Raw genomic sequence first — 57,671 nt, 5'->3', positions numbered from 1 at the left:
TTGTGAATATTAGGAGGAAAGTACTTTTCAGGATCTTTATGATACTCAGTTATCATAAAATGAGACAAATTCGTTGCTTCTTTTGCTACATCCCATGAACGAACTGGTGATTCACCAATCACAACGGACTCAAATATCCGAACATAACCGACTTCTCCTTGATATTTGACCTGGTACCATAAGCCCTGCTTTGAGATGACTTCTAAAACATCGCCATCCTTTACAGATTTAGACTTTAATAGAAATTTTGTTTCTGGCTTTGGATAGATTCTTTTAACAGTGGTACGAAGGGTGATCCATCCCTTTTCCATATCTCCGTACTTATTAATTTCAAATGGTTTTCCTTGATAGGTAAATGGTCCTGTCACATACTTCCCATCTTTTAAATAGCTCCATGAAGTTGCAGAAAAACTCCAGCCGGTCTTTAATTTACCAGGCTCACTATAATATAAATTGTCTTTCCCAGTCTGCTTTCTCCCTTCGACTAGTCTTCCATCTTTAAAAAAGGAATACTCTATTCCATCTAAAGTAATGTTATCTCTGCGTTTACTTCCATCTTTTTCGTAATAGTACCAATTCTCTTTCTCCTTCACCCAACCAACGGATTCATTCTTTTTCATATCTGTTACTGTCATAATCGTCCTATATAAGAACATAGAAAATTGCTCTCTTGTGACAAATCCATTTGGATTAAAATTGCCGTCACCAGTACCGCTTGCTATCTGGTTTCCAGCTAGAATTTTCACATATTCATTGGCCCAATGACTTTTCATATCCGTAAATTCAACATTTCCTTGCGGTTTTAAATCAAATGCCTTTACAAGCACGACAGCAAGTTCTGCACGGGTCATGTTATTCTTCGGATTGAATTTTTTTTCTGCATTTACACTGAAAATACCACGTGCTGTTAGTGCCAAAATTTCCTTTTTGAAATTGCTCTCACTAATATCTACAAATGGGTTATTGGCACTGTCTTGCGGTTTTAGGTACCTCTATATAAAAAGGCTGCAAGATGTTCGCGTGTGATTTGATCTGTGGCACCAAAATATCCATTTCCATAACCAGTAATGATTTTATTTTCAGCCATGTACATCATTTCTTTATACGCCCAATGTGTTTTTGGCACATCGATAAAGGATAATGTAGTTTCTTGATTATTTTGTTCTGCATAAGCTGTTCCTACTGTACTGAATAGTAAAATACATACTATAGAACTTAGGAATAATTTCTTAATGTTGTTCACGTTAGACCTCCTATTCAATTGTTAAAGATATAATTGCAAAATCAGCACTTATTTAAAACTTCGGTTTCCTCTGTAAGCATTGGTACATAGGTAGAAAATAATGATAATATAAGTCCTATGATTTTCTTCATACTCGCATCTCCTTATCAATTCGTAAAAAACCTTTTAATTATATATTAGATTTAATTGCTATTAAAATAAAAAATACAAATATGCATAATTGCATATTCTAACTTCTCAAAAAAGAGGGATAAAAATGGTCTATGGATACGCTCGTGTAAGTGCACAAGATCAAAATCTAGATACACAGATTGAACAGCTCATGAAATATGGAGTAGATGAAATTGTTAAAGAGAAAATAAGTGGAGTAACAAAACAAAAGCCAGAGTTAGACACTATACTGTCAAAACTAACTACTGGGGATACTTTGGTCGTAACTAGAATGGATCGTTTAGGTCGAAATACCATTCAGCTACTACAGTTAGTAGAACAACTTCGGGAAAAGGATGTTCATTTTGCGATTTTAAATTTAGGAATAGATACTAGAACTCCAACAGGAAAATTCTTTTTAACTGTCATGGCTGCCTTTAGTGAAATTGATCGAGAAATGATTAAAGAAAAGCAACGTGCGGGAATAAAGTTAGCGAAACAAAAAGGAGTGTATAGAGGAAGATTGAAGAAATACACGGATAAACACCCAGGTATGAATCATGCGATTGAATTACGGGAGCACACCACTAAAACAGTGAAAGAAATATGCCAAATTACGGGTGTGAGTCAGGCCGCCCTGTATCGTAGATTAAAAGAACTTGAATAAAGTTCTTTTTTAATTTGTAATTAAATCCCAGAGTGGCCCCTCATACCCAGAATCGTTTCCGTACCCCGATATAAGCATGTTTTAATTCAAATGTTTCTCCAGGCTGTAGTTGGTTTAAAAGCCGTTTCACATCGATCTGTATGTATTCCGATTGCTTCTTAATAGCACCATTTTTAAAGTATTCTGGATCTGGATTTTTCATATATACATTCGTATTTAATTTTAAACGAGACACATAGTATGTACCTGGTTGTTCCATTTGGTCCAAGTCTTCCAATGAAAAATAACCTAGATCACGAATACATAAATCTCCTGGTCGTAAGGTATCTAAGCACTCCGTGCCAAATGTTTTGTCATTATTTTTTCCTGGTCCAACTTGAAAGTTCAGAAATTCCCCACTGTGCAGATCATATTCTAATTGAATTTTGATTCCGGCTGTTTGAGCACAGCCTCCAGAGCCTGGATATACATTATCTAAAGCATTTGGCACCTGAAATACGGTGGCATCTAGGATACGGATTCGTCCAAAACAAGTGAAGAGATGGTTAGAAATTTGTGTTTGTTCACATATTTTTTGTTGTAACAGTAAAGAAAAAATATGTTGTAAAAACAAAACTGCTTTAGCGTTTAAACGTTTATTTAAGCCCTCAGGGCTGAGTAAAGTACCAGTTGCTGCATGAAGCCTACTACATAATCGTACTAAGGGATCACTTGCTACTCGTTGACTAATCCAAATACAAATCGTAGCTAAGTCTGAGCCGGAAAACTTACGTTTTCGCTTTATAAATCCGATCTCTCTTGCGAGTTCGTCTAAAAATACAGGTGTAATATATCGTTGTAATTCTTCCACAAATGGTTGTAGTTCATCTTGTATCGGGAGATTCATAAGAACATGTCATCCTTTCTAATCTAGCTTCTTTAGAAAGAATAACGTTGTTTTGATACTTGGGGCTAGTAAAGTTTTTTAGTTGATGGGCATTTATGGTGAAGCCTATTAAGCATACTTCTGCGGACAAAAAACAACTTCAAAGCAATAAAGCAATCTTTAAGACTATTTTTACATTTTCATAGTTACCGATAATAGGTATTATGTAGATTTTATCAATACCTAAATACCTCTAAAAATTATATATTTAAGTAAATGATGCTTATTGAAAAAGGGGCTATGTAAATGAAGATAAATAGGAGACAATTGGTAACAACTATATATCCAGGTCAGTTATTTAGCACTGCAATTTTACCCGAAGGCACAAAGTTTTTGAAATGGGAACTAGCGGGTGGTGGCGATTTAGACGATATTCTTTTTGATGTAATGGAAGATAAATTTGGGGACATGGATGACCTTATTTTTAGTGATGTTTTACACGAAAATCGAACTGAAGTGGTACAAAAAGAAGAAATGTACATTGATAATGTTAGGCATGCTACATCATTAGTTGGAATAAAAATATATGCTGTAATTTATGAATAAATAATTTGAATTAATAAAGAAGTCTCAATATTTCTCAATACCCATTTTTTTCTACAAATTGTATATTTTAGTTAGGTTGCTGTAGTAACCTAACTAAAATATACATTTATTATGAAAAGGGGAATGGATATGGAAACCAAAGCGACAGTAGAGATTGCAAGAGTAAGATCAAGTAAAGGACCACAACCAGGACAGAAAAATCGTTCAAGTGGTAACTTTAGTACTGAAAATCTCCCTGCAGGAACAAAATATTTAAAATGGGAGATTGAAGGTGGCGGGGACCCGGATTTTATTAGTTTTAATGTAATGGAAGATAAGTCTGCTGCAACAGACCCTACTCATTTCTCTGGTGTATTAAGTGGCAATCGAACAAGTGTCGTATCTAAAAGATCTCTTTATATTGCCAATCCTAAGAATGCTACATCTGAATTTACTGTAATCGTATCTGCTATGGTTCAATAAGTAAGATTGAGAAAAAAGAGCCTAAGAAATATTTCTTAGGCTCTTTTTTGTAGATTACCTTGGTGATCCTTTCTGTTTAGCTTGTTTAGAAAGAATAACGTTTTTGGATACTTGGGGGTAATAAAGTTTCTTAAGTTGTTGGGCATGTATGGTGACCCCTAATACATTTTATAACCGTTATGTTTATCTTCCATCATACTTTTTGATACATCGCTAATTATATCCTTAATAGCTAGAAAATTGGATTTAATTAAAATAATATCTTGTGGTCTTTGTTCAATATTATATTTCTTATAGATCCTCTTCCTAGCAACCTGTTTTGCGTAAACTTCTGCAGAAAGTTCTCCTATTACTCTAACAGGTACCGGTAACGAGGAAATACAATAACCGAAAGTTTTTAGCCCCTATTTAATCCCTTCATTTAAAACACTTTTATATGTAGCTGACACTGTCATTTTCAGTACAAGAAACGGGAGTAAAAAAAGCTTAATTCTTATCTTTTTCATTGCAAATCTGTAGATATATAAAAATTACATATTAAGAGATTGTTTCTAATCTGTATTAGCTGTAGTTTTCTTATAGTAATTGTAATATCTTTTTAAGGATAAGTGAGATTTAAATCCAATCTGCCGCATGATTTGTTCAGGGGTGTTTTTCTGTTTGATTTCCCTTAAAACAAAGGAGTTCCGAAAGTGTTGGGCAGAAATTCCCTTTCGAAGATTAGCACGTTTCACTTCTAAACGAATCATTTTTTGTACCGAGATTTCAGTTAGTAAATTTGGTGCATTATCGTCATAGCTCCAATGGTATGTCCCACGAGTAAAGTCAAAAGCAATAAATAATGGATCGCTGCTGTGGTATTTAGGACGTACAGGTTCAGGAATAGTTTTATAGTAATTATATAAATGTAATTTGTCCTCTTCGTTCAAATGGATTGTACGATATATTTTTGAGTCTTCAGCAATAGATAACGTATTACTTTCGAAATGAACGTGTTGCATTCGCAAAGAAACAAGCTCTTTTAAAGATAATCCATAGTCCAGGAGCAACGTAACGATAGAAATGTTCCGTTCTAAGATCATTGGGCGTGTTGATGGTTGTTTTTCAGTCAGTCCTTCTAATGAAGAGATAACTTCTTTAAGACGATTCTCTTCTTGGAAAGAAACGAAATCTTGACTACGTAATGCCCGATCAGGTGGATTTATATGAATAATCCCTTCAATCGGATTTGGTAAATCTAAGTATTTGTACAATCTATTTAAGACAATATATATGCGGTGTATAGTTTTATCAGAGTATTGACGAACTTCTTTTAAATAATTAAAAAAAGCTTCGAAATCTTTTTTATGAAGTGATTCAAAAAGATTATTTTCAGTAAACCTTTTTGATTGGTGCAGCCATTGAATAAAACTTTCTACATCATATATATAGCGCTTGATTGTAGAGGGTTTTCTTCCTTTGTTAAATAAATAAGCAGAAAAGCCTTGTATTGTATTTTGGAGTTCTCTTGTAATGATATTGATTTTTATACCTCCCTATTTTCATATCTTTTGACCACTCTGTAAAATGTAGGACTAGTCATATTGCAGCTTTTCATGGCGTATAGCGCTGTGATCTGCCCTTCTTTCCATTGATTATAAGAATGAATGAATTCTTGAGTTATCTCGGTTTTAGGTCTCCCTAAATGCTTTCTTTTTTTCTTTGCAGCTTCAATGCCTTCACGTTGGCGAGTTTTTATTTTTGTCCGTTCTTCTTCAGCAAGCCACGATAAGATTTGAAGTACCAAATCAGTAATAAGAGTTCCTAAACTATCTTTATATTGAGTTGTATCTAAAAGTGGCATATCTAATACGACAATATGAGCTTGTATATTTTGGGTAATATCTTTCCATTCCTGAAGGATAGCTTCTTTATTTCTTCCGAAACGATCTAAGGAGTGAATATATAAAATATCATCTTTTCTTAACATGCGTTTTACAAGTTGGTATTGTTCACGGTTAAAGTCTCTTCCGCTCTGCTTATCGACAAAAATATCTCGTTCGTCAGTGATGAGTTGTTTCATTGCTTCAATCTGGCGATCTTCATTTTGATCTTTGCTACTGACTCTTATATATCCGAATTTTCTTGTATTCAAAAAATAGACATCCCTTCAAAATTGTTTCTATTGAAATTATAACAAAAAACACTTCAAAAGGTCTCATTAATTATTTAGTACTTCAAAAATATGTTTTTAAACCTTTTGAAGTACTGAATTTAATAGAGTTTACTGTACTTCAAAAGGTGTACCTTTTGATACACTTTTTTGATATAGGGAGTTTAATTAATTAACATTACACACAAGGAGATATATGAAGAAAAAAACAAACACCAGTACCCAAAAGCGATTAACCATTTTAAATACTCCTTTTTATCTCACTTTAACATTTCTTACAACCATGAGTAAGAACGGTCACACACCAGAACCTAAAAAAGAACTGAGCGGTGTTTGCCCAGTTCTTTTTTTGTTAATTTTGTAATGTATAAAATTTCACTTTAAATGTACCACCAGGTGAAGGCGCCCCACTAAGGCTTGGATTAGCAATATACAGGTTATTTTTATTTGCACCTATAGGAATCCCTACGATAGAACCATGTTTAACATCTGACCAAATTGTAGGGTCTGTATCACCTGTTTTATCACGCATCACTCTGAAGTTAAGCACTGTTTCACCACCACCTTCTATTGAAACTCGAACTCTTGTACCTTCAGCAAGATGTCCCAATGAGAAATTACCACTAGATCTATTTTTTTGACCAGGTTGTGGGTTGTACAAAGAATCAATTTGTCCCTCTAATTTTTCTTTTCGTTCAACCACCTTAAATTTTTGATTAAGGTTTGCAGTCCAACCCCAGATAATTATATTTGTGTTATTGGAAGGATCGCTATAACTAACATCTAACATTTGCTCATTTTTTAAATTTTCTAGATACACATATCCATTTAGAGCACGTTTTATCTTCCAATACTGTTCATTTCTTCCTACATCAAGTCCCATACCAAATACATTATGTGAAGCTCCATCCCAGCCTAAAGCTCTAGTTGGATCCCATCGATTTATTATACGATATGCTTTTTTATTCTCATCGTATTTAAGAACAAATTCAGCATTCAGTTGATTTTGGTAACTATATAACTGAACATTGCGATCTGTCTTGGTCATGTCAAGAGCGCTCGTATTATTTAAGGCGGTTTTAATAATATATGGGCCGTCAGCTACTCTAATTTCTTCTCCTTCCTGTTCATCTATGGCTAGCGTTTGACTTTTAAGTAGTGTTTGATTGCTGCCATTCTTTACATAAACGTCAATCTTATCTCCCGTAAATAGAGGTAAACCTTCAAATCTAAGATCGTGTCCCACATCCGTTTGATCCCAATAACTATAATAAGGATTTCCGTTAACGACTTCACCAATATAGTTCCCGTTTCGATACACTACATAATGATTACGTAAATATACATCCCCACCGAATCCAATTCGTAAGCCTGAAGACCCTTTTGGCGTTATATAGCGAATATCTCCACTAAGGTGTCTGTCATTCAACCGAATGACACGATCAATTAACCCTTTACCAGGGAAATCCGCGGCGATGATTCCCACATTCCTCAACCCGAGTTTAGAAATAAACTCAACCGCTAATAGATTTGTTCCCCCATAAAATACCTGACCATAGACTCCACGGGGATAATCAGTCCATTTATCTGTTCTATGTTCTGTAATCATTTGCATACTCGAATTCGTACCACTACCTCTATACCCACTTGCTACAAAATAAGGTGCAGCTCCCCTTGTGATAAAATACCATGCTCCGTTCCCACTTAAATAATTTAAATACATGGCTTGGCCATTATTTGCATTTGCAACTTGTAAATGTTGTTTTACTGCAGTCCATTTCGCATACATCGCATCAGGCGTATTATCTACATCAAATTGATCTTGCCTAGTTATACTACTATATGGAATACCAAATCTTTTTCCATCTGTCGGAAAATCTGACAATACTACAATTTTGCCTTTCACTTCATTTAGCGTCGGATTATTGGATGTACCTTTCCAAAAATAATTACTATAGCTAGCATTATTATAATAGCTATCTTCAAAAACTTGAGCCCACGTTTTTATTGTGCTAGCGTCTGTACATTTTCCTGTACCAGGTCCATTACATTCATTTTTCACTCGCATCAATACTGTTTCTCCTGGATTTGTTCTTAAAAATGCAGTGATTTTATCTAAAATATCAATGCCAAAAATTGCACGTTGATTAGCAGATCCATGATAAGCGCTAAGCTGAGTATTCGAGTCTTTTCGTAAACGAATATCCAAATAACGACTCCCTGAGTTCAATTGTGTGATTAAATTCATTGTTTGCGTGATGACATAATCATCTGGATATGGGGTACCATCACCAAAACGTGCCATTGAGTTATGCGTCCCAGGTATAGACAGTGCGCTTATTTTTGTATCCCCCGGCATTTTACCCATCCAATTGGGATTCGAATAACCAATCTCAGAATCATGAGCATATCCTTTTTCATTATTCGTGATGACAATGTCTTTATTTAATTTCATATCACACAACCTTCCTCTATCTAATTTTTTATTCATTTTCCTAATCCTGTTGGTACTTAATAATTATAGATTAATAATTTTATATTTAGAACATTCAAAATAAAAATAATCCTAATATCCATATTGAGAAAAACTTTTCAAATATGAAACTCGAATACAAAATTTAGATAGAAAATTAACAAGTAGATGTCTGTAAAAGTATACCTTTATAAACTGTTATTTACTTTTCCTATTGGTGAGAGAAATATTCCAATTGACATTTTCAAAAATATTGATTTTCCAGTGCCAAATAATCCTTATTTAACGGGAAAATTGTCTTAATGTACAATTTTCTTTTTTTGATATGGTGACCCCTCGATGGGCATGGGGTGTACCCCAACATTCGTTAGAATAGAAAAGAGGCATCTTTCCGAAGCAGGAGAGATGCCCTATTTTACAACAATTGAAATTCAAGATGAAATTTTTTTGCACCAGAATCTTATAATTTAATATAGTCTCTGTAATTTAAATTTTTGATTATTACTAGCTGTAAATGGATATACTATAACATTTGTTCCATTTTTAGTACCAGAACCAGTTACATCTAAAACCCTAGAGTTTTTCTTGTTTTTTAAATAAAAATATCCATTTCCTGCATCTTCAACTAACCAATAATGCTCTTCATAGTATTGGTTAGGTGTAGCAAAAACATTGTCAGAACCTTGATAGTCATTCCAAGCTAATATTAAATTTTCATTTGTTACACTTTTAATTTGATAGGCCTTTTTATTTGAATCATATACTAACTTCCATTTTTGATTATTACTGCCGTTATTGCTCCATAAGGTAACATTATTCGTTGATTGATTCAGATCTATAACGCTACTATTATTTAACGCAGAAAATAATTGATAGGTACCATTCAAATTAGCTCCAGGAATGTTTTCTCCTACTTCTTTATATACGACATACTCCATTCCATTGACCGTTGCTATTACCGCATATTGATCTTTTAAGTTTAATGGAAGACGGTCAACCCACATGCTTGTATTTGGTCCTCCGCTCCACATATTATGCGTAGTCCGTTTTGTTAAATTCACAACTTTATAAGACGCATTTGGTGCATTTGCTCCCGTTTTTATTTCAAATGTACAAGCATTGTCTATCGGTCTGTAGAAATATTGAACACTTGACGGACGAAGTCGCTCCATAAGATCCTGTTCTTCTTTCTCCGCAATTTTTACCGCTTCATATAATTTATCAGCATAATTCTTAAGATCTTGCCAGCTATCTTTTGCTGTATTAAGATCTGCTTTTATAAAAGCAAATTCTTCTGGGGTAATAAATGTGATATTTTTTACTAAATTATTATATTTTGCTGCTACAGTATCCCAACTATTAGACATTTTCTGTATAGAATTAATAGCTGTGTCAATTGTTTCCGCCATATTCGTAGTCTTATCTTTTGCATCAGTTATAATAGCTATTTCTGCTTGTGCCCCAGAAATTTGTGCTTTTAAAATTTCTATTTCTCGCTCAGCAGATGCAATATTACTTTTTGCTGTTGCAATCAGCGGTCCACCAATGATACACGTTATTAACGTCGCGCAAAGTACTGAACCTGCAATAATTTGATCATTGCTTTTTTTGATAGACTCATTATACCCATTAATTCGCTGTTCTAAATATGGAATACCTGCAGTTGTACTAGCTAAAATAGTCGTTAATTGATTTGTATCTTGTTTAAAGTTTTGTGTATCTGCTGTCATTTTATTTCGGAATGTTTTCAGCTGTTCCAATAGCTCGTTAACTTCACTTTTATTAGTCAATATACTTTGATACAATTTTTCGAGCTCAGTTTTCAATTTTTCAGTATCTTTTTGATCTATTGCAGCTAGTAAAACACTATAGTGTGTTTGAAATGTATCATTATAATTTACAATGTTTTGATTCGTATTCATAATACGTGGTTTAAGATTATCTAACCAATAGGTCGCGTTTTTTTTTGCATCGTCCTGGTGCTTCAACATGTTTGCTCGTAAATAACTATTAAGAGAACTTATACCACTAAGGTCTGTCTCTTGTTGATTACGTATTGTTTTGGCATATGAATCCATAACAAGTACATTAGACATTGCTGGTGCTAGTACATCTTGAAAGCCCTCAGGACCAAGTGAATAATTATGACTGGTTTCTTGCGATATAGTTGTATGGACTTTTTGTTCTGCCGCGAAAGTATGAAGTGGTACTATATTACTTGTTACCATTCCAGCAATCATCATTGATAATAAGAATTTCTTGTACAATTTCTTATTCATATTATCCCACCTACGCTTTTTAAGAATTCGTATCTTTTAGTGAGCATTGAGGAAGTTCCCTGCTCAAGTTTGAACAGGGAACCCTTATCACATAAAATCAATTGATTATTTTGTATCTACTAATTTAATATCAGTTTCATAAAGATTTGCAGCAGTATCTCTAACTTCTTTCCAACTATCTTTAGCCACATCGAGATCCTCTTTTATGAAAAATAGATCGTTAGGGTCCATAACTGCAATATTTTTAAGTAAAGATTTATATTTTGATCCAACTACATCCCATTTGGTTGAAAGATTTTGTAGTGCAGTAATTGCTATATCAATAGTCTCTGTTAAGGATTCAGTTTGCTCTTTTAGATTGGTTAAACCAGCTACTTCTAATTGAGCCTGGGTTATTTGTCCTGTTATATTCTTAATCTCTTCCTGAGCCTTATCCATCTCTTGCTTTGCTATAACAATTCCCGCTATACCTCCTGCTGTTGCTCCTAAACCACCTACAATGAACACCACTCCTAGTTTAGCTCCTAAACCAGTACCAATTAGAACTGCTCCGCCTATAATAGCAAGTGGGCCTAGAGCTGTTGCAACTGCTGAGGCAATAAGCAGTTTATTATATTCAGCAATTGTAGCATGATACGTTGTGAGTTGATTTTGCAACAGCGGAATTCCAGCATCTTGACTTGCTAAAATAGACGTTATTTGAGTAGCATCTTGTTTAAAGTTTTGCGTATCTGTTGCCATTTTCTTTCGGAATTCTCGCAGTTCTCCTAATAATTCGTCAACTTCCGCCTTATTTGCTACAACATCATTATTTAGCCTTGTAAGTCCATTTGATAATGTTTCCTTGTCCTTATTGTTTACAGCTGCTATTAACGTATCATAGTAATTTTGAAATTTAGTATTATAATTAATAATATTTTGATTCGTTGAAATCATTTGCGGTTTAAGTTTATCTAACCATTGCCCTGCATTTATTCTGGCAATATTTTGATCATTAATTATTTTCGTTCGTAAAGATGTATCAATTGAATTGAGCCCATTGAAATCAGCATTTGCTTGTTTAATGATTGTTAAAGCATAAAGGTCCATTACTAAAGCATTTGACCCTGTATTTGTTATTGCCTCTTTAAGACCCTCTGGTCCTAATGAATAATCCGGGTAATCGTCCGTTGTACCTGTTTTAGCGTGAATAGGAGTTGATTTTGCCATGCTTTCCGCTGCAGAAGCATATGTTGGCATGATACTACCTGCTGCCATTACCGTTATTAATGCGGATAAAGCCATTACTTTATAAGGCTTTTTTGCCATTTTTGTCTTCTCCTTTAACTTTCAGTATAGTCATATTCCACTCTTTGCTTAAACTTAATTTATTGTTACATTTGTAATGAAATTTTCATACTTTTTTGTTTGCAAATACAGTTCATCACTGAATTCTTTGAGCTGAATTAATTGATTTTGCAATCCAACACTATCCATGTGTGCCCCTGCACTCAGATTGAGTTGGATTTGGATCATTGTATCATTTAGCGCTTTCCAATCATTCATCAAATATTCAAAAGTTGTAATTTGCCTCTTAATCATCTCAGTAAACCCATTCATTTGATCCTCAATAAAAGTCATTTCAGTCACTTGAATTTGGGTTTCTGCTAACTGCTGAATTAGTGGTAGTAATTCTTTTTGTTTCTGCTCAATGATCCTAGCAGAAGCAGCTGTTTGGCTGTCGAAAAGATCTAAAATTCCACCACCAAGAGATGAAATAGAGATAAAATCTATAGTTTGAGTCTGAGCTGCTCCGCCCGCAATCGTAAAGACTTGCTTCCCAATATTTATAACGCCGTTACGAACTTCATTTGGTCTATTTAAAATTTTTGCGAGTTCTACCAGTATCTCTTCTTGAAGTCTTTTAATATCAGCTCTTAGCTGTGTAACAGTTCCATCTGACCCCTCTAAGGATTGAATTGCTATTTTTGCTTTTTCAGAAAACCCTTTGTTATCTTGAAGCAATAAATCATTAAAACGATTTAGCTGCAATAAGGTTTGGTTCATATTATCTTGGATAGTTTGTACGTCCTGTTGTAGTCTATTAAAAGCATTTACAAAACTCACTTTTGTTTCCGCATCTGTATTTACCGTTTCCGCTAAATCATATAATGTACCATAATAACCATTGAATCTTGTACTAAAACGCTGCATATCTTGATTTAAATCAACTAACTTAGGATTATATTCATCTAACCATTCGCGAACATGATTTTTTACAAATTCTTGGTGATTCGTTAAACTGCTCATACCAGTCCCTTTAATGGTTGGTTGCTGTAAAATAATTAATCCATATGCTTGCGCTAAAGGTGATTGTGAACCTAACGTTCTAATCGAATGTGATAATGTATTCGCATTTTTGACATTTTGTACATATGTTGACTCTGATTTAGACTGCACCCTCTCCGCGTAAGCACTTACATAGTTGGAAGGACTTGCTAATATTGCTGTAACCAATAATCCTGTAACTAAAGTTTTTTTCACTTGAACTCCTCCTTTTCTTATTTTTTAAAGAGAGATTCTAAAATAAGTCTGTTACAATTACTATTTTTATAAAGGAAATAGCAATAGATATTGACTAGATTCTTTCTTATTCTCCTTTTTGGAGGGATGGAAAAAGATACCCCCTATTAGAATATATAAACATCAGAAAATACGCAATATTACGATTAATCACCCACTATAAGATAATAGTGACTAGTTTTTTTTATGTTTTGTTATATATATACCAAAAATATATATATATTTTTTTGGTAATGTCATATTTAAAATAAAAAGATATATACGAATTAAGAAATCCATCGTTAATTGTCATAAATTCTACAATATTTTTGAATGTGGGTGTTTTAGTCCATTCCCTGAAAAAGGGAGATAATACAAAATATAACAAATGGATAAATGTGTCTAAACGAGATACCTGTAAAAATGAGTCATAATATTCATTTCATACCCATGTATTGTTTTTTATTAAATAACTAACTTACAATAAACAAAAAACAATTACCTATGCAGATAATTGGTTTTTGTTTCAGTTTATATTAACTCGAAAAAATATTTACAAATTTACCTATAATTGGATGAATTATGCCAATATCCTAATTAGATGTAAAAAAACATTTTATTAAAAAAATCTTTAAATTTACATAGACTCTAGATACACTACATATCAACTTCAGATACTTGTTCTATGATACAAGAAATTCTTTTTATTACTATATATTTGTTCTTTCCTGTTGCAGAATCCTTATTATAAGGATTCTTTTTTTGTATCAAAAATCTACAAAGAAAAAAGATAAGATCGGGAACACAATCTTATCTTTAGCACAAGGAGTAAACAAAAGGATAACTATCATATTGTTATTATAAATTATTTTTTGTTAATTTTTAATATTAAAACCATAATTGATAATTATATCTATATTGAGAAATTTATTACAAAATTAGCTATAAATGATTCAAAAATCGAAAGTAAACTTTTACCCAAAAGTTTACTTTCATTCCTAATTACAATAAGAAAGGCAAAAAGAACTTGTAGGAATCACTACAAGTTCTTTTTAGTTAAGGTGAATATACGGGACAAACAAACTATCTTACAGATTCATTATAAAACTACAGGGGTAATGCTTTGATAAGTATATTATATAACAAATATTAACATCCATAGATTTTAATTTTGAAAATTATGTGAATTAAGTAAACAGAATGGTATATCATTTTCTCTACCTAAAAAATCCATTTATTTGTTTTGTATAAATAACTTTAAATTAATATCTATATCATAATTAATTAGTGAAATTATAAGTATAGGTAAATAGAGAAGAATGTAGCATTCTTACAGATAAACCTTTATATATATTCGATACATATTAATTATAATAATATGTATCGATAGGTATAGATAGATATAATACGTCAATATGTTTGAATTGCATATATTTCCACGGCGGATTTCACAAGAAATGAAAATGTATATTTTTTACAAAGTGTGAGGTATAATTTTTGTTGAAGAGCAATCTGTAAGTCCCATTAAAATATGTGGTAAATTTACATGGGATATGCATTACATATTCGAAAAGAGATAGTGCATTTAATAAAAGTGTTCTTATCTCTTTTTTTGGTTCTGGTGCAAAAAATCATTTGATAGAGACATAGAACCTACACAGTGTTTTCGATTCTAGATTAGGGTGGTAACAAATCACATTTAGAATCTAATGGTATAAAGGTTATCATACCAAATGATCCTGAAAGAGATGTTGTAAACAAGATTATTTATGAGGAGGATCAATTTGAACAAAAAAATTATAAATTTTTCTGTATATTGTACTTTGAATGTCTTTATGTATCTAATGGCATATTTCTTTGCCATAAAACCTGCTATTATTACAGCAACAACTGTGGACTATAATAGGATGAAATTTTTAACTATACTATTTGTACTTACAGTAATTTCAATCCTATATGGCTTTATAATGAAAAAAATTATTCGTCATAATTCCAAGCTCTCGCATTCAATTACAAATGAAAGCATACTGTTTACGTTTAGCCATATTTTTACTGTTTTTATTTTCTTGGCTATAATGTTCATTTAACTCATATATAATGTGTGTTATAAGTGAATTTGGTACGTTACAAGACTATTTGCTTGCCCCTAATTGGTGTTATGTAACCTTATATAAATAGCTTATTTACAACACGAAAAAACAGAAAATTCATGATGTAATAGACCTAATAATATCCATAATTAGGAAAATCAATACTTTTGCACGCAATACTTTTCCTAAATCTGGCTCAGGATATACTTTTTTAACAAGGGATTCTAATGTAACCCACCCTGTAACCATTTCCCCGTCTTGATTAAAGGAGAATTTCTTATCTTTATACGTAAAGTCACCTGTTTTTGTTAACTTTATCCATGGTGGATTAATCGTTGTTTAATTTTTAAAATGGTATGATGTGCACGAGTGCGCAATCACAAAAGGGCCACCTATTTTCATAGGTGACCCTTTTGTGTTGGGTAATCTTCTTTCGTGGAGAGTGAATCAATAAGATGTTAGCTTTCCAATCTAAAAACGATAAGGGTAATAACCTTGATTTAATTATACATCAGTATATAATTTCTGTTCATTGAGAAAGTAATTTCCTAATAATCCTAAAAATTAACAAGAAAAGACACTCATTACCATGAAACTCTTCTATTGTCCAATGTGTTCTTTCTAAAATACTATTAATATCTTCCTGAGTAATTGTATTTTTCATTATTACTTCCTCCTCTATTTTCGTTCGTTGTGTTCGTTTGTTTTGTTAGGGAAAAATAAAAAAACAATTAAATAGATTAATTGTTTTTCCAATGCATAATCTTTATTTTTATTTTTCTGAAGTAACCTAATATATTTAAAAAAACAAATCCTCCAAATGCAAGTGGTATATAGATGAACCCTATCTTTAATATTGCCTTTGTTTCTCTGTGATCAGAATTCCCCATTCAAATCAACCATCCCTTTATTTGTATGTATTTTCTTTTTAATTCCAATAATAAGGGAATTATACCATCAGAAGAGATTAAAATCTTTATTTTCAAAAATTATTAACCTTATCTTTCCTTAACAACAAACAAGACACCGCCAAGATCACGGCAGCGCCTACGATAATTGCTATTGGTTTAACCATTATTCCACTGATAATCCTAACTCACGTTGAACTCCTGAAAACGAATAGCCATATGCATATCCTACAATACGGATTCCTGGAGCGTATCTATGCTCTAAATCTTCATTGTAAGTTTTCTTGTAATACTCTAATTTAGAAACAATATTATGTTTATCGTTAATAATTACCTCGTCGCTAGGGAATCCATCCATTTCAATCTGTACAGCTACATAGTTAGCCCCTTCACTTGCTGCTCTTTTATATTAATCAGCTTGTCACCATTTGAAAGGGCAAGCATATATTACGGATATGGCAGCTATTCACTCATAGGGCCTCCTTTTTAAGAGCACTTGTATACAGCGCTCTTTTTTGTGCGAAAATTTTTCTGCAAAATGAAATTTTTATAAAGTTTTTTCGAAAATCATATATATCCATAATTCCTAACATTACATATAAATAATGTGTTATTATTAATTATGAAGATATTTACCAACTAACTTTTATGCCCTAGTCATGCACCGCACTAGGGCATATTCTCATTTTTTTAAATACATACAAATAATTTTTTACATCAATATATTGCATTATTAATTAAAATGATATATTATATTCAGAGAAGAGTAAGGTAAGAGTTACTCTTTGCCGTTTTAGGAAAGGTTCTGTTGGAAACAGCAGAGCCTTTTTTCGTGGTTTAAAAATATTAAGACAAAGTGAAATTTTTATACTAATCCTCATCTAACGCCGTAACAGTTAAATAATTACGAGCCTTCTTTTTGCTGGCCACTCTCTTTATATAAGATGGTGTCTTATAAAAGAGTATTGTCTTAGGAAGTACGCCCAAATATTGAGCGCACTCCTGTACAGTTCCAATACATATTAGCGATTCACCCTTGTAAATAGCATACTCCTTTAACCCCATTACCCAACTCCCCTTACTCTAAAATGAAGTTTTTATCATGAAACAAACCTTGAATGTTTATGTCGCTTCTTGACATCCTAAAAATAGGAGGTGATATATATGAATAACTCTAAAAAAGAAAAAGATGATGTGACAAATAATAATGTGCTTGGTCTTGATTTAGATGAGCAGACTATGAACGGATTATACGGAATGCCTGAAACTGATATTGAAGACAAAGATCACCGTAAAAAAAGCAATTCACCAAAAACCTAGTACATATTTACACATAACATCTTTCTAATTAAGAGCACATTGCAAAAGTGCTCTTATTTTTCGAAGATTAGACCAAATAGCGTTTTTGTTAAGAAATTTGTTTATCCTCAACAAGGGGTAGCACCAACAATATCTTTTATTGCTTTATGAACTGCAGCAATATCTCCCAATGTAGATAAATACACTAGTGTATCAAAATATGTTTCAGTCAAATTAATAATTTCTTTTCCGTTTCGAGTTAAATGTTCAACTTGTTTATCGCTAATACGTTCCCATTCTTTAATGGTTTTATTTGCATCCTCCTGCAGTAGTTCCAACGCCTTATGATGTTCCTGTTCAGTTTTCACTAAAGTTCTTGTGAGCTTGTAGTGACTTTGTTTCAATTTCTTCTTCCGCTCTTTGCAAAACAGTTAATATATCAACTATGTCCGAATCATCCATTCGCGTTACCATTTCATTTCTAAGACAATCTTTTAATTCCTCAATTTCCTTCATTACTCATTCCCCTTTCAAATAACGATTTTGTCTAAATCCATATACTTGTACATACTAGATGTGCTTACTGGGCGCACTGACGCTATTGATGATGAAAGGCTACATAATACTCTAATTGGTGTTCAAAAAAAGTATGGGGTGTTATCTGAAAGCCAAAGAGAGAACTTCTGCAAGCAGCTTGATCATTATGTAAGGTTCTTAGGTGAGAATAATGAAATATTGTGATTTAATTTCATAATAAAAGAAATCTTTTTCAAAGGTAATAGGTAAAATTTTACATAATTTTACCGAATTAACCAATGAGGGCTACGGCTCTCTTTTTTATTTTCATTCGACATAATATGACAATATACGAATTGATAGTTTGCTATTATTATCTAGAAATCTTACATTTATCTACAAATTATTATTGTATTGTTAATTTTTAAAATGTAAAATATTTCAATGTAAATACATAACATTTAGGGAGATGGAGAAATTTATGAAAAAACTATTAGCTTCAGCAACAGCAGTTACATTATTAACAGTGGGGTACAGTTCTGCTGCATTTGCAGCCAAGAGTCCTAATGATACAAAAAATTGTGGACATTTTAAAAGCCAACAAGATGCTCAAGCATTCTGGGATCAGAACGGATATGGCGTTGGAAATGATCCACATCGTTTAGATAATGATAAAGATGGCATTCCATGTGAAGATTATAAGTATCCAACAAGCACAAATACTACAACAGAAAATAAAGAAACTACTAAACCTCAAGAACAAACTAAACAAGAAAATACTAAGCAGGAAAACACTAAGCAAGAACCTGCTATACAAGAAAATACTAAGCAAGAGAATTCAAAACAAAACAACCAAACAACAAATACTAATCCTCAAACAACTGCAAAAGAAACAAAGAAAAATACTAATACAGTTGTGAAAAAAGAAACTAAAAAACAAGGTGAAAAATTACCTAATACAGCATCAAACGGTGTTACAATGATGTTAGCAAGCTTAGGCTTAGCATTGGCTGGATCTGTATTAATGTTCCGTCGTAAAAAGACAAACGCATAAAATAGTTCCTTAAAACGGCAGGAGAAATCCTGTCGTTTTCAAATGGAGTGATAAAAATGAATAAAAAACAATGGTTAGGCTTATTTTTAATTGTTATTGGATTTACTATCTTTTCCTATTATTTTCTAGAATGGTATGGTGCTAGACAATCAGCAGAGTCGCTAACGACTAACGAAGCGAAACACTATGAGATCTCCACACCTTCTAAAGAAAATGAAACAACAGACATCAATCAAACAGAGACTGAGACTTCATTACAACCTGAAGAACCTGTACAAATTCCAGCTTCAACGGTAAACCATCAATTAGGAGATAAAGTGGCATATTTAATTATCCCTAAAATACAAAAGAAATACTCTGTATATTGGGGAGCTGACGATAAAGTACTGAAAAAAGGTGTAGGTATGTTTGTTAGTGATTTAACTACTACACCATCTGGAAATGGACATACAGTTTTAAGTGGGCATAGAGATACTGTTTTTACCGAGCTTGATCAACTAAAGGAAAATGACCAACTTATCGTGGAATATGAAAATAAAACATATACATATAGAATTAACAAGCATTGGATAACGGATTCAGAAGATCGAACAGTTATTGTAGACAAAAGTGAGCCAACATTAACATTAACAACTTGCTATCCTTTTGACTATATAGGAGACGCTCCAGATCGATACATAATTGAATCATCTCTACTCTCCACTCGTTGAAGATGGGAGCTTCGGCTCTCTTTTTTTATTTTCAGTGGTAAAATAATATTTGGATGGAAATCCAACACTCATATTAGTATTATTAAAATTAAAGTGGTTCAAGTCGGAGGAAGGCACCTTTGGGTGTCTTTTCTTTTATCTTTCGACAGAATATGACAAATTAAGAAGGTATAATTTGTTATTATCATCTTATTATCAATATAAACTGTTATAAAAAAAGGAGATATACATGCTAGAATTTAAAGGGCAACTAAGTACACTAGTAGTCACACCAACTAAAATTACTATTAAATACTCTCGTTTAATCGGTAAGGGATCTAAAGAAATCCAAATCAAAAGTCTTACGGGTATACAATTCAAACCACCAGGCTTCCTTTCACATGGTTATATCCAATTCGTTTTCCCTGGAAGCTCTGAAGTAAAAACTAGATCCACCTCTGACTTGGCAAAAGATGAAAATACTGTCATGTTTAATAAACACGAATATAACAATTTCTTAAAAGCAAAAGAGTTAATAGAAGGGTATATGAACGAACAAGAAAAAAATACTTTCGCTTCTAATGAGCATTCTTCTACAACAAATCCTGTAAATAACTATTCTGTCGCTGACGAAATCACTAAACTAGCTGCATTGAAAGATCAAGGAATTCTAACAGAAGAAGAATTTACAGCAAAAAAGAAACAACTATTAGGAATATAATAAGTGGGCATCCGCTCTCTTTTTTTATTCCTATTCGACACAATATGACAAAATACAAATAACTTATTTGCTACCATGGGATAAGAAATCTTACATTTTAGCTTATATAACCAATACATACTGGGGGTAACACAATGAAACGCAAATTACTTACAGCATTAACATGTAGCGCATTACTTATGGGTATGGCTGCTTGTAGCTCGAACGAAAAGACTACAACTGAGTCAAAGTCATCTGAGCCTGCTTATAAAAAAGAAGAGACAAAATCTAAAGAAAAATTAGCCTTTCAAGATATGACTACAGATCAATACCTAAAAAACTACAATAAAATTAAAGATGAGTTAGCTGGTCAAGGTATTCAAATACTACCTTTTAATCTTGAACTTGAAGAAAGCACTAAAACCCATCGATTTTATTACACAAAAGAAGAAAACTATGGTAACACAGATACTAAGTGGGTTAGTGTGAGTTTAAGAAGAGATGGCAAGACAATTGACAGTATGTTATATAATGGAGCGCCGGATCTTAACACTATTAAAGCTATGATAAAAGCTACAGGATTAACATGGTCAGATAAACTAGACAAAATGGTTGAAGGAAAAGAATCTAGTAAAGATAGTGAGAACATAATGGTGGACGGAGTAAGAATCTCCATTTTCGGAAGTCCTACTGACATCAACGTTTCAATCGATGCACCACCAAGTATTTAATATGGGTATTAAGTGGCCCTCGAAAGAGTGTCTTTTCTTTGTTGAATTCGCTGAAAAATATGATAATATATTATATGAAAGATTAAAGATATATTCGTTGTTTTAAAAGTTATATTATTAAAATTAAAGTGGTTCAAGTCGGAGGAAGGCACCTTAGGGTGTCTTTTCTTTATTAGACAAAATAATATCAATTGTATTATAAATATAAAAGAATAAAAGAAAGGTAAGTGAATATCATAATTAATTTTGAAGCGTTTAATCCAACTATAAACGACTTAGCGATCAAGCTGGCTATGATACTGTTTATACCGTTATTCTTAGCATTGATTGTCAAAGTGGTACTTATGAAGTTTATGACGGAATCAATTGCTAGCAGATTAGCAAGTCTATCTTTGTTACTTTTCATGTATTATGTATTTAAATTTGTTACAGAGTAGGAAGGCAACTTTGGGTGTCTTTTCTTTATTTTCAAAAGGACCTGCTCAATTAATGCGTAAAACCATAAAGTAAAGTGAACCCGTTAAAATACATGAGTGACCTTGAATTTCCCCTCCTACTCAAAGGAGAGATTAAAATGGGATTTGGTGGTAGTTGCGGTAGTTGTGGCGGCGGCGGTTTCGCTGGAGGATTTGCTTTATTAGTTGTACTATTTATTTTATTAATCATAGTTGGAGCTAGCTGCTTCTGCTAAACAAACTATCGGAAAAGACACTCTTATATGGGTGTCTTTTCTTTATGTATATTATTTATTATCCGATTCATCAGTTTTATTATAAACACATTTGGCTTCTCCAAAAAGACCACCTGTGTCCCATTCTCCACCATAATACGCATACTTCCCAGGTGAACCATTGTCTCTTATACTTGGATATGATTTTAGTTTATATTCATAAACCGAAACCATAAAAATATAAATAGATTACCACGATTATAATTCCCATAAGAGTAATTAATAGGAGTTTACCATCAGCACCCGTAATAACCTCTTTTAGATTTTCTTTTGCTTGTTGTTTCTTTTCTCCACTTGAAAAGAGATAAATAATGAAATACGTAACCACTAAGAACAATGAGAATATTATATCTATCATTACTTATGTACCTCCCTACTATATATGTACTATTAATTTCCTTATACGTTTTAAGCTAAGATATCTGAAATCATACTGATAATAAATATATCCCCCCGATTAAAAGTGCCGCAGCAACGATTAATATTATTACTCCATCCGGACTATTAACAATTTCTTTTATATGATTTTTTGCTATTTGCTTAGTTTCTCCACTTGAAAAGAGATAAACAATAGAATGGAAAATTAGTAAGAAAAATGCCGTAATTACATCTAACATGGCTTATGTGCCTCCCTAATATATGTGAACCATTAATTAACCAATAATTACCTTGTAAATTATATCAGCCCGAGTAACTGGAATGTTTATTTCAATAAAAGCCAAATGACAAAAATTACTCCTGTAACTGCCGCACCTCCAAAAAATCCTAACAACATTTTCCCCTCATTATCAGTAACAATTTCTTTTAAATCTGCTTTTGCTTTTTTCTTGCCTTCTCCTGTTGAAAAGAGATAACTAATAAAATGTACGACTAGTGAAATTAATGCCGCGATTATCTCTATCATTACTTATGTCCCCCCTAATATATATGTCCCTTTAATTATCCAGTAATTTTCTTGCACCTTGTATCAGCCTGAGTAACTAGAATGCTTACTTCAATAAAAGCCAAATGACAAAAATTACTCCTGTAACTGCTGCTGATCCAAAAAAACCTACCAACATTTTCCCCTCAGGACCATTAATAAGCTCTTTTAAAACTTCTTTTGCTATTCGCTGACCTTTACCACTTAAAACTATCGAAAGAATAAGGAATATTACCACTAATACAAATGAAGAAATTATTAACTCCATGACTCATGTACCTCCCTAATATATGTGCGCTATTAATTAACCAATAATTGCCTTATACATTATATCAGCTAGGGAACATGGAAGTATAACAAATTATTTATATAACTTATTTTATTAATAGACACGACATTAATACAGGATAGTCCAAGTCGGAGGAAGGCACCTAAGAGTGTTTTTTCTTTATTTCTCAATATAAGAACTTTAAGGATATGCTATTATTTAAATACAAATTCCCTTTTGTGCACTGAGATAGTAATACCCAATAAAAAAGCCCACCTATTTCCGTAGGTGGACTTTATCTTTATTACACAATACCAAATTATACTCTCATTTTTTCATAAACTTTATGCAATTATACATGTTTGTAAAAATTACACTAAATAAATATTACATGTAGTAAAATATAAATTGTGGACACGTTCTATAAAGCAGATTCTCCGATTAGAAGGCGTAACACATCTCAACCATATAGATGTGGCGTTGCTTTAATCTAGCCAAACAAACGATCTCGATTCTCTTGTATTTGTACACTAACAATCTGGTAAAAATAAATGATTCTGTTTTATAGGACGTGTTTACTTAATTTCCAGTAAAGTGGTTCAAGTCGCAGGAAGACACCTTTGGGTGTTTTTTTATTATAACTACTTACTAAAAACATCCCATATTATGTATAATAAAACCATTAATATTTCTATATTTATCTCTTAATGGGGTACGGAAACGATTCTGGGTATGAGGGGCCACTCTGGGAAAGTATTCAAATTGATACAATAAAAAACGTAGAAAATAATTATTTCTACGTTTTTTCAGAGTGTTGGGAAACCCTTTAGGGTTCCCAACACTCTGGAATCTTTTTTGATTTTAGCGAAAGAAAACAACAAAAAATAGTAGAATTTAGAAAAATAGCCCTCCACCAACCCCTTTTTGGTTAGATGGAGGGCTATTTTTTTCATGTTTTGACAAGCGGCGGTGAGGTAAGCCTGCATTTGGACAGATTTCAGCCCTCGAAACCGAGCATATCGATAGCCATGTAGTTCTTTTGCATCCGCAAAGCTTCGCTCTATAGTTGAACATCGTACTTTATACAACTTTTTCCCTGTAGCTGTTAGTTTGTTTTTTCTAGCGATATCTTTATATTTCTCCCATATATGATGGGTGATAACTTTTTGTTTTTGTTTCTTTGAAAAGCATACCTCACGTAGCGGACAAACAGCGCAGTCTTCTGGATTCGATTTATATTGACGATATCCTTCGCGATCCGTTGTCGCATATTCTAAAATACATCCCATCGGACAAGCAAATGCATTCATTTCTTCTACATATTTAAATTGGCTTTTCGGTACTTCTTTATTTCTCTTTCCAAATCGGCGATACCCCATCACCATAAATATATTTCTTTCTGATAACTTCTTACAGATATATCCTGTAAAATAGCCTGCATCAAGAGCTACAGCTTCCACTTCAAATCCGAATTTATCAACTTGAGCTTGTAGACGTGCTAAATACGGCTCGGAATCTGCCATATTTCCAGCCGTTATATAGGTATCTGTAATAATATTGTACTTCGCATCAGTCGTACGATGATCTAAAAAATGAAAACCGTTCGGTTTTCCATCTCTCATTAAAAATCCACTATCTGGATCCGTTGTACTTATCCGAGTTTTTTTAGTAGGGGTATCACTTTCCTTTCTAGGTTTTAATTCTTTTTTCCGTGCGCCTCACGATCTTCGATTACCGCAGCTTCTAGTTCATCTATATAGAACTTTGCCTTTTCTTTTTTATATTTATGTACAAATTTATTTTTATTGGCATTGGCCTTAATGTGTGTGGAATCTGTCATCAACGCACGTCCTCCTACCATACGGCGCTCCGTCGCTTGTCTCACAATCTCATCAAAAATTTCTTCGAAAATATTTGTATGAACGAAACGAGTACGGCGATTCCAACTGATTGTAGAATGATCTGGAATTGTATCTGATAGAGAGAACCCTAAAAACCAACGGTAGGCAATGTTCGTTTTAATCTCCTTTTCCAATTGACGCTCAGAACGAATACCATAAAAATATCCAATAAACATCATCTTAAATAAAACGATAGGATGGATTGACGGACGGCCATTGTTTTCACAATAATAAGGGCGTAACTTCTCCTCAATAAAATCAAAACTAATTGTCGCTTCAATCGCACGAAGGAAATGATCTTGTGGAACCAATTCTTCTACAGAAACAGATACACGCTCGTCGCGATGATTTTTTAAAGCACCCATCATAAGAAATCTCTCCTTTTCCTCTTTTTTATCAGTGTTGACACATAAAAAGAGGTTCAGACACAAAAATAGGCTGTGGAGAAGGCTTTCTCCACAGCCTGAACAAAAGACATCGTTATACGATGTCTTTTGTTACTTTTATATTTTTAAGATTCAACCCATGCCACCAGGATCAGATACAAGATACTGAATTTTATTAGACAATGACATATCCTTCTCTTCATTGTCTAATAAACTAATTCCAGCAAACAATATAAATGTTGTTATACATAATATGGCTATTTTTTTCATTTCACGCCTCCATATTCTAACATTTCTTTATATTCACAATATACTCGTGCTGCATATTGAGCAAAGAAGTAATCGCCATTTTCAATAAACATTTGTTTGGAATCAGCAATCATTTTTAAATCCATCTTTGCTTGTCCTAAGTAACAATATTGAATAGGACTAAGCTTTTTATTTTCATCTAAAATTTCTAATAAGATATCAATTGCTCTCTTTTTCTCGTTATTTATTATAAAATATAGTGCTAACTCTGCTGGATGGAGTGTATCTAAGTCAATGGTTTCAACTGCTTCTTTATTTACAAGTTTTAAAAAATTAATATTGTTTAATGCTATTTTATATTTTATAACACTCTGGTTCTTAAATATATTCATTGCTCTTAAAGAATGTTTATATGATTGCTTATAATCTGTAAATATTAAACTTTCTCCTTTACGTAAATCGATTGTAGCCTCCATAACAGGAAAATATTTCAAATAACCATATGACCTTAGCTGGCTATTATACTCATTAAATTCATCAATTCTTAACCTTCTTAACAAGGAATAACTCCATATGTCATCTATCCAATATTTATATAGCCATTTTAAATCTTGGTTTTTATGTACAGAAATGTTCTGATAAATACGGTTTCTATAAGTATCAAACATTCCAAAGTCTCCAATATCCCCAACAGACAACAAATAGAGAATATCAGAAATGATCTCCATATCTAAAGTTTCTTTTTCTGGAATGCTCTTCCGAATTTCTTCTACCATTAGGATATGTTTTTTAGGGTTTCCTCCCTTTGATCTCTCATAAAACAAACTTATCAATGGTGAATATTTTTTAACATAACTATTCTTATGCTTACTCGTCATGTTGATTAAATATTCTAGAATTGAATTATATCCATTTAAATACGATAAAACAAACAGTCTCTTCATGTTAATTTTTATATTTCTTTCATATTTCGAAAAAACTTCTATACAACATTTCTCATTTATTACTCTATCCTCATTAAAGAGCGTATTAGCCATTTTATATACACTAAGCATTGAAATTTCTTTATGATAGCGAAAAAAATCTGTTAATGTTGATTTAGGCATGTCAAGTTCTCTTGCAAAACTATCATATGATCTATTTGTCTTATTCATTTGATCTTGCATCTTTTCAACCCACTCACTCATATATCCACACCTCTTTACACATCTTGTTAGAAAATTCAGATACATATATATGGATTATAACAAACAAGTGGTAATAAATTATCTATTACTACAAAAACCTAAGCAATTACGCATATTTCTCAACAATTGTTTTACAATTATACCTTTCTGAAAATGATGCGTACATAATTGTTTTGAGATTGCCACCTGATATCGATCGCTACACAAGATGGGGTTTTAAAGATCGTGTACAATGGTTCCAGTTTAATAAATTTTAAGTGAATTCCTTTATTTATATAATTCAATTTGGAATGATTCTGGTGTAAAAATTTTAGTTAAAACATGGCATAGCAATTTTCTGTACATTTCTATCTAAGATTAGTTTCGGCTGATAATGCTTCCATTTGAACAAATTTTCCTTTTCATACTGATCACACACCTTTTCTAGAGTAATACTATCAGTATGTCCAAGTTTAAGGTTTTCTTTTGTGATGTTAAACTAAAATTTATTTCTTACCTATTGTTAGATTATTAATTTTTACAGGCTTAAATAAGGAGAAGTCTTTCGGATAGTACTTTAAAACCTAATATAATATATATCTTTTATATAAAAAGAATATAAAGATAAAACTATTATACTTATGAAAAATGGCCTACAAACTCAGTAATAACAGTGTCTGCAAAGTTATAGAACCATAAAAAATCGAAAAAAACACTTATTGGAAATGTATTTATTGCGTTTTACGTCGCTCTAAATATACAAAATATCATAAAGTTGAATTGCTTAACCTACATATAATCAGCATCATTTTGATGCGTAAAAGTGTATATAAGATTAATGGTAGTCTAGCTTAAATTAATAACATGATTTCCACATAAGCTATAAAATAACCCACATTTTATTAACATTTAGAAGTAAGTTATAGACATAATTCAGTAAATCAACATTATTAACAAAAAACATTCTGATTTTAAGTAGATTTATATATAAAATATTTATAAATAAAGCTTTGAGCTATTTTATTGTACACATTTGGACAAAATTATTAAGATATCCACTGAATTAATATATATATTTACGATTTTTAGTAGATTAAATGCCAGCAAGAGAACGAATATTCAGAAAAAAGTAAAGTATAATTGTGAATTACTGATTATATTTTAGGAATTTTGTATAGAAGTGTATAAAAAAAGAGAGGTATTCTAACTCAAATTTAAGAATCTCTCTCTTTTATGTTTGGATAGTACGAATATAATTTCTAATTTCAACACGAATAGCCCCCCTTCTTTGATTTTTCAAAAAAGGAGAGCATGTAATTTTATATTGCAGGAAGCAGCTGATCTACCGTGTATGGTATTTCACTATTTTTACGGTAATAAGCTTCTAAGGAATGAAGAAAATCGATTAAATTAAAGTCTTTAGGAACTTCAATTACGCGGATTTTTTCCTTAGGCAATCTATCTATTTTTTCAATGAACAGTTCGCGAATATCACTTGGAATATGATGTTCTTTAGGGCCATTAGATTTTAATAATTCACGAATTTTAATTTCTAATGCAGTATATGCGTTAACATTTACTCCTTGCTCAAAAGCATACTTCCTAAATAGTGTTTCTTCTTGATACTGCATATAATTACGATGGTATGCTTCTTCAGTCACAGGAACCGCATATGTAGCATGAAGAAGGTCATGCGCTTTACAGAATAACTTCTTAACATTTTGTAATGAATATATAGCGAAGTGAGTACCAAATTTAAATACCGCATCTTCTTGTTTCTCTCTCGGCACATTATGTGTAATCAGAGAATAAATACCTGTTTTAGCAGCCGTATCTAATACGCGATATTGAGAAGACTGCTTTAATAATTTGCTTAGTGTATAAACAAGGTTTTTAGGGAAACCCTCTTGTCTATCAATCATTTCACGTAATCCACGAATCACTTGGCGGATTTGACGATGACAGGAATGTTTTAAGACATTTACAAATTGGTTTATATCTTTTGTAAATTCTGCAATATTCATTTCAACTAATGATTCTTCAATGAACTTAGCTTTACGTTTATATGTAAGTCTTGGTGTAAATGGATCGCGATACTCTTCCCCTATTTCCTTATTACACAGGAAATCAGGGTGTACAGATAAATGCAGTGTTGTATACTGCTTTTTATTCTTTTTCCCTTTTTCTAATTTGCAAATTTTAAACAAAGAAGATCCAGTAGCAGTAGATTTAGTTGTTAATTCAGCCATTACAGAACGTATCTGATGTGGGTATTTCTTATGTAAGAAGCGATACATACCGCCAAAATGAGTCTGTTGTCCTTGTTCATCAAATTTGTATAGTGAACGTTTCAAAGTAGTTTCTCGTTTTTGCTGCATTGCGATATCAATAAATAGCTTTTTAGCAGCAATGGATAAATCGAAGAACTCTTTTGTAAATACAATTGGGCTGATAAACGTGTAAGGATTCGCTTTATTCGTTTCCTTGTTCATAAAATCAGTTAATGTAATTTTATATTTACCACTGTACTCATTCTCAATTTCAATGATGTTGTGTAAGCTTAGCTTTTTCAACGCAACATAGAATTGTGAATGATGAATATGTGAAAATGCTTCTTTATAGTTTTTGTAGTCCTCCCAAAGCATGTGAATGGAAACATGAGAAAGTTCACCATAGGTATTACATTTTTTATGTAGAAATAGAAATACTTCTAGATCTGCATTAGTAATACCATATAGCTTATGCTTTCTACCATTTGCTTTAGTGAAGAGATTTTTCATTTGAAGTGAAAAAGATGGTTTGGCTTTTTCAACAAACCCTTCTTCATCTGCAATTCGTTCCTCGTAAGACATTGAATTTACGATATCTTCTAGATATGTATCTTTAAAGCTATAGTATTTGCCTTCTAAAGCTTCCACTAATTTTTGCCATGCTTTAATTGTTACTAATACTGGAGTTGTTGTTTCACCATTTAAACTACGTTTGTTCTTTATAACGAAAGGTTTAGCCATCTTTTTCACCTCCTCTTATTATGAGTTTCAGTTTTTACCTAAATAGGATATAAAAATTCAATTTTGATTATATCAAATCGAATCTTGGTGAAATGTGTCTCTTTAAGAGGAAAATCAAAAATGTGAAACGCAGCCTCAGCCTTAGAGGCACAAGGGATTCAACGTTTCACAAAAAAAAACTTTTGGCCACCATAAAGCTATAAGGTATTTTGAATATGAAACGTATCTGAAATGAATGAAACAGCACATAAACCTTGATATGATAGGTTTTTTAGTACTTTTGTCTAAAAGTTGTTGCCATCATATAGCTATAACGTTTCATATTTTGAAATGACTAAATAATGTGTAGAATTCATTCATAAATGTTGTGGTATAGCGTTTTCATGTTAATTTACGTCAAGGGACTATTGCCATCATATAGCTATATACGTTTCATCTTTTTTTTAGATTGTTGCCATCATAAAGCTATGGCGTTTCATGTTTGAAATCAATGTTTCATTGCGCTTGAAATGTACCTAAACCCTTGTTACATATGGATTCATAGGTTTTTTTAAAAAAAAGTTGTTGCCATCATATAGCTATAGCATTTCATTGGGATTTTTTAGTTTTTTTAAAGAATGGCTTTATATCAATGTTTAGCACTAATTTAAATGAAAAATATTTTTTTTTATATGAACAGATTTTAGTGCGTTTATGTTTCAGATTTAAAGAGTTGTTGCCACCATATAGCTATAACGTTTCAAGTTTTTAATAGTAACTGCCACAATGTAGCTATGATGTTTCATAAAAGTAAAGGTATTCGTGCCGATATATGGAATAACGTTAATTCTTGTTAAATGAAATCCAAAAATTCATTGGTATTTCTTGTTCAGAATATACTTGCCATCATAAAGCTAAAGCGTTTCAAGTTTTCAATAGTAACTGCCACTATAATGTTTCATAAAAGTAGAGGTATCTGTGTCGAAGTATGAAATAACGTTAATGCTTGTGAAGTGGAAATCAACAGTTTATCGGTATTTTTTGTTTCGAATATACTTGCCACTATAAAGCTAAAACGTTTCAAGTTCTAAGGAGTACTTGCCACAATGTAGCTATGACGTTTCATAAAAGTAAGGGTATTTGTATCATTGTATAGAATGATACAAATAATTTTTTAGATGAAACCAGCAAATCATCGATGTTTCTTGGTAAGAAAGTAATTGTTATCATAACGCTATAATGTTTTATTTCATTTGTAAGAAAAGGGACAATTACGTTTCACTTTAAAAGTATGATTTACACTATTTAATACCAAATGGGTTTCCCGCATGGAGATTGTAGTGTAAAGTAGTAATTTTACAAATAAGTACAGTCTTATATAATACAAGTACAAGAATGTTTACTTGATAGGACAAATACTGTTCGATAAATCATTTCTCGATATAGATTATTCTGATAACGTTTCAACTTATATGCTATGTTGCCACCATATAGCTATAACGTCTCAAGTTCTATAATTTATAATTCTAATTGGTGGGAACTTAGTAAGGAGGTTTTTGAATATGGAGAAAGTATTAGTGTTGTTTAGCGATGCCCTTTTACTTGCTGCACCAATGTATGAAAAGAACACGCAGCTATGGGAAAAGTGGAATAGATATTATGAGGAAGTACAGGGAAATCATGACAAAGTAGTAACTTCAGCTAATATATCCCCTTCATTTTCAGCTCTTGTCTCTTGGTTAGGCCAGAAACAAGAACAAGGGATTTCATTATTGCATATATACGCAAATCTAGATAAATATAAAATTGAGATTCGAAATGTACTCGATAAAATAATAGAGCAAGAATTTGGAGGTACGTCTGAAGAAGTTGAAACGTCTAGAATATCTAATACAACCGATGAAAAGTTAAAAGAGCATTCAATTGATCTACAAGAGGATTACTATCCTGTAAGTAATGATGCGGTATATTATCAACTACGAGATGGTATAGCCAAGAATCACTTTGAAGAAGATGAAGTAGGAGCAGTATCTGTTTTACCATTAGAAACTAAAAATACAAGCGGAGTTGCTCAGCTGTCGTCACATAAGGATGAAGATTTAAGGCTAGTAAATACTAATGAAGCAGAAAGATGGTCAATACTAGTCGATGGTGTTATTAGTAATATGGATGATCTTACCGCAGACTGTTTAGATACAATTACAATACAGTGGTTGAATCAAGCGAAATCTCAAGATGATTTTATTGATTTCAGCTATGAAAATGTACTAGATATGTGTAATATACCAAAAGCATCAGCAAACGGTATTGAGTATTATCGCGCAGAAGATAAAATAAAAATTGCACAGCGTATAGCTGCCTTGGCAAGTATCTTTATTTATTTAAATGATGATAATGAGGTCGTAGTTTTAAATGATCGTGCAGAAACTGGTGAGCAATTTGAAATGAAGCGTGAAATAATTAAAAGACTTTTCGTTTTAGATTCTGTAGTTCTTTGGAGAGATAAAAATACCAATGATTACGTAGGTATTGAATCTTGTAGAATAAAGCCAGGTAGCTTTTTGTCGATGTATTTATACGGATCTAGTAGCACAACAGCGTTATTATCTAAAAAAGCATTGGAGTATAATAGTTATCGTCACAAATTCCATAAGCGACTCATTCGCTACTTATCTTGGCAGTGGAGAATTCGACAACAGTACAGTAATTTGAAAAGACCATATTCAATTGGTGGAGAAAAAGGACTATTATCTGTTATGGGCATTAATATAGCTAAGGGGCGTCCACACCGTATTCGTGAGCAATTAGAAAATGTATTAATAGATTTAGAAAAAGAAAAAGTTATTTCACATTGGGGATACGCTGAGGAAATTGATGAATCAAGAATTGGAGAACGAAACTGGTTTAAGAATTATTACTCAAAATTAGGAATCATCATTTTACCACCAAAAGAATTAATGGATAATATCGGGAGTTTGGCAAAGAAAAAGGTAACTGATACTCCGGATAAGCAAGAAAATAATTTGATTACAAATACGGTAGCTCATAGTGCAGTAAGTACTGAAGAGCTAATTAGAGAGAAAATTATGCACCAACATATGCATCAAAATAGGACGATGCGCGAAATAGCAGATGAGTTAGGCTTATCCCCTGCTACACTATCGAGATTCTGTAATAAGAAAATGAAACGCATCTCAAACAGTGTTAATGATAAGTTAACCAAATGGTATGAAAGACAACTGATAATCGAGTCTATGTAAGCAAAAAAGGAGGAAACCACTTTGGTGCAGTGACCCCTGTCAAGTAGACAGTATTAAAAAAGCGCAACTAAGCAACCTGAGTTCTATATTTATATGGACTCAGGTTATTTAATTTCTTTTGAAATCTTTGATGATTATAAAAGTGCATATATTTACGCACGGCAAGTTTGACCTCATTCGCTTTATGGAAGGAGTGTAAATGAAAACACTCTGCCTTAAAGTGACTGAAGAAGTTTTCCATACAAGCATTATCCCAACAGTTGCATCTTCGAGACATACTTGCCTTCATCTGATATTTTTTAAGTAATTGATTATATTGACGAGATGTATACTGGGACCCTTGATCACTATGTAAGAGGATTCCCTTCATATTTCGTTTTTTCTTTGCCTTTTTAAGTGTATCTAACACAAGTTTTAAGTCGTTTCTACGACTGGTTTCATAGGCAACAATCTCATTATTGTATAAATCCTTAATAGCGGATAAGTACAAGCGCTGTCCATTGAAAATCAAATAGGTAATATCGGTTACCCATTTCTCATTCGGTTTTGAAGCTTGAAACTCCCTATTTAGATGGTTCTCTGAAATCACATAAGCTTCTTTTTTTCCGTAATAAGGTCGTTTTTTCCTAATTACGGCTTTGATACCTAGTTCACTCATCAATCTTTGGATGCGTTTATGATTCAAATGAAGGTTATATGTGGCTTTCAGCCACACTTGTATTCTTCTATATCCATAAATTCCTCTTAATTTTTTATGACACTCCAATATCTTTTTCTTAATTTCGATATCCTCTGATTGTTTTTTTGAAGGCGTCGTATGCCGTTTTATCCATTTGTAGTACCCACTTCTGGTTACACCAGCAATATCGCATAGAATGGTCACTGTATAACCTGTTTTTGTCATTTCATGGATGACTTCGAATTTTTTCGTTTTGGATACGACTTTCATTCCTCCTTTTACATTCCTAAGAGCTTTTTTAACATTTCATTTTCCGCTTCTAATCGTCGGATCTTAGCTTCAGGATCTTCGGGTCTAACCCTTGGTCTACCTAAACCTGGTCCTTTCGCTTTACCGCGTTTTTCTTCTAGTCCTTTGATTCCTTCAGCTTCAAAGTATTTCACCCAACGACTTACAACCGAGTGATGAATACCCAATTCTTTCGCAATGGTTTTATAGCTCATGCCTTCTTTTAAGTATAAATCTATAGCTTTTTTCTTAAATTCTACATCGTAAGTGACTCTAATTTTTCCCATAAAAAAATCCCCTCCATAGTAAACAGGTTAATGTGCTTTCTTTTTCCTGTCTACTATAAGGGGATCATATCATGGAAATGGTTTCCTCTTTTTTAACGGTTCCAATGTACAAAATTAGTCCATTTAACATTTGTTGGTTTGAAATAAAGTTTAATCAAAAATACCTCGCAATCCCAAGTTTTACGATAAATAAAAAGAATCCATTTTGAAAAAAGATTGATCAAAATGGATTTTTCTCCAGCAGATTTTTGTTTCGGTTTTATAAAAAAGTTTGATCATTTTCTGCCTGTATTGCTCCATAATCGCGCCCGATTGCGGAATAATGGAAAATGCAAAAATGACACCTTAGTTATTTTGCTAAAGCTATCCCGTTAATTCAACAAAAAGGGGTATCGTCCCCTCTTATCAACTTAATATGCACACCAAAATACCCTTTCAGCTATTGGGTCACTGGCCGATACCTTTATGAAATTTAACAAAATATCCGTTTCGCTTGCTCCTACATATTCATCTTCATCTACATTATAATATTGAACCACCTCAACCTTATATAAGCCATTTTCTATTTCAATCTTATATTTGGAACAATTTTGATCAGGTAATTTGTGATTTTGAAACTGAGCAGCCATTGTAAGGCAGTCATAATCCACTAAATATAGTTGATTTTCCGTTACTTCTATATACCCTATTGCTTTCCTAAAGCATTTATGAGTTATTTCTTCTGTACCTTTTCTAACCTCTACTCTCCAAGAATGTTCAATTCCTTCCTCAGTCATTTGAAAAACTAAAATATGCCCTTGCTTCATCTCGTCTCCAAAATGTTGCAAGAGATTATCTAACTCCCAATCTTCATCTACAAATGATTCGTATTTATTAGTGTTCGCTACGCCAATAAAATTCGTATCACCAAAGTCCATACAAAACCTCATTTTTCTCTTCCCCTTTGCTCGATGTTTTTTTGACATTGTATCATTTTACTTAGGATAAAATACCAGTTAATTTGAGTTAAAGCTTTCTCAATAGCTTCATCTATAATAATTTCCTTCAAATGTGTTATTCGAGAATATGGCCCTTTAGTGGAGTAACTTTATTGCTACTCAACAGTTCTTTAATCCTCCTTTCAATTCAGACATTCTTTTCACTATAAAAACACCCCTTTAGATAAACAGATCCAAAGGGGCAAAACATCGCAACTTTTTTATAAACACCGTGACTTTATTTAAAAGCGACAACATTTCTTCACTTTCTAATGTATCCTGAGCTACTTTCCATTTTGTCAGCAATCCCCCCTTCCTCTTTCTTGCCAGAATAAACAACAGGTCCAATTTCTTGAACAGAACTAATCGCCATTTGGTGTATCTATTGCTTTGTTAAGTTAGTAGCTGTATTACAGTAATATATATAATTCAATTAGAAAATCTATATTTAAATAAAAATATAATAAATTTAGTTGAATTTATTAATATTATGACTCTACATGTTAATTATAAAGATGGTGTACATATGAGATTAACAAGTGAATGTCTAGAACCTAACACTAGAGATACTGAATTTGCAATTATGTGAGTTAATAACAGAGAAGTGAACTTATAACATGACATTGACAAATCGCCTTTATCAATAGATATAAAGGGTAGAAAAAACGTAAATAAAGAAAAATGAATAGGAAGATCTCTTTATTAAATTAGTAAGTTCATATCAAACCATTTGATATGAAAAAAGCAATGATTTTTAATATTATATACACCCTTTACATGCACAGTTTACATATAAAGCTTATATATAAGCTGTGTATAAAGAAAACGTGTTAAATATGTTAATATGAAATTGATATAGGAACTACAAAACCTTTGTTTTTAAAGGTTTATATATACATCTTATAGAAAGGGCTTATAAATACAGCTTATAAATAAAGCGTATGAATACTTTGTGAAGTTTTTTTACTTAAAATGTTTGTAGTTTGATATTTTTTATAAAGGATTATTCAAAAGAATGTCAAATTAAATAATGAATTTGTAGTTTTATAGACGGTATTGTTAATTACATGAAACCTATAATTGATATATACAATATACATCGTACATATACGTCGTATATATTTATGTTTATATATCAACATTTCGGCCTAACTTAAGACTTATACGCTTTATATGTAAGTGCTGCATATAATGACTTGATATACGCTTTATAATAATGTAATATATTCGTAGGAATAATTAACCAACGTTTTAAGGGGGAGGCAACTTGAACGAGGTATTGAGCGAAAAGTATAAAGTAATTAAATTTCCTGATGAAGTTGTGAACATGTTTGCAGACATTCTTGAAGAAGACGAAATACTTTATAATGTATTTCATTACATAGGATCTGAGGTAAATAAACAATACCAAGAGACGAAATATATGAGGGGTATCTCAATAAATGAAATAGTAGGTAATGTTGTAATTGATAGGAGAGTTAAGAAATTAAAGGGAAAATCGTATTCATTAGAGGTTGAACGAACCAATATATCAAGAAGATCAGCTGAAGTAAGTGTTAGTACATTATCTTCAATGTCATTAATAACTGAAAAGATTATGCATCCTTATAAATTTTTAATCTCAACAATTAGAGGACAGCAGGTGTTAATTGAACTAGGAAGACGTAAACAAACCAATAAATAAGAAAAAGGAGAGATAAAATAATGGCGAAGAACTTTCTGAAAAACGAAGTAGCAGTAAAAATGACAATGGTTGGTTTTGGTCAAGCTGGAACTAGAATGGTAGATAAATTTGCTGAATATAAGCATACGGATGGAACATCTGTGTACAACTGTCTTGCTTTAAATAGTAACGATGGTGATTTAGCAGAATTAAAAAATGTGCCTAAAAGTAACCAAGTATCACTAAAATTAGGCGGACTAGGGAAGAATCCAGAACGTGCTGTAAAAGTACTAGAATCAAATGATGAAGCGAAAGAAAAGTTAAAAGAATTCATCACAGAGCGTGTAAGACCAACAGATGAATTGGTACTATTTTTTGCTGGATTAGGCGGTGGAACAGGTACTTCTACAATCATTAAAGCAATTGAAGAATTCTCGGCTTTTCATAATAAACCTATAATCGCTGAAGAACTTAAAAGTATGGCAATGAAAATTTCTAGAGAGGAATTAATAGCAAATCAACAAAAGTATGCAAGAATTGCATTCAATAATGCAATTGAGCGTAAAGATTTTATTAAAATGGGTATTGTTGTGACACTCCCTGTAAGAGCCGATGGGCCTGATGTACTAAGACAAGTAAATAAATTCTCTCAAGAGATTTGGAAGTTAGCAAATGAACCAGCAAAAGGTGTTGCATTCGTTGTTTTCGCGGATAACCAACATTTCTATGATGAATTTAAAGGATTAAACGAAAATGAGAAAAAAGGTATTGCTAATTCACGAGACTATGCTAATCAGCGCATTGGTGAAATCATCCATGAATTAAATACAGCTTCTAATGGCGCAGGAACATCTGTTATTTTAGATTCTCAGGACTTTAAACGTATTTTATTAGAGAAAACTGGCTGTCTAGTTATTAATAAAATTTCTCGCAATATGAATCAAATTGAAAATAGTAAAGAAATAGTAGATATGTTCTCAGAATCGTTGAAAGGAAGCTCTTTCCACCCTCCTATAGAATTAATGAAAAAGAACGATGATGGTGAGTTGGAGGCTTCTAAGGTGCATCATTTTGGAATGCTTGCAATTCTAGACGAACAAAAGAATATTGATGATTCATTTATGGATGATGCAAAAGTAGAAGTTACGAATACATTACCAATCAACGGTACGGTATTTAATGGGTATTTAATTAGTAAAAATGATTTTATGGGCAGTGTGTATACGTTCTATAAAACTGATGCATTACCGTCCCGTTTGTCTAAAGGTTTAGTTGAAGAATTCAATGAATTTAAAGAGAAGCAAAGTCAAATTCAGTTTAAAAAATCTCAAATTAGTACAATTGAAATGCAAGATCAAGACGATGATTTCAGTATTAATTTTGGTGATTACATCGATATGGGAACTAGTAATGAGGAACCATCAGCAGATGCTGAGAATGATGAAGAATTAGCTGCATTTATGGATCCAGACAAAATGTTTGGTACATCAAAATAAAAAAAAGAGGTCTGGGAATATCCCGGGCCTCTTTTTTATTCTGATGTCATAATAGATTTCATATACTCTATCATATTTTCGTTTAAATAATTCTCTATAAAAAGGTGTTTTTTTGCTAGATCTTCCTCTTTTTTAAACCAACCAACTTTTTTCACACGCTCTTCCTCAGGCTTTTCATTCCAGAGTTTTTCAGCTTGTCTTCTTAACTCTTTACGAGCTCTATGTTCAATTATTATGTTATCAAGTCTCTCTTGTCTTTGACGTTCTTTCATAGCAATTGGATCTTCAGGTTGAGGCAATGCTTTTAATACATTTTCAAATTTCTCTTGGAATTGTATTTCGATGTTTTGTAAATGTGCTTGAACTTTTTGTTCCACCAATTTTTCAATTGTCTCAGCTGCGTCTTGAAAATCAATTTGAGATAATACTTCATTAGAGTGGTTTTCAGGAGATACTGGCCTTAGTTCGAATTGATGCGGCAAAAGTTCGATTATGGCATCTAAAGACCACTTTTCATCCCTTTTCTGTTTTATGAAAAGAGCTATATTTAAATCCAATGAATTATATAGCTTTTCATTTGTATTATTGGTTCTAAGTGTCCCGTGCAATCCCTTCTCTTCTAACGTATTGAACCAATTATAAACAGTATTATGGTGTCTACCTACTAACTTAGAAAACTCTGTTATTCGCCAGGCTTTTTCAAAAGCGTCTTCGTGTAATGAGTTCTCATCATCTACCATGGTTTGTTCTGATTGATTTTCCTGCTTAATCATAATATTACCTCCTTAACAGTATGTAATTGTGCTGATAAATGACATTAACATGAAATGTGAGATTGATATGTTAAGTGTTTTTCGACGATATTAATAGGAATCCCTTCCTTATCTAGTATTAACATGAAAGATAACATTAATATGTTACATTCAAAGTGTTAACAGCACATTAACAAAGTGCGGTTTATTCCCGCTAAATGATAATGTTTTGTTAACTGGGACTTAAAATGCATCAATGTTATATAGGATTAATTAGGTAACTTTGCCCCCTATATCCTTATAAATTGTTGCTATGAGATTGACATTTTTATTCACTTAATATTAATGATAAGTAAATATAACCGATTTGTAAATAAATTATGAGGATATAGCATTGAACTTTCAAAAATAATAGGTATAAATATGATAAAAAGAGTCCATATTACTAATAATTGCAGTATGAGCCTGTTTCATTCATAACACTTGAGAGTATAGAACGGATATCTGTTTGACTAATAGAGGCAGTGTCTCTTTTTAACTGATCCCAAGACTAGTAAAGCAATTTTCGATAATAACTATTATAGGTCTCTATGAACGTTAAATTCTAATTAGATGACTGTATAGGATAGTTAATTTATTGGTTGTTAGTCGTTTGAAACACTATAAAGTACTATTCGCTTTGTTGATTAGCTTCAATGATTATTTTGTAAGTGTAAATCACAAAGAAAAAGCTTTTACTAATAGGATCTATGCGGCCTTTATTAATTGTAAATAATATTCAATCGTTGTGAACCTGGTATATTAATAGCGCTACTAATAAGGATCTACATCAATCAATGTTTTGTTAATGTCTTGTCATTGATAGAATTAAGTATGGTTGATATAAGATTAACAATTGTGTTGTTCTAAGTATTAACATGTTAATGTTTCTTGATATGTCAATCACATTTCTAGTACGTATACGGACCTGTTTCTGTAGAATGTCAATCTTATGTCAATACTTAAAACATTGTTCCTTCAATTACATACCCAAGAGTGGATTTAAAACTTCTAAAGCTTATATTACAAAGTAATTTTTCTCAAATTAAGATAGTATTCTATTGATATGAATTCACTATAATGGACAGTAATTTGCTTGATAGTCTGCATTTTTTAATAATTTTCAGCGCGAATTTCTAGCGATTTATAAAACATGGTTCTTAACTAGTGTGGATTTTCGCATTTTAATTCTCATCCTAATAAAGTTGTAGTTTTATAGATCTGTTGTTAATGTCTTGTCTTTATTAAAACCAATGATAGTTAACATAACATTGATATTTTTTATTCTCTGAGGATTAACATGTTAATGTCTGTTGATGTGTCAATCCCATTCTCGGTATGTATTTAGATCCTACTTCGCGAAATGTTAATGTCATATCGATACTCCATGAGAAGAATTTCTTTATATGAAGTACTAAATCTTCAATTATGCATCTAATGGTAAATCGGGAATCTCTAAGTTGCATGTTACAAAGTAATTCTGATATTACTTTATTAAATACAATCAGATACACTGGATGTAATTTTACTTTACAGTCTATATGTTCTATTAATCTTCCGCTCGAAATTCTCTTATCAATATATAAAGAATGTTTCTTTATATATTGAGGGTTTTTAAATGCTTTGGATTTTTGTATTTCAATTCTCATTCTAGTAAACCTATGATTTATCGATGTATTGTTAGTTTCTAGTCATCATTAATAGTAAGGGGAGTTGACATGAGGTTAACATTTTAATGCTTCCTAATGTCAACATGTTAATGTTTATTGATATGTTAATCTCATTTCTTGTCTGTATTTCAATTCGATTTTGCAATATGTTAATCTCGTGTCAATATCCTTTAGGGGGAATTTCTTTGTATGAAGTACTAATTCTTCAATATTTATACCGATTGTACAGCTTTTTAGAGTAATAGTATCAGTATGTCCAAGATTTAAAGATTACTTACATGTATTTTGAAGTTTTTGCACCTGAACCGTTTATACTATTTGTAGGATTTTCTGCTTTTTTGTCGAATATACTTAATGCAAGGAGGGACATTACATGATTATTAAAGACTATTTCATCAATCTTTCTATTTTTTCTTTACTTGTTAGCGCAGCAATATTTATTCAAGTGTTTACGATTCATTCCAGGCGATATTTTGAAAAATTCTATGGAGGGATCATCGCAGTTACTTTGATGTTCTTTTCGTTTCCGTACATGGGATTTTCCTACGATCTCCGGGCTGTTCCTCTTATCCTTTCTTTTATTTACTTTGGTCGCATTGCTGGTTGGATTACATTAATTAGTATTATTATAATGCGCATCTTTTACATTGGTGGGTATTGGGAACCACCTGTGATGGCTTATTTCGGTATGGGTATTCTATTTACTATTTTTAAAACTTATTTCAAAAGCCTTCATCCATTTAAAAGTGCACCTCTATACTTTTCTGTTTTTGTGGGTATGAAGTGGTTAGTAGGTGTATTCTTTATTACTACAGTGCTTTACACTCCAGGATTAGTATTTATAGCTTTAGGACTTTTAATTGGTGTTTTTCTTATGGAAGCTTACCAAAGATTATATTACTTAACACAGGACTTATCTAAAACGAATCAAAAATTAAAAAAATCGAAGCAAGAACTCAAAGATACCGTACATGAGCTTCAAGGGGGTATCTTTAAATTCAAAAAAACGGATAAACATTTTATACACACTTTGTGTGATGGACAGTTTTATTATCAAAACGGAATTTATTCTGAACGGGTGGTAGGAAAAAGCTTACGTACTATTGATGCTTCTATTATTCCTCCCCATTTAGTTCCACAATTAATGAAGTATTATCTTCAGGCGTGGGAAGGGAAAGAAATTATATTTGAATTACCCTGGCCGAATGATAAAACTATTATTCTTAGTGCGCTTAGACCGATTAAACGAAATGGACAAGTTATTGAAGTTGTTGGTTCTACAGTCGATATAACCGAAAGGAAAAAGGTAGAATCAGAATTAAGGGCAACTAAAGAATTACTGGAATCATTTATAAAACATAATGTAGATGCGATTACCATATCTGATCGGGAGGGACATATTTTACAAGCTAATAAAGCTTATGAAAAGATATTTGGTTGGTCATCACACGAAATCATAGGTAAAAGATTACCTTGTGTGCCTGATTTCTTAATGGATGAATCACTCGGAAATATACAGAAAATTCTAACTGGAGAATCTGTAGTTACGAGATTAGAAACAGTTAGACAACGTAACGATGGAAGCCTTCTTGATGTCAGTCTGACAATTTCACCTATTCTAGATGTAAGGGGAAATGTGATAGCTTTATCTGCAATATGTAGGGACATTTCCGAAAGAAAACAAGCAGAAAGAGAACGGCAACGATTACATCAACAATTAAGAGATAGTGAAATGAAATATCGTGCACTAATTGAACAAGCAACTGATGCAGTATATGTTGTAGAGTTGAATGAGGATCAATTTCCAAGTCGATTTATTGAGGTAAATCCTGTTGGATGTAACAGATTTGGATATAGTAGAGAAGAGCTTCTCTCGATGCCATTTCCCAATAATGTACCACAAGATTCTCCAATTATCATACAGTTGTTAGAAAAAATTAGAGAGGGACAGACTTCTTTCACTTTGCAAGATGAACATATTTTTCCAACCGGAAAAACAATAACAACCGAGTTTAGTGTCCGTATTTTTAACTTGAATGGCAAAAAAGTTTTCTTAAGTATCTCTCGTGATATCACTGAACGGTTAAAAACAGAAGAGTTACTACGGAAATCTGAAAAACTTGCTGTTGTAGGACAATTAGCGACTGCAATGGCTCATGAAATTAATAATCCATTAACCGCAATGAAAGGGTTTATGCAATTACTAAAATCAACAGAAAATGAGAATAATCAGGGGTATATAAATATAGTATCATCAGAGATTGAGCGTATAGAAAGTATTACAAATGAATTTATGACGGTAGCTAAACCACAGGTGGTAAAGATACAACCTAATGATATTAGTGTGCTAATGGATCAAGTTTTAATGCTACTGCAACCTCAAGCAATGATGAATAATATACAAATTAGAATCGATTTTACACCTGGTATTCCATTGATTCCATGTGAGGGAAATCAATTAAAACAAGTATTTGTTAATATTTTAAAAAATGCAATTGAATCCATGCCAACGGGAGGAGGAATTTTGATTCAAATTGATAAATTTGATAATGATCAAATAAGCATTCGCTTTATAGATCAAGGGTGTGGGATTCCAAAAGAACGTATACCATATCTAGGAGAACCTTTTTACAGTATTAAGGAAGAGGGGATTGGCTTAGGATTAATGGTCTGTTATAAAATTATCGAAACACATCAAGGAAAGGTATTTATTGAGAGTGAAGTAAATAAAGGAACAACAGTTGAAGTTACTCTCCCTATTTGTACAATTCAAAAGTAATACCTTTCTTTACAGATTTTCCGAACGGGAAAGCCCATCCCCTTTAGGGGTGGGAGTGTCAATAACTGCTCTTTTTTAGTTTCCTGAATAGCTCCTACTATACTGTTCATGGTTTTGATACAAAAATTCTAAGACTCTTGCAAGTAGTCTCCTGAACTTGGATTAGATATTGCAGAATTATTGATTGAAATGCACAAGGAAGAACGTGTTGTGAGGGATCGCGCAGACGGCAAGCAGGGAAGTCAATTTTGGATTACGCTTCCCATCGTATCAGAAAAAAATAGGACGGCTGAAAGACTTTTGTAACATTTATGTTATAAAAGTGAAAGACCTTCTTGCTAACATACTACTAAACAGTATGTTACAGGAGGTTTTTTACTTTATGAAAAGAAAATATGTCTGGTTTATAGGTGGTTTGATAATTGTAATGGGGATTTTATGGTCATTGTTCCGACCAGAGAAATTATTTATTGATAAGCACGTGAATGAAGCATTGCCACAAACAGAGGTACAATCAATTGAAGCAAAGCAACAAAGTGATCGAGTAATAAGTGAAGGACAGTTTCAAAACGGTGTCCATGAAACAACTGGAACGGCAAAAATTCATCAATTAGCAGATGGAAAACGTGTTTTAAGACTTTCTAATTTTGCAACATCTAATGGGCCGGATGTGCGAGTTGTATTAGTTCCTACGAATCGTTTGAAAAATAATGAAGACGTGAAAAACTATCCGTATATTGAATTGGGAAAATTAAAGGGAAATAAAGGAGACCAAAACTACGAAATTCCTGAAGGGGTAGATGTAAGTGTATATGGTTTAGTTTCTATTTGGTGTAAGAGATTTAATGAAAACTTTGGTGCTGTTTATTTTAAAAAATAAATATGAACATAAAAGTGAGTTTGTGTAACACAAGTATAATTCTATAGAGAAAGAAGGTAATTAATATAGATTAGAAGATTTTTCATACCAATTCCATTATGCGGAATTGGTATTTTTATTGCTCAATATTTCCAGTTTGTTACCTTACAACTGTGATTATGGAATTTCTTTTCTAAACGGACCTCCAGAACTGTTTATAAACAGTTCTGGAGGTCCGTTTCAAATTAACTTTCTTATCATAATATGAACTTATTCATCAATATACACTGGGGAGTTGAAGAATATGATTTTTTTAATTAAATCATATACGACGGCCGAATGATCACTATTCACAAGGTACATTGAAAGATAGGACTGAAAAGCGGAATTTTTTGCTATCAAATTGGTATCAGTGAATTACCTATATGCGGTGCCATTCTGACATTGGCACTTATCCAAAAATGGGGAGATTTAGGGCCTTCACTATTTTGGCTTCCATGGGGAATAGCATTTGGGCTAACGACTATCGCTTACTATCAAAGAAGGCGAGGACAGTGTAAATATTGTAGAAGGTTTTAGCATTATTACTTTTTAATAAAAGGAGTTGTTCATTCACGATGTCAAATACTGAGAAAAAAAGCGAAACCGGAATTCATACTTTTAGATGGTTATCATTATGGCCCAAATGGATTGGGTATACGGCGGTTGTTTGGTCGTTGATGTATTTGATATTAGGTCAGTATTGGGCCTTGGGAGGAAAGGGTTTTCCATTTGGAATCGGAGATCCACAATCTGAATACTCAATGCTAGCTGGTCTGAGGCCTGAAACCGGTGCACCTATAATGGTTGGATTTGGATTAATGGGAGTCATTGTAGCTGTCATGATGATTCGTGGCTGGGGCAAGGGACTTTTACGAATAGTATTACTTATGTTTGTGTATATGTTAGTAGCAATTCTATTATTTGCAGTTATTGACTACCGTGTCTTGGCGTCAGCAGCATATGGATTTATCTTTTTGATTGGAGCACCATTTGATTTTCCGCATGGAGTGAAATTTTTTGAGCAGATGATGTACTGGACGATTGTAAATCAATATATTAGTATGCTAGGAGCATTTCTATGGAGTGCAACTGCTTTAGTATATCAACGCCAAACACGAAATGCTTGTCCGTATTGTGGCCGAAATAGTAATCCCTCTAAATGGACATCACAATCCTCAGCAGCATCTTGGGGGAAATGGTGCACTTACATTGCCATTATAATTCCTATCTGTTATTCCATAACAAGATGGTGTTGGGCGATGGGCATTCCACTGGGAACTACCAAAGAACTACTTGAATCTTTTGAACGTGATTCACCTGGAATTTGGTTAATGGGTGCGTCCTTGGCTACCGTAGCTCTCGGAGGGACAATTCTTACGTTAGGGCTTATTCAGCCCTGGGGAGAAATTTATCCGCAATGGTTTCCATTTATTGCTGGTAGGCGTGTACCTCTTTCATTAGCGATTATTCCTGCTTCACTGGTTTCCATTATGGTTACTTCAGCAGGTTTGATGTACATCCAGGGGGTTATTAATAAAGGGGGTCTAGATCATAGGGGATGGGCATTGGAAGGTCCAGAGTTATTATGGCCAATTTGGGGAGTGGCTCTGTTTGGTGCTACGATTGCTTACTATTATCGGAGGCGTGGTACGTGTAAATATTGCAAACAGGTTATAAAGTGAAACTTTAATCAGTGCGGGAGCATACTGTCCTTGAACAGCAGGTTAAATACTGAGTTACAGGAAAACAAAAATCTTTTATTACCTAATTTTGAAGATAAAAAGAAAAAGCACAAACCGGATGGATAGTAATATTAAAAAAATAAACAAAAAGAGAAGAACCCACCAATGTTCTTCTCTCTTTTTATGTGTAATTAGGGTTTCCATAACTGCAGATATGGATGGTGTAAATTAATGGATGAATAATTTACTCTTAAAATTATAACAGAACAAATAAACGATTAAACTTTATTTCAAATCCACACGTATATCGTGCAGTAGATTCAGAGGCTAATACAATTGATTTTATCTAAGTAAATCAGGAGATAAACAAGCAGCCAAGCGCTTTTTTATATATTTCTAATTAACATTTTTGCACCAGATCCCACAATAGTATAGTATTTTACAAAGTTTACCCGTACTCTTCAAATTTTCAAAAACTTTGCAACAGAACCTAAAAACTTATCCGTAGATAGGTAGGTTTCTTGTTTATATTTATCTTATCTTGGAGGATATTTTTCCAGAGTAGCCCCTCATAATCAGAATCGTTTCCGTACGCCCTATTGATTTACTTCTTTTGCTACAAGGGCAGCATATGCTTCTGCACCGGCTTTCGTTAAATGTATGCCATCCGGTTCAAAGTATGCCGTATTTCCGGCACTTGCTGAATGCCAATCGACTAACACCACATTTTTGTAAGTTGATGCTGCTTCTTTTAACTTCTACGTTGTTATTGAAAGTATTAATGAAGATGATGACTTTGTTTTTGAAGATAGAAAAGTTAAGCACTCATAATGGATGATTTGTTCTTTATTATATATAAATTACAGAATGAATAATAATCTGTTAAAATTAAACAAAAAAGTATATGAGAAATTGCAGGTGAGAAACTTTGGATTTAATTCGAAAATTAACTCGTATTTATGGCTTAGGGATTTGTTGTGGGTTGTGGAGTAAAGCTGAAGTAATTCAATGGTGTGATAAATTGATTGAAGCAAGTGACAGTCCGCCATATGAAATAATTGAGATATCCTTAATGTCTAACGCAAAGATAGATGATATTAAAGGGAAGTTATTTGAGTTTAGTAGCACAGTTGATGAAGAATACACTGTTAAATTAACTCTTTCCGTCATCCATAAAAAACTAAAAAAACAAGAACTGACGATTGAAGAATCAATTAAATGTACCACCAGACTTTTAGTTAACAGGGGGTTGTATTGGGAAGCTAAATATTTTGATTTATATAGTCTGGATGATAGCTATTACTTAGCTAAAGATGGTGTTCATTTTGATTTAAGCGAGGTTATTAATACATATATTGAAACGTTAGGCGTTTACAGTAAGTATTTTAGGGGATTTGAAAAGCTGTATTTTAAAGTAATGAAAAATGAGTGGGTTAGATAACAAGAATTGAAGAAACATTATTTAGTAACAAGAAGGCTTGTCCGTAATCATATTAATAATACAATGCAAAAGCTAGGGTTAAAGGACGTTCACAAGCAGTTGTTGAACTTCTTCGTATGGGAGAACTTGAGTTATAATAGATAAAGCCGACTTTTGTATAAAAGGTCGGTTATTTTTCTGTTTATATTTTGAAGTGAACCTTTGAAGCGGGAAAAGGTTCTTGAACTTAAAAAAGTAGGTATCTCAAATTTTGAGATAGAAGATATGAAGAAAGGGGAAAATCCATTATTGCGTGGTTTTGTAAAAACTTATCGGATGGTACTTATTTAGAATTGGATAAGCCATCGGGTACAGTGAAGAAAATCTATAATGATTGTAATACAATGCTTGAGGAAGCATTAAAAATAACCCTCCTTTAATATGGTGAGATATTCAAGATAGATATCTTTGAAATTCATGAATAAGAAGGTGCAAATATGAAGTTGTATTTTAAAGATATTGAGATAGGTGAAATTAAAGATGTTTTTGTAGATATGCCATGGATGTATGGAACAATCCGTTTATATGAGAATAGCAAAACGTTTCAAAAATATTTTCGCGAGATGGTAAACGAAGATAGTGCGTTTAACTTTGAAAGTATTGACCCTGAATTTCTGGATGACGAAAATTGGTCTGTTTTTGATGAGAGTGAGAAACAGTATTTGGGAATTGATATTCCTGCTATTCATATGGAAGATACAACAATTGCATGGCGTTGGAGATAAGAACTATGATCTTTTGCTAGTGGTTAAAGGACATTCACAAGCAGTAGTTGAGCTTCTTCGTATGGGAGAACTCGAACTATAAGAAAGAAGCCGACTTTTATACGAAGAGTAGGCTGTTTTTCTGTTAATCTTTTGAAGAAGCTGTATTTTTCAAAGAAACTTTAAAATAATAGTATAAAATGCTTGATAAATTGAAAGGGAAATATGAAAGGGTTGATTTTTAATGCATATACTAAAAAAATTAAATGAGATTTTTGTATTAGAAACCCAGGAGCCGCCAGCAACTAAAGAAGCCATTCAAGAATTAAAAAACTTTTCCTCAATAGATGTACCTTTTGATTATTTAGAGGTAATTCAACATAGTACTAATGCAGAATTTAATGTGAATAATGAAATATATATACGCATTTGGGGTCCAGCTGACTGTATAGAGATAAATGAAGCACATAATATTCAAAAGTATATACCAAATTCATTGGCAATTGGTGCAAATATTAAAACAGATGCAATGAAAATGGATATATCGATTCCAATGCTTATGGATGAAGGGAAAAAGGCTTTATATGTAAAAGCGAATAATGTAAAATCACTATTACAATTAGCTGGCATTCCTGGTGATAGTTTTTCTACTCTAGAAGGAAAAGTTATCAAAATGGATATGAAAGATTTAGGAGAAGTAGATACAAAAGAATCTACGAAAATCCAAGAGAAAGTACAGAAATCGTTATTAGATGCAATCAAAGCGCTTCCTGAAGACAACTTTACAAAAGAAAAAGATGTATATACTGTGAAATTAACAGGTAAAGATTTAAAAGCAGTGATTGAAAAGGTATTTGATGAAATGTCTACAATGAAAAACTTCACTGGAACAAAACAAGAAATTGCAGACTTTAAGAAAGAATTGGAAGGTGCAAACCTTGGTAAATCTTCTGTTTCTTTAATTTATACAATGGATGGAAAAATAATTAAAAAACAGGATGCAGCAATTCATTTCGAAGCAAAAAATCCTAAAGATGAAAAAGAAACATTTAAATTTGATATGAATATTCATTCTGATATCAAATCTATCGATAAACCAATCAAATTCACATTCGATACTTCTGAAAAGAACATTGTTCCAATGGATGAGTTGCAAAAAATGATTGGTGAATTTATGAATCAATTCATGATGAATGGTGAAATGGATGGCGGGAAAGTAACTCCTTTTCAACCAGCTCCAACAGAACCTGCAGCATAAAAAATACCCCTTAAGGGGCATAGCCACATCGCTATCAAGCTAATAAAAAGAAATGCCCCCTAGAATGAAAAAATACGCTATTCTTTCTGTAGAATCATAGGAAAGGATGGCGTTTTTTATGTCTGTTTCTGTGTATGACGAATTACAACTATTTGCTCAAGAGATTCAAAGTTTTTTATCTCCAAATACCTTACGGGATCTTGCTAGAGATGTTGGCTTTGTACAACGAACCAGTAAGTACCAAGCAAAAGATTTAGTAGCTTTATGTGTATGGTTGAGTCAAAATGTAGCTATGACTTCTTTAACTCAGTTATCTAGCTGTTTAGAAGCATCAACAGAAGTACTCATCAGTCCTGAGGGACTGAATCAGCGGTTTAATAAGGCGGCCGTCCAACTTTTACAACACCTACTAGTCGAACTACTAAGCAAAAAATTGGCCGCATCTATGCCGATTTCTTCTCCATACACTTCTGTTTTCAAGCGTATTCGTATTTTAGATTCAACTGCATTTCAACTTCCAGATCTTTTTTCGTTTGTTTATCCAGGTGCAGGAGGATGCAGCCATACAGCGGGAGTAAAGATTCAGCTTGAGTATGATTTATTAAGTGGACAGTTCCTTCATATTCATACAGGTCCAGGTAAACAACATGATCGAACCTACGGTTCCCTGTGTGCCCCAACTGTAACAGCGAATGATTTATGTATCCGAGATTTAGGTTATTTCCATTTGAAAGATCTTCAACATATACAAGATAAAAAGGCTTATTATATCTCACGTATCAAATCGAATACACGTATTTATCAAAAAAATCCTAATCCTGATTATTTTCAAGATGGCAGAATCAAGAAAGGTACAGAGTATATCCAGATAGATATGGAGGTTTTAATGAACTCTCTTCAACCAGGACAAACATATGAAATATCCAACGCTTATGTAGGAATGACGGATAAAGTCCCAACTCGTGTGATTATTCATCGACTAACAAAAGAACAACAACAAAAACGATTACAAGATCAAACTGTAAGAGAAAAAAAGAAAGGAATGAAGTATTCTGCTCGTAGTAAACGACTTAGCGGTATCAATGTATATATGACAAATACCTCTAAAGATATTGTCCCGATGGGGCAGGTGCATGATTGGTATTCTTTACGTTGGCAAATCGAGATTTTATTTAAAACGTGGAAATCATTCTTTCATATTCATCATTGTAAAAAGATAAAACGAGAACGATTGGAATGCCATTTGTATGGAAAACTGATTGCCATTCTACTCTGTTCTTCTACCATGTTTCAAATGCGGCAATTACTTCTTATGAAAAAGAAACGAGAACTGAGTGAATATAAGGCCATATATATGATTAAAGATTACTTTCTTCTTCTTTTCCAAGCTATACAGAAAGACACCCAAGAGCTATCAAAGATTCTAATTCGCCTGTTCAACCTCCTACAGCAAAACGGGAGAAAATCTCATCGATATGAGAAGAAAACAGTCTTTGATATATTAGGTGTCGTTTACAATTGTACCATGTCTGATAATCAAGCGGCTTAATTCAAAAAAATGAAACCCGTTAGGGTTTATTTTTGTTAACTATAGAATATAAGCTTTCCTATTTGACATATTCAAATAGGATTTCAATATATATTTTTTTAGAGGTATGTTGAAGTGAATTTTGATATTCTTGAGTTATACCAATATGCTTTTCTACCAATTTTTAAAAGACACATAAAGAAACGATAACCCGTGCTTGACATTTTCTTTTACGTTAAATCATTCTTGCCTCATGTGCAAGTGATTCTAAAATAAAGGTATTAAAAGACTTTAGGCTAACTAAATAGTGTGAAAATAAGTGTAGGAGGAGAGTGAGAGTAATAAGGTTCTGGTGCAAGAAATCTATAAAACTTGAACATACTGATACTAGTACTCTAGAAAGGATGTAATCAGTGTGGAAAAGCAAAATCTATTCAAGTGGAAAGATTATCAACCAGATATTATTCTATTAACCACGAGATGGTACCTACGGTACAATCTAAGTTTCCGTGATTTGGTGGAAATGATGGAGGAACGAGGCTTATCTATAGCACACACAACCATTATGCGTTGGGTACATCAATATGGTCTTGAGTTGGATAAGCGAATTCGACGTTACCTCAAACAAACGAATGAATCATGAAGAGTGAACGAAACGTACATCAAAGTAAAAGGACAATGGATGTATTTGTATCATGCAGTCGATTCAGATGGGAATACTATTGACTTTTTATTTAGTAAAACGAGAGATGTCAAAGTAGCTAAGCGCTTCTTGAAAAAATCCAGCCTCTCGTAAGGCGATTGTCATGAGAGGATAACCGTATTCCTTGTGTTTTATGTGAATTGCTTGAATCTGTTCATGCAATGTATTATCCTTTTTGACTACATGTTGAACGCCACTTATAGTAGCTAGAGCGATTTAACTGCGCAATGACGACAAGCCAGGTTACTTTGTACCGAGAACGTAGTTCTTCAATAATCTCGTACTTAGCCGTTTGAGCAAGAACATCTCCTATAGATTTGGATACTGCTTTTTTAAGTAAGTCACTTGCGCCTTGTAGTATTCCAACTCTTCTTCCATACTATCGAACTTCGTACGAGGACGACCTTTTAAGAGGTTTTTTTAAGCCGTTATTACCACCATTTTTTGCCCCCGCAAGTCTGAAATATCACCTATTTTTTGATATTTCCGGACCCAATTCATTAACTGTGTTCTACTTCTAAGCTTATATTTCTTCGCTATAGCTGATTGGCTACCCTCACCATTTAAATAATTTTTTACAACTTGTATCTTTAATTTATCTGAATAAGTTTGAAATTTATCCCCTTTTTTAACCATAATAAAATCCCCTTCAAGTAAAAGTGTAACATCCATGTGTATTCATGGTCTTTTTACACTGTCTACCTTAAGGGGATAATATCAACCAGTCAGTTCAAAATCAGAATAAATTCATTCATCAAGTATTTGATCTTATAGTATAAGGGGAGATCCCGTTAGAGATTTATTGTTGTTTTTGTTCTTTATTATATATTTACACCAGAATCTAGTAGACCCTTTATTTTTATTTTGCATCAACAACATCCATAAATTTAAGAGTAATCCTGTTATAAAAAGCATCTGTACATATAATAGAACAATTCAATGGATCAATATCAGTCACGGTCATGTAGTTAGTAAGCAGATAGCCATCTTCGTAATATGTAATCAATATTTCTTCTTCGGAAAGCAATGAGCATAATAATAAGTTTTCAATAAGTTCTTTTTCTTCTGGTGTTAATATTGGACGCGTTATTTTATTTTTTTCTTTAATGATCTCACGGATACCAGCAAATTGTTCCGGCATCGCAGCAAATGGAGTCCATTTTACCATTCCTCTTCCTTTTGGCATATTAGTGTTGTTCATGATTTATGTCCTCCTAACAATGTGTTTCTATATCTTGCTGTAGCACTATTTGTATAAGAAACTCCTCGTAATATGCTGTTCTTGCCAAATTTAGTGCGTATTTCATCCATCACCTTAGTTAATTTTATTTCTTTTTCCCGTTGCATGATGTTATCGAAAAGAGAGATTTGTTCTTCGCCTTCATTGATTAAGTTGGTTAAAGAAACATTAATTGATCTAATGGGTTCACCTGTATATAACTCATGTAAAAAGTATGTACATATTCGATAAATATCCATTGTTAAATTGGTAGGTCGGTTTAAAGTGTGAGTTTTCCTGAAACCGCCAGCATAATTTTTACTATAACCAATAGAAAATTGTATGGTTTGAGCAAGTTTATTATGTCTTCTTAGCCGATAACAAACTTCCTCGATATGTTCCAGAAGGATAATCGGAAATTCTTCTATTGTGTAATTACGCATGAGTATTTGACTTTTACCAATTGAAGTTGTTGCTGGTATGTATTTTTCTGCAATGCGGCTAAAATCAATACCGTTGCTATGTAAGTGTAATTCTTCGCCCAAAATTCCAAAACTTTGTTTTAAGTATTTGAGCGGGTATTGCGCTAAGTCTCCAATTGAATGTATTCCTTTTCGATTTAACTTAACTTCTGTTTTACTCGAAATTCCCCAAAACTTACTAAGTGGTCGTATCGGCCATAATTTTATGGGGACATCTTCGTACTTCCAATATGCGACGCAGTCTTTTGTCTTCTTCGCTTCCACATCTAAAGCGATCTTGCTCATTAAAGGATTAGGTCCAATCCCAATCGTGCATTCAATTCTTGTTTTCTCATATATTTCACGTTTGAATTTCAGCGCAAATTCATAAGGTTCATTCGCAAACAGATGGATACTATTTGTAATATCCATAAAGAATTCATCGATGCTGTATTGGTGAAAATCTTCAATAGGAACATATTGTAGAGCTAATTTCGTTATGTAATTTGAGCATTTTATATAAGTTCCCATGATTGGATTTACCACAAGAATGTCTTTACGCCGTGGTATTTCGTACAACCTTGCCATTTTTTTAACGCCTAATGCCTTTAGTGGTGGTGTTGCAGCCAAAACAATAGAGCCATTTCTGTTCACATCTCCTACTACAGCTAATTTGGTATGTAGTGGGTCTAATCCCATCTTGATGCAACTAACTGAAGCATAAAAGCTTCGAAGATCTACACATAAAACAATTCGATTCGGCAAAATTGAGTAGTCATACACCTTTACGCCTCCTTAACGATAAGAACATCTGTTCTTATTATACACGAATATACGTTCTCTTATGAAGGGGTTTTTATAAAAAAATAAAACTGACTCTAGTTAGCCAGTTTTTACATATCCCAAAAGTCGGTAGATTTAACGTTTGGTTTTATTTGCCTAATAACTTTTAAAATCTTTTTCATTACAGTTGGACTAGGTATGTATTCTTTATCATTGCACGCCTTTGAAACTGTAGGACGACTTAATTTCGCGATCTTTTCTAAATCATTTTGGGTGAAGCCATTCCGATCTAAAAAATCACCTAATTTCGTTCGGTTTTTCCCTCCGAATTTCCAAAACACTTAAATCCCTCCTGAACCTATTTTCAACATTGTGGACATAAATGTAAAAAACTATTCGCATAGACGGCAAAAGTTTTTTACATAATGTACAAGCTGTCCACAATATGATGTATCAAAGCAGCTACCACGGTATTTATTAAGGTAGAAGAATACGAGGTTACCAAAGTAAGTTGCGAATGATTACCATAGTATTTATCAAGATTTCTACCAAGGTAAAACTACCACGGTATTAAGTAGATGAAGCTATGTAATATCTACATTCTAAATTCTGTTTATAAAGGGGGCATTTAAATGCGTGCTAGGAAAGAAACAATTCCTTTTCGCAAGTTTATGGATCGGTCATACAAAGATAAAGAAAAGAAAATTCGTAAATACAATTCATTAAGTCCTTTCGCATTCCTTCATATGTCGGATCAGGTATTACATACTTACATTGCATTAGGAGTTATGGGAACGATTTTAATCGGAGCAGTCATGTTAGAAAAATACTTGGTGCGACATGACTATATATCAGCAGCTAAATTTGTAAGTGAAGGTATTTATCACGGAACGCGAATTGGTGGAGTTTGTTTGATTGGATATGTATTTGTTCGTATCGTAATCATGTTTTAAGGAGGGAAGGGAGTAATGGGGATTATAAAGGAGTGGGTTCGTACGCAAAGGTTAAGGAATCAGCTTATGGAGGTGTTCGGAAAAGCAGGTTTATATACGGAACATCAAACGCGTGGGGGAAAAGTGCCTATTTATCCAAAGGTACATAATGTTTCTTCTTCAGCAGAAAGCGTGAGGTATGTTTTTACCATACCAAACGGATTAGATCCACAGAAGATTGAAAAGAAGTGGTTTTGTTTTCAGCAAATATTAGGACGGAATCTTACGATTGAAGGGGATGTGAAAAAGTTTGTACTACATGTATTCCGTTCAGATGCTGGACTAAAACCATACAATTACTGTTATAAAGAATGGCAGCCCTTATTAAAAGGGTACCGTCTTCCTGTTGTGGTTGGCCGGGATCAATTTGGAAAAACGATTACGTACGATATGGTTGATTCCAATACACCACACTTATTAATAGCAGGTGAAACGGGAAGCGGGAAAAGTAGTATGGTACGTGTTGTACTATCCACACTCATTCAATATATGTCTCCTGATACGTTGCATTTGTATCTTGGAGATTTAAAAAACTCTGAATTTCATTTCTTGCGAAGAGTGAAGCATGTAAAAGAAGTTTGTATGGAAGAAATTGAAATGAAAATAATGCTTCAAAAGATGTGGAAGGAAATTAGAGAACGAAGAAAACTTATGGAAGAATATGAGGTTGATCATATTGATGCGTACAACAAGTTAAATCCAGATCATCAAAAACCATATATTCTACTTGCTATTGATGAAGTGGCCATGCTAAAAGATGAAAAAGAGTGTATGACTACAATTGAAAAGATTTCAGCAGTCGGCCGATCACTTGGGGTGTTTCTTATGCTTAGTATGCAGCGGCCAGATGCGAAAGTGTTGGATGGTAAGTTAAAGCTAAATATGACCGTTAGAATCGGCTTTAAATGTGATAGTGCAATTAATAGTAATATCATGGGTACTCCTGGTTCAGAGCATTTAGAGCAATCTGGCCAAATGATTTTAAAACGAAATGGATTAAAGAAAGTGCAAGCTCCTTATTTGGAATTAAGTAAGGCGAAACAAATTGTTGAACCGTATCGCATGTCTAAAGGAGAGAGGATACTCCATAATTCTTTGCAGGAAGAAATGCCGCTATTTGGGGTGTTAGATGATGAAGAGTAGAGATAAAGGAATCCTGAATGATTTGAATCGATTTAGATGCATGTCCCGTGACGATATTATTGACTTGCATTTTCAAGGCTTAAAGAATGCGGTAACTTGTTGTAATACGGTTATGAAACGATTAAGAAGAGACGGCTATGTTGATGCTAACGTATTGCAGCACCCATACATTTATTTTCCACAACCCAGTTCTATCAGAAAAACGAGTCAAAAAATTCCTCATTTCCTTGGTATTGTGGACGTATACAAACAACTCGTTCATTATGAAAATCCTAAACTATTCCAAGTTGAACCAAAGTATAGGAAAGAATATATGGAGCCGGATGCTTTTACAATATGGCGTAGATCGCCATTCTTTATTGAAGTTCAAAAGTCAGTGTACAGTAAAAAGCTAATGCAAGATAAGATAAATAGATATGAGTTATACTTCCATAACCAAGAATGGCATAATGAATATTGGCAACCGAAAGCTTCTAAATTCTTTCCTTCAATCCTTATCATTACTGACAAACATTACGACGTTCAATCTCCTTATTTCCGTATATTCCAGGCGAATTCTATAGAAAATTTTATGAATAATTTAACAGTGAAATCATAAAGAAAGCCTGCATAGTGCAGAGCTTTTTTCTTTTTGATAATCTATTAAGCCGTTTGTGATGCTGATTGTTAGAAGGTGGTAAATCTTCTTCTGGAATGATATCTCCATAATTAATAATTTGTACAATAACCTCTCCATTATCACTATATCCATTCATATCAACAAGTTGTCCCACATATCCGTTTGTACCAATATCTTTTTAAAGTACTCTAAAAAATGTACTTTATCTTATCTTTATCTTATCTTTATCTTATCTTTACTTTATTTTTAAATTTCTATATTAAACTTTAAA

General features: G+C 32.8%; 54 protein-coding genes and 11 pseudogenes (1 of these 65 running past the window's edge). 31 read left to right on the top strand and 34 right to left on the bottom strand.

From position 1 onward, the window contains the following. Together JFU23_RS30815 and JFU23_RS31145 are read right to left on the bottom strand one after the other, a co-directional pair. Positions 1 to 917, bottom strand: the start of a protein-coding gene (locus tag JFU23_RS30815) for an S-layer homology domain-containing protein (RefSeq protein WP_307838450.1). It extends 2,200 nt beyond the left edge of the window; only the first 917 of its 3,117 coding nucleotides appear in the window; the start codon lies at positions 915 to 917; its stop codon lies off the left edge, out of view. Positions 918 to 982: 65 nt separating this feature from the next. Next, positions 983 to 1,243: an S-layer homology domain-containing protein gene (locus JFU23_RS31145; RefSeq protein WP_307838377.1), complete on the bottom strand. Its 261-nt coding sequence runs from the start codon at positions 1,241 to 1,243 to the stop codon at positions 983 to 985. A 256-nt stretch (positions 1,244 to 1,499) separates the two neighbouring features. Between JFU23_RS31145 and JFU23_RS29710 the strand changes: the two genes are divergently transcribed. Further along, entirely contained in the window at positions 1,500 to 2,060 is a 561-nt protein-coding gene (locus JFU23_RS29710) for a recombinase family protein (RefSeq protein ID WP_201033494.1), read from the top strand. A 46-nt stretch (positions 2,061 to 2,106) separates the two neighbouring features. Here the strand turns inward: JFU23_RS29710 and JFU23_RS29705 are convergent. Continuing rightward, a pseudogene (locus JFU23_RS29705) lies at positions 2,107 to 2,946 on the bottom strand (IS4 family transposase); the annotation flags it as partial. A 285-nt stretch (positions 2,947 to 3,231) separates the two neighbouring features. Here JFU23_RS29705 and JFU23_RS29700 point away from each other — a divergent pair. After that, positions 3,232 to 3,531, top strand: coding sequence for a hypothetical protein (locus tag JFU23_RS29700; RefSeq protein ID WP_201033493.1), 300 nt, complete (start codon positions 3,232 to 3,234; stop codon positions 3,529 to 3,531). 129 nt (positions 3,532 to 3,660) lie between these two features. Then, the gene (locus JFU23_RS29695) at positions 3,661 to 3,993 is read left to right on the top strand and encodes a hypothetical protein (protein ID WP_016097133.1); all 333 of its coding nucleotides are present in this window, start codon (positions 3,661 to 3,663) and stop codon (positions 3,991 to 3,993) included. Between the two features lie 551 nt (positions 3,994 to 4,544). Here the strand turns inward: JFU23_RS29695 and JFU23_RS29690 are convergent. Beyond that, positions 4,545 to 5,510, bottom strand: a complete 966-nt coding sequence (locus tag JFU23_RS29690; protein ID WP_201033547.1) for a tyrosine-type recombinase/integrase — start codon at positions 5,508 to 5,510, stop codon at positions 4,545 to 4,547. An 8-nt stretch (positions 5,511 to 5,518) separates the two neighbouring features. After that, entirely contained in the window at positions 5,519 to 6,127 is a 609-nt protein-coding gene (locus tag JFU23_RS29685) for a recombinase family protein (protein ID WP_201033492.1), read from the bottom strand. Positions 6,128 to 6,341: 214 nt separating this feature from the next. Here JFU23_RS29685 and JFU23_RS30360 point away from each other — a divergent pair, with 214 nt between their 5' ends. Then, complete coding sequence (locus JFU23_RS30360; protein WP_207200028.1) at positions 6,342 to 6,509, top strand: hypothetical protein; 168 nt, start codon at positions 6,342 to 6,344, stop codon at positions 6,507 to 6,509. Here JFU23_RS30360 and JFU23_RS29680 read toward each other — a convergent pair. The 5 genes and pseudogenes from JFU23_RS29680 to nheA form a co-directional block, all read right to left on the bottom strand. Continuing rightward, positions 6,498 to 8,636, bottom strand: a complete 2,139-nt coding sequence (locus tag JFU23_RS29680) for a phosphatidylinositol-specific phospholipase C domain-containing protein (protein ID WP_201033491.1) — start codon at positions 8,634 to 8,636, stop codon at positions 6,498 to 6,500. The genes JFU23_RS30360 and JFU23_RS29680 overlap by 12 nt on opposite strands. A 449-nt stretch (positions 8,637 to 9,085) precedes the next feature. Then, positions 9,086 to 9,556, bottom strand: coding sequence for an RICIN domain-containing protein (locus JFU23_RS30810; RefSeq protein WP_242483574.1), 471 nt, complete (start codon positions 9,554 to 9,556; stop codon positions 9,086 to 9,088). A 264-nt stretch (positions 9,557 to 9,820) separates the two neighbouring features. After that, a pseudogene (gene nheC / locus JFU23_RS30805) lies at positions 9,821 to 10,897 on the bottom strand (non-hemolytic enterotoxin subunit C); the annotation flags it as partial. A 105-nt stretch (positions 10,898 to 11,002) separates the two neighbouring features. Continuing rightward, the gene (nheB, locus tag JFU23_RS29670) at positions 11,003 to 12,205 is read right to left on the bottom strand and encodes a non-hemolytic enterotoxin subunit B (protein ID WP_201033489.1); all 1,203 of its coding nucleotides are present in this window, start codon (positions 12,203 to 12,205) and stop codon (positions 11,003 to 11,005) included. Between the two features lie 54 nt (positions 12,206 to 12,259). After that, the gene (nheA, locus tag JFU23_RS29665) at positions 12,260 to 13,420 is read right to left on the bottom strand and encodes a non-hemolytic enterotoxin subunit A (RefSeq protein WP_201033488.1); all 1,161 of its coding nucleotides are present in this window, start codon (positions 13,418 to 13,420) and stop codon (positions 12,260 to 12,262) included. A 1,802-nt stretch (positions 13,421 to 15,222) separates the two neighbouring features. On the opposite strand from nheA, the gene JFU23_RS30800 reads away from it, so the two are divergent. Next, positions 15,223 to 15,525: a hypothetical protein gene (locus tag JFU23_RS30800; RefSeq protein ID WP_002191567.1), complete on the top strand. Its 303-nt coding sequence runs from the start codon at positions 15,223 to 15,225 to the stop codon at positions 15,523 to 15,525. A 168-nt stretch (positions 15,526 to 15,693) separates the two neighbouring features. Here JFU23_RS30800 and JFU23_RS31385 read toward each other — a convergent pair. The 4 genes and pseudogenes from JFU23_RS31385 to JFU23_RS30795 form a co-directional block, all read right to left on the bottom strand. Beyond that, positions 15,694 to 15,834: pseudogene (locus tag JFU23_RS31385) on the bottom strand (N-acetylmuramoyl-L-alanine amidase family protein); the annotation flags it as partial. 280 nt (positions 15,835 to 16,114) lie between these two features. Next, positions 16,115 to 16,192 (bottom strand): annotated as a pseudogene (locus JFU23_RS31380) (Gp49 family protein); the annotation flags it as partial. A gap of 410 nt (positions 16,193 to 16,602) precedes the next feature. Continuing rightward, positions 16,603 to 16,836: pseudogene (locus JFU23_RS29660) on the bottom strand (hypothetical protein); the annotation flags it as partial. 470 nt (positions 16,837 to 17,306) lie between these two features. After that, positions 17,307 to 17,501, bottom strand: coding sequence for a hypothetical protein (locus JFU23_RS30795; RefSeq protein WP_137057813.1), 195 nt, complete (start codon positions 17,499 to 17,501; stop codon positions 17,307 to 17,309). 99 nt (positions 17,502 to 17,600) lie between these two features. Between JFU23_RS30795 and JFU23_RS29655 the strand changes: the two genes are divergently transcribed. Next, positions 17,601 to 17,756, top strand: coding sequence for a DUF4021 domain-containing protein (locus tag JFU23_RS29655; RefSeq protein WP_201033487.1), 156 nt, complete (start codon positions 17,601 to 17,603; stop codon positions 17,754 to 17,756). Between the two features lie 107 nt (positions 17,757 to 17,863). On the opposite strand, the gene JFU23_RS29650 is transcribed toward JFU23_RS29655, so the two are convergent. Together JFU23_RS29650 and JFU23_RS29645 are read right to left on the bottom strand one after the other, a co-directional pair. Beyond that, positions 17,864 to 18,103 carry a hypothetical protein gene (locus tag JFU23_RS29650; RefSeq protein WP_201033486.1) on the bottom strand — a complete coding sequence of 80 codons (240 nt, stop codon included), beginning with the start codon at positions 18,101 to 18,103 and terminating at the stop codon, positions 17,864 to 17,866. After that, entirely contained in the window at positions 18,093 to 18,251 is a 159-nt protein-coding gene (locus tag JFU23_RS29645) for a hypothetical protein (RefSeq protein WP_201033485.1), read from the bottom strand. The genes JFU23_RS29650 and JFU23_RS29645 overlap by 11 nt, the downstream gene beginning before the upstream one ends. Positions 18,252 to 18,732: 481 nt before the next feature. Here JFU23_RS29645 and JFU23_RS29640 point away from each other — a divergent pair, with 481 nt between their 5' ends. The 6 genes from JFU23_RS29640 to JFU23_RS29620 all read left to right on the top strand — a co-directional run bounded on the left by JFU23_RS29640 (position 18,733) and on the right by JFU23_RS29620 (position 22,116). Next, on the top strand, positions 18,733 to 19,305 hold the full coding sequence (locus JFU23_RS29640) for an excalibur calcium-binding domain-containing protein (RefSeq protein ID WP_201033484.1): 573 nt from the start codon (positions 18,733 to 18,735) through the stop codon (positions 19,303 to 19,305). Between the two features lie 56 nt (positions 19,306 to 19,361). Then, positions 19,362 to 20,015 carry a class D sortase gene (locus JFU23_RS29635; RefSeq protein ID WP_201033483.1) on the top strand — a complete coding sequence of 218 codons (654 nt, stop codon included), beginning with the start codon at positions 19,362 to 19,364 and terminating at the stop codon, positions 20,013 to 20,015. 229 nt (positions 20,016 to 20,244) lie between these two features. Continuing rightward, complete coding sequence (locus JFU23_RS29630) at positions 20,245 to 20,715, top strand: SHOCT domain-containing protein (RefSeq protein ID WP_201033482.1); 471 nt, start codon at positions 20,245 to 20,247, stop codon at positions 20,713 to 20,715. Positions 20,716 to 20,849: 134 nt separating this feature from the next. Then, positions 20,850 to 21,425, top strand: coding sequence for a hypothetical protein (locus JFU23_RS29625; protein WP_201033481.1), 576 nt, complete (start codon positions 20,850 to 20,852; stop codon positions 21,423 to 21,425). Positions 21,426 to 21,652: 227 nt separating this feature from the next. Continuing rightward, entirely contained in the window at positions 21,653 to 21,862 is a 210-nt protein-coding gene (locus tag JFU23_RS31140) for a hypothetical protein (protein ID WP_240381191.1), read from the top strand. Between the two features lie 137 nt (positions 21,863 to 21,999). After that, on the top strand, positions 22,000 to 22,116 hold the full coding sequence (locus JFU23_RS29620; RefSeq protein WP_002069235.1) for a YjcZ family sporulation protein: 117 nt from the start codon (positions 22,000 to 22,002) through the stop codon (positions 22,114 to 22,116). Positions 22,117 to 22,312: 196 nt separating this feature from the next. Here JFU23_RS29620 and JFU23_RS29615 read toward each other — a convergent pair whose 3' ends face one another. The 7 genes from JFU23_RS29615 to JFU23_RS29585 all read right to left on the bottom strand — a co-directional run bounded on the left by JFU23_RS29615 (position 22,313) and on the right by JFU23_RS29585 (position 27,068). Continuing rightward, positions 22,313 to 22,513 (bottom strand): hypothetical protein, encoded by a 201-nt coding sequence (locus JFU23_RS29615; RefSeq protein ID WP_078178894.1) that lies wholly within the window; start codon positions 22,511 to 22,513, stop codon positions 22,313 to 22,315. A 70-nt stretch (positions 22,514 to 22,583) separates the two neighbouring features. After that, positions 22,584 to 22,772 (bottom strand): hypothetical protein, encoded by a 189-nt coding sequence (locus JFU23_RS29610; RefSeq protein WP_201033480.1) that lies wholly within the window; start codon positions 22,770 to 22,772, stop codon positions 22,584 to 22,586. Between the two features lie 86 nt (positions 22,773 to 22,858). Next, the gene (locus JFU23_RS29605) at positions 22,859 to 23,059 is read right to left on the bottom strand and encodes a hypothetical protein (RefSeq protein WP_201033479.1); all 201 of its coding nucleotides are present in this window, start codon (positions 23,057 to 23,059) and stop codon (positions 22,859 to 22,861) included. An 85-nt stretch (positions 23,060 to 23,144) separates the two neighbouring features. After that, the gene (locus tag JFU23_RS29600; protein WP_201033478.1) at positions 23,145 to 23,345 is read right to left on the bottom strand and encodes a hypothetical protein; all 201 of its coding nucleotides are present in this window, start codon (positions 23,343 to 23,345) and stop codon (positions 23,145 to 23,147) included. Positions 23,346 to 24,151: 806 nt separating this feature from the next. Then, positions 24,152 to 25,614 (bottom strand): IS1182 family transposase gene (locus JFU23_RS29595; RefSeq protein ID WP_374191743.1). Its coding sequence is split into 2 segments (ribosomal slippage): positions 24,152 to 25,053 and positions 25,053 to 25,614, totalling 1,464 coding nucleotides; the frame shifts between segments, so codons are not numbered across the junction. A 150-nt stretch (positions 25,615 to 25,764) separates the two neighbouring features. Continuing rightward, complete coding sequence (locus JFU23_RS29590; protein WP_002090818.1) at positions 25,765 to 25,902, bottom strand: hypothetical protein; 138 nt, start codon at positions 25,900 to 25,902, stop codon at positions 25,765 to 25,767. Next, positions 25,899 to 27,068: an AimR family lysis-lysogeny pheromone receptor gene (locus JFU23_RS29585; RefSeq protein WP_201033477.1), complete on the bottom strand. Its 1,170-nt coding sequence runs from the start codon at positions 27,066 to 27,068 to the stop codon at positions 25,899 to 25,901. The genes JFU23_RS29590 and JFU23_RS29585 overlap by 4 nt, the downstream gene beginning before the upstream one ends. A gap of 137 nt (positions 27,069 to 27,205) precedes the next feature. Between JFU23_RS29585 and JFU23_RS30790 the strand changes: the two are divergent. Then, positions 27,206 to 27,319: pseudogene (locus JFU23_RS30790) on the top strand (Replicase RepFR55); the annotation flags it as partial. A gap of 1,047 nt (positions 27,320 to 28,366) precedes the next feature. Here JFU23_RS30790 and JFU23_RS29580 read toward each other — a convergent pair. Beyond that, entirely contained in the window at positions 28,367 to 30,058 is a 1,692-nt protein-coding gene (locus tag JFU23_RS29580; RefSeq protein WP_201033476.1) for a hypothetical protein, read from the bottom strand. A gap of 1,541 nt (positions 30,059 to 31,599) precedes the next feature. On the opposite strand from JFU23_RS29580, the gene JFU23_RS29575 reads away from it, so the two are divergent. Then, on the top strand, positions 31,600 to 33,297 hold the full coding sequence (locus tag JFU23_RS29575) for a helix-turn-helix domain-containing protein (protein WP_201033475.1): 1,698 nt from the start codon (positions 31,600 to 31,602) through the stop codon (positions 33,295 to 33,297). Positions 33,298 to 33,364: 67 nt separating this feature from the next. Here the strand turns inward: JFU23_RS29575 and JFU23_RS29570 are convergent, their stop codons facing one another. Further along, on the bottom strand, positions 33,365 to 34,246 hold the full coding sequence (locus tag JFU23_RS29570; protein ID WP_201033474.1) for an IS3 family transposase: 882 nt from the start codon (positions 34,244 to 34,246) through the stop codon (positions 33,365 to 33,367). An 8-nt stretch (positions 34,247 to 34,254) separates the two neighbouring features. Then, positions 34,255 to 34,551, bottom strand: coding sequence for a transposase (locus tag JFU23_RS29565; RefSeq protein WP_002170592.1), 297 nt, complete (start codon positions 34,549 to 34,551; stop codon positions 34,255 to 34,257). A 71-nt stretch (positions 34,552 to 34,622) separates the two neighbouring features. Here JFU23_RS29565 and JFU23_RS29560 point away from each other — a divergent pair, with 71 nt between their 5' ends. Then, complete coding sequence (locus tag JFU23_RS29560; RefSeq protein WP_201033473.1) at positions 34,623 to 34,760, top strand: hypothetical protein; 138 nt, start codon at positions 34,623 to 34,625, stop codon at positions 34,758 to 34,760. Between the two features lie 201 nt (positions 34,761 to 34,961). Here the strand turns inward: JFU23_RS29560 and JFU23_RS29555 are convergent, their stop codons facing one another. Beyond that, entirely contained in the window at positions 34,962 to 35,468 is a 507-nt protein-coding gene (locus tag JFU23_RS29555) for a hypothetical protein (protein ID WP_201033546.1), read from the bottom strand. A gap of 1,327 nt (positions 35,469 to 36,795) precedes the next feature. Here JFU23_RS29555 and JFU23_RS29550 point away from each other — a divergent pair. Both JFU23_RS29550 and JFU23_RS29545 read left to right on the top strand, forming a co-directional pair. Continuing rightward, on the top strand, positions 36,796 to 37,212 hold the full coding sequence (locus JFU23_RS29550; RefSeq protein ID WP_002106934.1) for a hypothetical protein: 417 nt from the start codon (positions 36,796 to 36,798) through the stop codon (positions 37,210 to 37,212). 20 nt (positions 37,213 to 37,232) lie between these two features. Continuing rightward, positions 37,233 to 38,687, top strand: coding sequence for an FtsZ/tubulin family protein (locus JFU23_RS29545; protein ID WP_033728762.1), 1,455 nt, complete (start codon positions 37,233 to 37,235; stop codon positions 38,685 to 38,687). Positions 38,688 to 38,722: 35 nt separating this feature from the next. On the opposite strand, the gene JFU23_RS29540 is transcribed toward JFU23_RS29545, so the two are convergent. Beyond that, the gene (locus JFU23_RS29540) at positions 38,723 to 39,460 is read right to left on the bottom strand and encodes a terminase gpP N-terminus-related DNA-binding protein (RefSeq protein ID WP_002204183.1); all 738 of its coding nucleotides are present in this window, start codon (positions 39,458 to 39,460) and stop codon (positions 38,723 to 38,725) included. Between the two features lie 2,061 nt (positions 39,461 to 41,521). On the opposite strand from JFU23_RS29540, the gene JFU23_RS29535 reads away from it, so the two are divergent. The 4 genes and pseudogenes from JFU23_RS29535 to JFU23_RS29525 all read left to right on the top strand — a co-directional run bounded on the left by JFU23_RS29535 (position 41,522) and on the right by JFU23_RS29525 (position 46,510). Further along, entirely contained in the window at positions 41,522 to 43,927 is a 2,406-nt protein-coding gene (locus tag JFU23_RS29535; protein ID WP_201033472.1) for a PAS domain S-box protein, read from the top strand. A 156-nt stretch (positions 43,928 to 44,083) separates the two neighbouring features. Continuing rightward, positions 44,084 to 44,233, top strand: a pseudogene (locus JFU23_RS30785) (sensor histidine kinase); the annotation flags it as partial. 76 nt (positions 44,234 to 44,309) lie between these two features. Beyond that, positions 44,310 to 44,807 (top strand): DM13 domain-containing protein, encoded by a 498-nt coding sequence (locus JFU23_RS29530; RefSeq protein ID WP_063225858.1) that lies wholly within the window; start codon positions 44,310 to 44,312, stop codon positions 44,805 to 44,807. 596 nt (positions 44,808 to 45,403) lie between these two features. Beyond that, positions 45,404 to 46,510 (top strand): hypothetical protein, encoded by a 1,107-nt coding sequence (locus tag JFU23_RS29525; RefSeq protein WP_201033471.1) that lies wholly within the window; start codon positions 45,404 to 45,406, stop codon positions 46,508 to 46,510. Between the two features lie 596 nt (positions 46,511 to 47,106). Here JFU23_RS29525 and JFU23_RS29520 read toward each other — a convergent pair. Beyond that, a pseudogene (locus JFU23_RS29520) lies at positions 47,107 to 47,268 on the bottom strand (acyltransferase family protein); the annotation flags it as partial. Positions 47,269 to 47,438: 170 nt separating this feature from the next. On the opposite strand from JFU23_RS29520, the gene JFU23_RS29515 reads away from it, so the two are divergent. From JFU23_RS29515 to JFU23_RS29480, 7 genes and pseudogenes are all read left to right on the top strand, one after another. Continuing rightward, positions 47,439 to 47,951 (top strand): protein kinase, encoded by a 513-nt coding sequence (locus JFU23_RS29515; protein ID WP_201033470.1) that lies wholly within the window; start codon positions 47,439 to 47,441, stop codon positions 47,949 to 47,951. A 36-nt stretch (positions 47,952 to 47,987) separates the two neighbouring features. Then, positions 47,988 to 48,088: pseudogene (locus tag JFU23_RS29510) on the top strand (hypothetical protein); the annotation flags it as partial. A 138-nt stretch (positions 48,089 to 48,226) separates the two neighbouring features. Further along, positions 48,227 to 48,370, top strand: a pseudogene (locus JFU23_RS29505) (YrhA family protein); the annotation flags it as partial. A 57-nt stretch (positions 48,371 to 48,427) separates the two neighbouring features. After that, positions 48,428 to 48,715, top strand: coding sequence for a hypothetical protein (locus tag JFU23_RS29500; RefSeq protein WP_078177177.1), 288 nt, complete (start codon positions 48,428 to 48,430; stop codon positions 48,713 to 48,715). 223 nt (positions 48,716 to 48,938) lie between these two features. Then, positions 48,939 to 49,952 carry an SMI1/KNR4 family protein gene (locus tag JFU23_RS29490; RefSeq protein WP_242483564.1) on the top strand — a complete coding sequence of 338 codons (1,014 nt, stop codon included), beginning with the start codon at positions 48,939 to 48,941 and terminating at the stop codon, positions 49,950 to 49,952. Positions 49,953 to 50,070: 118 nt separating this feature from the next. Next, positions 50,071 to 51,501 (top strand): IS4 family transposase, encoded by a 1,431-nt coding sequence (locus JFU23_RS29485; protein ID WP_201033469.1) that lies wholly within the window; start codon positions 50,071 to 50,073, stop codon positions 51,499 to 51,501. A gap of 394 nt (positions 51,502 to 51,895) precedes the next feature. Then, positions 51,896 to 52,264, top strand: a pseudogene (locus JFU23_RS29480) (IS6 family transposase); the annotation flags it as partial. Positions 52,265 to 52,603: 339 nt separating this feature from the next. Here JFU23_RS29480 and JFU23_RS29475 read toward each other — a convergent pair. From JFU23_RS29475 to JFU23_RS29460, 4 genes are all read right to left on the bottom strand, one after another. Further along, positions 52,604 to 52,819 (bottom strand): transposase, encoded by a 216-nt coding sequence (locus JFU23_RS29475; protein ID WP_242483563.1) that lies wholly within the window; start codon positions 52,817 to 52,819, stop codon positions 52,604 to 52,606. A 223-nt stretch (positions 52,820 to 53,042) separates the two neighbouring features. Next, entirely contained in the window at positions 53,043 to 53,384 is a 342-nt protein-coding gene (locus JFU23_RS29470) for a YolD-like family protein (protein ID WP_002144322.1), read from the bottom strand. After that, positions 53,381 to 54,646 (bottom strand): Y-family DNA polymerase, encoded by a 1,266-nt coding sequence (locus JFU23_RS29465; protein WP_201033467.1) that lies wholly within the window; start codon positions 54,644 to 54,646, stop codon positions 53,381 to 53,383. The genes JFU23_RS29470 and JFU23_RS29465 overlap by 4 nt, the downstream gene beginning before the upstream one ends. 110 nt (positions 54,647 to 54,756) lie before the next feature. After that, complete coding sequence (locus JFU23_RS29460; protein ID WP_201033466.1) at positions 54,757 to 54,987, bottom strand: helix-turn-helix domain-containing protein; 231 nt, start codon at positions 54,985 to 54,987, stop codon at positions 54,757 to 54,759. A gap of 291 nt (positions 54,988 to 55,278) precedes the next feature. On the opposite strand from JFU23_RS29460, the gene JFU23_RS29455 reads away from it, so the two are divergent. From JFU23_RS29455 to JFU23_RS29445, 3 genes are read left to right on the top strand one after another with little or no spacing between them, the layout of a single operon-like run. Further along, a complete protein-coding gene (locus JFU23_RS29455; RefSeq protein ID WP_002203240.1) occupies positions 55,279 to 55,599 on the top strand; it encodes a hypothetical protein in 321 nt (106 codons plus the stop codon). A 15-nt stretch (positions 55,600 to 55,614) separates the two neighbouring features. Next, a complete protein-coding gene (locus tag JFU23_RS29450) occupies positions 55,615 to 56,781 on the top strand; it encodes an FtsK/SpoIIIE domain-containing protein (RefSeq protein WP_201033465.1) in 1,167 nt (388 codons plus the stop codon). Positions 56,782 to 56,803: 22 nt separating this feature from the next. Next, positions 56,804 to 57,379, top strand: a complete 576-nt coding sequence (locus JFU23_RS29445; protein ID WP_201033545.1) for a replication-relaxation family protein — start codon at positions 56,804 to 56,806, stop codon at positions 57,377 to 57,379. On the opposite strand, the gene JFU23_RS30355 is transcribed toward JFU23_RS29445, so the two are convergent. Beyond that, complete coding sequence (locus tag JFU23_RS30355; protein WP_207200027.1) at positions 57,351 to 57,554, bottom strand: hypothetical protein; 204 nt, start codon at positions 57,552 to 57,554, stop codon at positions 57,351 to 57,353. The two genes, JFU23_RS29445 and JFU23_RS30355, sit on opposite strands and share 29 nt — an antisense overlap. Positions 57,555 to 57,671: the final 117 nt, after the last annotated feature.

It is taken from the genome of Bacillus sp. TH50 (assembly GCF_016650565.1).
Classification (GTDB): domain Bacteria; phylum Bacillota; class Bacilli; order Bacillales; family Bacillaceae_G; genus Bacillus_A; species Bacillus_A mycoides.
This window is presented reverse-complemented; position numbering and strand designations above follow the sequence as displayed.

Coding starts and splice junctions, on each gene's coding strand:
- JFU23_RS29710 (WP_201033494.1), top strand. CDS start 1,500: ATGGTCTATGGATACGCTCGTGTAAGTGCACAAGATCAAAATCTAGAT.
- JFU23_RS29700 (WP_201033493.1), top strand. CDS start 3,232: ATGAAGATAAATAGGAGACAATTGGTAACAACTATATATCCAGGTCAG.
- JFU23_RS29695 (WP_016097133.1), top strand. CDS start 3,661: ATGGAAACCAAAGCGACAGTAGAGATTGCAAGAGTAAGATCAAGTAAA.
- JFU23_RS30360 (WP_207200028.1), top strand. CDS start 6,342: ATGAAGAAAAAAACAAACACCAGTACCCAAAAGCGATTAACCATTTTA.
- JFU23_RS29680 (WP_201033491.1), bottom strand. CDS start 8,636: ATGAATAAAAAATTAGATAGAGGAAGGTTGTGTGATATGAAATTAAAT.
- JFU23_RS30810 (WP_242483574.1), bottom strand. CDS start 9,556: ATGGAGTATGTCGTATATAAAGAAGTAGGAGAAAACATTCCTGGAGCT.
- nheB (WP_201033489.1), bottom strand. CDS start 12,205: ATGGCAAAAAAGCCTTATAAAGTAATGGCTTTATCCGCATTAATAACG.
- JFU23_RS30795 (WP_137057813.1), bottom strand. CDS start 17,501: ATGGGGTTAAAGGAGTATGCTATTTACAAGGGTGAATCGCTAATATGT.
- JFU23_RS29655 (WP_201033487.1), top strand. CDS start 17,601: ATGAATAACTCTAAAAAAGAAAAAGATGATGTGACAAATAATAATGTG.
- JFU23_RS29645 (WP_201033485.1), bottom strand. CDS start 18,251: ATGAAGGAAATTGAGGAATTAAAAGATTGTCTTAGAAATGAAATGGTA.
- JFU23_RS29640 (WP_201033484.1), top strand. CDS start 18,733: ATGAAAAAACTATTAGCTTCAGCAACAGCAGTTACATTATTAACAGTG.
- JFU23_RS29635 (WP_201033483.1), top strand. CDS start 19,362: ATGAATAAAAAACAATGGTTAGGCTTATTTTTAATTGTTATTGGATTT.
- JFU23_RS29630 (WP_201033482.1), top strand. CDS start 20,245: ATGCTAGAATTTAAAGGGCAACTAAGTACACTAGTAGTCACACCAACT.
- JFU23_RS29625 (WP_201033481.1), top strand. CDS start 20,850: ATGAAACGCAAATTACTTACAGCATTAACATGTAGCGCATTACTTATG.
- JFU23_RS29620 (WP_002069235.1), top strand. CDS start 22,000: ATGGGATTTGGTGGTAGTTGCGGTAGTTGTGGCGGCGGCGGTTTCGCT.
- JFU23_RS29615 (WP_078178894.1), bottom strand. CDS start 22,513: ATGATAGATATAATATTCTCATTGTTCTTAGTGGTTACGTATTTCATT.
- JFU23_RS29610 (WP_201033480.1), bottom strand. CDS start 22,772: ATGTTAGATGTAATTACGGCATTTTTCTTACTAATTTTCCATTCTATT.
- JFU23_RS29605 (WP_201033479.1), bottom strand. CDS start 23,059: ATGATAGAGATAATCGCGGCATTAATTTCACTAGTCGTACATTTTATT.
- JFU23_RS29600 (WP_201033478.1), bottom strand. CDS start 23,345: ATGGAGTTAATAATTTCTTCATTTGTATTAGTGGTAATATTCCTTATT.
- JFU23_RS29590 (WP_002090818.1), bottom strand. CDS start 25,902: ATGAAAAAAATAGCCATATTATGTATAACAACATTTATATTGTTTGCT.
- JFU23_RS29585 (WP_201033477.1), bottom strand. CDS start 27,068: ATGAGTGAGTGGGTTGAAAAGATGCAAGATCAAATGAATAAGACAAAT.
- JFU23_RS29580 (WP_201033476.1), bottom strand. CDS start 30,058: ATGGCTAAACCTTTCGTTATAAAGAACAAACGTAGTTTAAATGGTGAA.
- JFU23_RS29575 (WP_201033475.1), top strand. CDS start 31,600: ATGGAGAAAGTATTAGTGTTGTTTAGCGATGCCCTTTTACTTGCTGCA.
- JFU23_RS29570 (WP_201033474.1), bottom strand. CDS start 34,246: ATGAAAGTCGTATCCAAAACGAAAAAATTCGAAGTCATCCATGAAATG.
- JFU23_RS29565 (WP_002170592.1), bottom strand. CDS start 34,551: ATGGGAAAAATTAGAGTCACTTACGATGTAGAATTTAAGAAAAAAGCT.
- JFU23_RS29560 (WP_201033473.1), top strand. CDS start 34,623: ATGGAAATGGTTTCCTCTTTTTTAACGGTTCCAATGTACAAAATTAGT.
- JFU23_RS29555 (WP_201033546.1), bottom strand. CDS start 35,468: ATGGACTTTGGTGATACGAATTTTATTGGCGTAGCGAACACTAATAAA.
- JFU23_RS29545 (WP_033728762.1), top strand. CDS start 37,233: ATGGCGAAGAACTTTCTGAAAAACGAAGTAGCAGTAAAAATGACAATG.
- JFU23_RS29540 (WP_002204183.1), bottom strand. CDS start 39,460: ATGATTAAGCAGGAAAATCAATCAGAACAAACCATGGTAGATGATGAG.
- JFU23_RS29535 (WP_201033472.1), top strand. CDS start 41,522: ATGATTATTAAAGACTATTTCATCAATCTTTCTATTTTTTCTTTACTT.
- JFU23_RS29530 (WP_063225858.1), top strand. CDS start 44,310: ATGAAAAGAAAATATGTCTGGTTTATAGGTGGTTTGATAATTGTAATG.
- JFU23_RS29525 (WP_201033471.1), top strand. CDS start 45,404: ATGTCAAATACTGAGAAAAAAAGCGAAACCGGAATTCATACTTTTAGA.
- JFU23_RS29500 (WP_078177177.1), top strand. CDS start 48,428: ATGAAGTTGTATTTTAAAGATATTGAGATAGGTGAAATTAAAGATGTT.
- JFU23_RS29490 (WP_242483564.1), top strand. CDS start 48,939: ATGCATATACTAAAAAAATTAAATGAGATTTTTGTATTAGAAACCCAG.
- JFU23_RS29485 (WP_201033469.1), top strand. CDS start 50,071: ATGTCTGTTTCTGTGTATGACGAATTACAACTATTTGCTCAAGAGATT.
- JFU23_RS29475 (WP_242483563.1), bottom strand. CDS start 52,819: ATGGTTAAAAAAGGGGATAAATTTCAAACTTATTCAGATAAATTAAAG.
- JFU23_RS29470 (WP_002144322.1), bottom strand. CDS start 53,384: ATGAACAACACTAATATGCCAAAAGGAAGAGGAATGGTAAAATGGACT.
- JFU23_RS29455 (WP_002203240.1), top strand. CDS start 55,279: ATGCGTGCTAGGAAAGAAACAATTCCTTTTCGCAAGTTTATGGATCGG.
- JFU23_RS29450 (WP_201033465.1), top strand. CDS start 55,615: ATGGGGATTATAAAGGAGTGGGTTCGTACGCAAAGGTTAAGGAATCAG.